The 57,671-nt window shown below is 50.8% G+C and carries 44 protein-coding genes and 1 tRNA gene (2 of these 45 only partly in view); 25 read left to right on the top strand and 20 right to left on the bottom strand.

The window, feature by feature from the left end; all coding sequences use genetic code 11:
- From HQN87_RS16405 to HQN87_RS16375, 7 genes are all read left to right on the top strand, one after another.
- On the top strand, positions 1–574 hold the 3' portion of the coding sequence (locus HQN87_RS16405) for a zf-HC2 domain-containing protein (protein ID WP_173135501.1). Its footprint begins 92 nt before the window's first position; only the last 574 of its 666 coding nucleotides appear in the window; the start codon falls outside the window, past its left edge; its stop codon occupies positions 572–574.
- Positions 575–670: 96 nt separating this feature from the next.
- Positions 671–1,600, top strand: coding sequence for a VOC family protein (locus HQN87_RS16400; protein ID WP_367272735.1), 930 nt, complete (start codon positions 671–673; stop codon positions 1,598–1,600).
- Positions 1,597–1,926, top strand: coding sequence for a nitrous oxide-stimulated promoter family protein (locus tag HQN87_RS16395; protein WP_436836471.1), 330 nt, complete (start codon positions 1,597–1,599; stop codon positions 1,924–1,926). Before HQN87_RS16400 ends, HQN87_RS16395 begins: the two co-directional genes overlap by 4 nt.
- Positions 1,927–2,029: 103 nt before the next feature.
- Entirely contained in the window at positions 2,030–2,425 is a 396-nt protein-coding gene (locus tag HQN87_RS16390) for a DUF948 domain-containing protein (protein WP_173135495.1), read from the top strand.
- A 196-nt stretch (positions 2,426–2,621) separates the two neighbouring features.
- A complete protein-coding gene (locus HQN87_RS16385) occupies positions 2,622–4,769 on the top strand; it encodes a pectate lyase family protein (RefSeq protein WP_173135491.1) in 2,148 nt (715 codons plus the stop codon).
- Between the two features lie 146 nt (positions 4,770–4,915).
- A complete protein-coding gene (locus tag HQN87_RS16380; protein ID WP_173135488.1) occupies positions 4,916–6,184 on the top strand; it encodes an AAA family ATPase in 1,269 nt (422 codons plus the stop codon).
- Between the two features lie 2 nt (positions 6,185–6,186).
- Complete coding sequence (locus HQN87_RS16375) at positions 6,187–6,675, top strand: hypothetical protein (RefSeq protein WP_173135485.1); 489 nt, start codon at positions 6,187–6,189, stop codon at positions 6,673–6,675.
- A 73-nt stretch (positions 6,676–6,748) separates the two neighbouring features.
- On the opposite strand, the gene HQN87_RS16370 is transcribed toward HQN87_RS16375, so the two are convergent.
- Positions 6,749–6,976, bottom strand: coding sequence for a helix-turn-helix domain-containing protein (locus tag HQN87_RS16370; RefSeq protein ID WP_173135482.1), 228 nt, complete (start codon positions 6,974–6,976; stop codon positions 6,749–6,751).
- Positions 6,977–7,122: 146 nt separating this feature from the next.
- Here HQN87_RS16370 and HQN87_RS16365 point away from each other — a divergent pair, with 146 nt between their 5' ends.
- Entirely contained in the window at positions 7,123–7,392 is a 270-nt protein-coding gene (locus tag HQN87_RS16365) for a DUF6809 family protein (RefSeq protein ID WP_173135479.1), read from the top strand.
- 146 nt (positions 7,393–7,538) lie between these two features.
- A complete protein-coding gene (locus HQN87_RS16360; protein ID WP_173135476.1) occupies positions 7,539–8,621 on the top strand; it encodes a hypothetical protein in 1,083 nt (360 codons plus the stop codon).
- A gap of 97 nt (positions 8,622–8,718) precedes the next feature.
- Here the strand turns inward: HQN87_RS16360 and HQN87_RS16355 are convergent, their stop codons facing one another.
- Together HQN87_RS16355 and HQN87_RS16350 are read right to left on the bottom strand one after the other, a co-directional pair.
- Positions 8,719–9,525, bottom strand: a complete 807-nt coding sequence (locus HQN87_RS16355) for a WYL domain-containing protein (protein ID WP_173135473.1) — start codon at positions 9,523–9,525, stop codon at positions 8,719–8,721.
- Positions 9,512–10,825 carry a helix-turn-helix transcriptional regulator gene (locus tag HQN87_RS16350; RefSeq protein ID WP_173135470.1) on the bottom strand — a complete coding sequence of 438 codons (1,314 nt, stop codon included), beginning with the start codon at positions 10,823–10,825 and terminating at the stop codon, positions 9,512–9,514. Before HQN87_RS16350 ends, HQN87_RS16355 begins: the two co-directional genes overlap by 14 nt.
- Positions 10,826–11,000: 175 nt before the next feature.
- Between HQN87_RS16350 and HQN87_RS16345 the strand changes: the two genes are divergently transcribed.
- On the top strand, positions 11,001–11,798 hold the full coding sequence (locus tag HQN87_RS16345; RefSeq protein WP_173135467.1) for a nucleotidyltransferase domain-containing protein: 798 nt from the start codon (positions 11,001–11,003) through the stop codon (positions 11,796–11,798).
- A 279-nt stretch (positions 11,799–12,077) separates the two neighbouring features.
- Here HQN87_RS16345 and HQN87_RS16340 read toward each other — a convergent pair whose 3' ends face one another.
- Positions 12,078–14,459, bottom strand: a complete 2,382-nt coding sequence (locus tag HQN87_RS16340; protein WP_173135464.1) for a glycoside hydrolase family 94 protein — start codon at positions 14,457–14,459, stop codon at positions 12,078–12,080.
- Positions 14,460–14,681: 222 nt separating this feature from the next.
- Here HQN87_RS16340 and HQN87_RS16335 point away from each other — a divergent pair, with 222 nt between their 5' ends.
- The 5 genes from HQN87_RS16335 (at position 14,682) to HQN87_RS16320 (ending at position 22,691) form a co-directional block, all read left to right on the top strand.
- Complete coding sequence (locus HQN87_RS16335; RefSeq protein ID WP_254075521.1) at positions 14,682–15,320, top strand: hypothetical protein; 639 nt, start codon at positions 14,682–14,684, stop codon at positions 15,318–15,320.
- Entirely contained in the window at positions 15,272–15,643 is a 372-nt protein-coding gene (locus HQN87_RS32365; RefSeq protein WP_367272734.1) for a GNAT family N-acetyltransferase, read from the top strand. The genes HQN87_RS16335 and HQN87_RS32365 overlap by 49 nt, the downstream gene beginning before the upstream one ends.
- A gap of 424 nt (positions 15,644–16,067) precedes the next feature.
- Entirely contained in the window at positions 16,068–20,615 is a 4,548-nt protein-coding gene (locus HQN87_RS16330) for an S-layer homology domain-containing protein (protein ID WP_173135461.1), read from the top strand.
- A 110-nt stretch (positions 20,616–20,725) separates the two neighbouring features.
- Complete coding sequence (locus HQN87_RS16325; protein WP_173135458.1) at positions 20,726–21,871, top strand: response regulator; 1,146 nt, start codon at positions 20,726–20,728, stop codon at positions 21,869–21,871.
- Positions 21,872–21,968: 97 nt separating this feature from the next.
- A complete protein-coding gene (locus HQN87_RS16320; protein WP_173135455.1) occupies positions 21,969–22,691 on the top strand; it encodes a GntR family transcriptional regulator in 723 nt (240 codons plus the stop codon).
- A 59-nt stretch (positions 22,692–22,750) separates the two neighbouring features.
- Here HQN87_RS16320 and HQN87_RS16315 read toward each other — a convergent pair whose 3' ends face one another.
- Positions 22,751–23,836 (bottom strand): hypothetical protein, encoded by a 1,086-nt coding sequence (locus HQN87_RS16315; protein ID WP_173135450.1) that lies wholly within the window; start codon positions 23,834–23,836, stop codon positions 22,751–22,753.
- Positions 23,837–24,175: 339 nt separating this feature from the next.
- Between HQN87_RS16315 and HQN87_RS16310 the strand changes: the two genes are divergently transcribed.
- Positions 24,176–26,560, top strand: coding sequence for a phosphoketolase family protein (locus tag HQN87_RS16310; protein WP_173135447.1), 2,385 nt, complete (start codon positions 24,176–24,178; stop codon positions 26,558–26,560).
- Here the strand turns inward: HQN87_RS16310 and HQN87_RS16305 are convergent.
- Positions 26,557–27,450, bottom strand: a complete 894-nt coding sequence (locus tag HQN87_RS16305) for a TIGR03915 family putative DNA repair protein (protein WP_254075519.1) — start codon at positions 27,448–27,450, stop codon at positions 26,557–26,559. The two genes, HQN87_RS16310 and HQN87_RS16305, sit on opposite strands and share 4 nt — an antisense overlap.
- Positions 27,417–28,730 carry a putative DNA modification/repair radical SAM protein gene (locus HQN87_RS16300; protein WP_216857335.1) on the bottom strand — a complete coding sequence of 438 codons (1,314 nt, stop codon included), beginning with the start codon at positions 28,728–28,730 and terminating at the stop codon, positions 27,417–27,419. Before HQN87_RS16300 ends, HQN87_RS16305 begins: the two co-directional genes overlap by 34 nt.
- A gap of 193 nt (positions 28,731–28,923) precedes the next feature.
- Between HQN87_RS16300 and HQN87_RS16295 the strand changes: the two genes are divergently transcribed.
- The 3 genes from HQN87_RS16295 (at position 28,924) to HQN87_RS16285 (ending at position 33,781) form a co-directional block, all read left to right on the top strand.
- Positions 28,924–29,115, top strand: coding sequence for a hypothetical protein (locus tag HQN87_RS16295; protein ID WP_036726332.1), 192 nt, complete (start codon positions 28,924–28,926; stop codon positions 29,113–29,115).
- 305 nt (positions 29,116–29,420) lie between these two features.
- Positions 29,421–32,207 carry a glycoside hydrolase family 3 C-terminal domain-containing protein gene (locus HQN87_RS16290; RefSeq protein WP_173135441.1) on the top strand — a complete coding sequence of 929 codons (2,787 nt, stop codon included), beginning with the start codon at positions 29,421–29,423 and terminating at the stop codon, positions 32,205–32,207.
- A 287-nt stretch (positions 32,208–32,494) separates the two neighbouring features.
- Positions 32,495–33,781 carry a glycoside hydrolase family 18 protein gene (locus HQN87_RS16285; RefSeq protein WP_173135438.1) on the top strand — a complete coding sequence of 429 codons (1,287 nt, stop codon included), beginning with the start codon at positions 32,495–32,497 and terminating at the stop codon, positions 33,779–33,781.
- A gap of 110 nt (positions 33,782–33,891) precedes the next feature.
- Here the strand turns inward: HQN87_RS16285 and HQN87_RS16280 are convergent, their stop codons facing one another.
- Positions 33,892–34,281 carry a hypothetical protein gene (locus HQN87_RS16280; protein WP_173135435.1) on the bottom strand — a complete coding sequence of 130 codons (390 nt, stop codon included), beginning with the start codon at positions 34,279–34,281 and terminating at the stop codon, positions 33,892–33,894.
- Positions 34,282–34,516: 235 nt separating this feature from the next.
- Here HQN87_RS16280 and HQN87_RS16275 point away from each other — a divergent pair, with 235 nt between their 5' ends.
- Both HQN87_RS16275 and HQN87_RS16270 read left to right on the top strand, forming a co-directional pair.
- Positions 34,517–38,386 (top strand): S-layer homology domain-containing protein, encoded by a 3,870-nt coding sequence (locus HQN87_RS16275; RefSeq protein WP_216857324.1) that lies wholly within the window; start codon positions 34,517–34,519, stop codon positions 38,384–38,386.
- A gap of 126 nt (positions 38,387–38,512) precedes the next feature.
- Positions 38,513–39,418, top strand: coding sequence for a helix-turn-helix domain-containing protein (locus HQN87_RS16270; protein ID WP_173135429.1), 906 nt, complete (start codon positions 38,513–38,515; stop codon positions 39,416–39,418).
- Positions 39,419–39,541: 123 nt separating this feature from the next.
- Here the strand turns inward: HQN87_RS16270 and HQN87_RS16265 are convergent, their stop codons facing one another.
- Positions 39,542–41,332, bottom strand: coding sequence for a helix-turn-helix domain-containing protein (locus HQN87_RS16265; protein WP_216857323.1), 1,791 nt, complete (start codon positions 41,330–41,332; stop codon positions 39,542–39,544).
- A 241-nt stretch (positions 41,333–41,573) separates the two neighbouring features.
- Between HQN87_RS16265 and HQN87_RS16260 the strand changes: the two genes are divergently transcribed.
- Positions 41,574–41,657 (top strand) — tRNA-Leu (locus tag HQN87_RS16260).
- Positions 41,658–42,077: 420 nt separating this feature from the next.
- On the opposite strand, the gene HQN87_RS16255 is transcribed toward HQN87_RS16260, so the two are convergent.
- On the bottom strand, positions 42,078–43,364 hold the full coding sequence (locus HQN87_RS16255; RefSeq protein ID WP_173135423.1) for a Gfo/Idh/MocA family protein: 1,287 nt from the start codon (positions 43,362–43,364) through the stop codon (positions 42,078–42,080).
- A 128-nt stretch (positions 43,365–43,492) separates the two neighbouring features.
- Between HQN87_RS16255 and HQN87_RS16250 the strand changes: the two genes are divergently transcribed.
- Together HQN87_RS16250 and HQN87_RS16245 are read left to right on the top strand one after the other, a co-directional pair.
- Complete coding sequence (locus HQN87_RS16250; protein ID WP_367272733.1) at positions 43,493–44,308, top strand: helix-turn-helix domain-containing protein; 816 nt, start codon at positions 43,493–43,495, stop codon at positions 44,306–44,308.
- Between the two features lie 114 nt (positions 44,309–44,422).
- A complete protein-coding gene (locus HQN87_RS16245) occupies positions 44,423–45,151 on the top strand; it encodes a bZIP transcription factor (RefSeq protein WP_254075518.1) in 729 nt (242 codons plus the stop codon).
- 69 nt (positions 45,152–45,220) lie between these two features.
- Here the strand turns inward: HQN87_RS16245 and HQN87_RS16240 are convergent, their stop codons facing one another.
- From HQN87_RS16240 to udk, 7 genes are all read right to left on the bottom strand, one after another.
- The gene (locus HQN87_RS16240; RefSeq protein WP_173135420.1) at positions 45,221–46,555 is read right to left on the bottom strand and encodes a 6-phospho-beta-glucosidase; all 1,335 of its coding nucleotides are present in this window, start codon (positions 46,553–46,555) and stop codon (positions 45,221–45,223) included.
- Positions 46,556–46,561: 6 nt separating this feature from the next.
- Positions 46,562–47,557: an N-acetylglucosamine kinase gene (locus HQN87_RS16235; protein WP_173135417.1), complete on the bottom strand. Its 996-nt coding sequence runs from the start codon at positions 47,555–47,557 to the stop codon at positions 46,562–46,564.
- Positions 47,558–47,742: 185 nt separating this feature from the next.
- Positions 47,743–48,732 (bottom strand): LacI family DNA-binding transcriptional regulator, encoded by a 990-nt coding sequence (locus tag HQN87_RS16230; RefSeq protein WP_173135414.1) that lies wholly within the window; start codon positions 48,730–48,732, stop codon positions 47,743–47,745.
- A 107-nt stretch (positions 48,733–48,839) separates the two neighbouring features.
- Positions 48,840–50,228, bottom strand: a complete 1,389-nt coding sequence (locus tag HQN87_RS16225) for an ABC transporter substrate-binding protein (protein WP_173135411.1) — start codon at positions 50,226–50,228, stop codon at positions 48,840–48,842.
- A gap of 40 nt (positions 50,229–50,268) precedes the next feature.
- Entirely contained in the window at positions 50,269–51,147 is an 879-nt protein-coding gene (locus tag HQN87_RS16220) for a carbohydrate ABC transporter permease (protein ID WP_173135408.1), read from the bottom strand.
- Positions 51,144–52,037 carry a carbohydrate ABC transporter permease gene (locus HQN87_RS16215; protein WP_173135817.1) on the bottom strand — a complete coding sequence of 298 codons (894 nt, stop codon included), beginning with the start codon at positions 52,035–52,037 and terminating at the stop codon, positions 51,144–51,146. The genes HQN87_RS16220 and HQN87_RS16215 overlap by 4 nt, the downstream gene beginning before the upstream one ends.
- A 345-nt stretch (positions 52,038–52,382) precedes the next feature.
- Entirely contained in the window at positions 52,383–53,012 is a 630-nt protein-coding gene (gene udk, locus HQN87_RS16210; protein ID WP_173135405.1) for a uridine kinase, read from the bottom strand.
- A 195-nt stretch (positions 53,013–53,207) separates the two neighbouring features.
- Here udk and HQN87_RS16205 point away from each other — a divergent pair, with 195 nt between their 5' ends.
- Positions 53,208–54,299 carry a threonine aldolase family protein gene (locus HQN87_RS16205; protein WP_173135402.1) on the top strand — a complete coding sequence of 364 codons (1,092 nt, stop codon included), beginning with the start codon at positions 53,208–53,210 and terminating at the stop codon, positions 54,297–54,299.
- A gap of 150 nt (positions 54,300–54,449) precedes the next feature.
- On the opposite strand, the gene HQN87_RS16200 is transcribed toward HQN87_RS16205, so the two are convergent.
- The 3 genes in view from HQN87_RS16200 to HQN87_RS16190 are tightly spaced (at most 41 nt apart) and all read right to left on the bottom strand, a layout consistent with a single transcriptional unit that may run on beyond the window.
- The gene (locus HQN87_RS16200; RefSeq protein ID WP_173135399.1) at positions 54,450–55,964 is read right to left on the bottom strand and encodes an oligosaccharide flippase family protein; all 1,515 of its coding nucleotides are present in this window, start codon (positions 55,962–55,964) and stop codon (positions 54,450–54,452) included.
- Positions 55,965–56,005: 41 nt separating this feature from the next.
- The gene (locus tag HQN87_RS16195; protein ID WP_173135396.1) at positions 56,006–57,112 is read right to left on the bottom strand and encodes a polysaccharide pyruvyl transferase family protein; all 1,107 of its coding nucleotides are present in this window, start codon (positions 57,110–57,112) and stop codon (positions 56,006–56,008) included.
- A protein-coding gene (locus HQN87_RS16190) for a glycosyltransferase (RefSeq protein WP_173135393.1) crosses the window boundary here: on the bottom strand, positions 57,109–57,671 show its 3' portion. The gene runs 427 nt beyond the window's last position; 563 of the gene's 990 nt are visible here — the last part of the coding sequence; its start codon lies off the right edge, out of view; the stop codon is at positions 57,109–57,111. The genes HQN87_RS16195 and HQN87_RS16190 overlap by 4 nt, the downstream gene beginning before the upstream one ends.

Below are 57,671 nucleotides of genomic sequence, written 5' to 3'. Positions count from 1 at the left end.
ACACCTTGCTGTCTGTGCAGACTGCCGTTCCGCTCTGGAGCAAATGCAATCCAGCCTGAACTTGACCCTTCAAGAGAAGGAACTAAATACACTGGAGGGAAGCGGGTTGCAAAACATTAAAAAATGGTGGAGCCGTACCCGGTGGATCGCTTTTATCAGAGGTATGATTGTGGCTGCATCCTTATGCGGAATACTAATTATTGGATACTGGGTTCTGTTCCGCTGGAATATCCAACCGGTGTCGTCTGACCAAATTAAGATTTTTGATATAAGAGCCAGATCAAATGGAGAGATTGCTTTTCAGATTCAAATCAGGGGTGGTTATGCTCAAGTGAAGAACACTCTTAAGGATGATGGCAGTTACTATATAACCCCCGTTCATCCTCTTATCGTATCCAAAAGGGATAAGACAAACACTCCAGTCATTAGTGGGATGTACGTTAATCCGCTAAATCTAAGGGCCTATTATAAGAATCATGGTAAAGATACGGAAATTACGTCCATCTACTACGGCTCACCGGATCAGCCGATTCTAATCTGGAAAAAGGGAATGGCGCTGCCGGCAGGGGACTGAAGATCATGAAGGTACTATTTTCATTACTCATTGTTTTAAAACTAGCAGATGGGATACACTCTTATTATAAATTTGCCAGCAATGGAGGAATGGTTTGTGACAAGTAAAAACCAGATCATCGTCCCACATATTTGGTATGACAAGGATGCGGTAGCCGCAGCCCATTTTTACGCCTCGGTATTCCCGGACTCCCGGGTTACGAGTGTAACAACTATTCGTGACACGCCATCTGGCGACTGCGATCAGGTTTTTTTTGAGATTTGGGGGCAGAAGTTCATGGCGATCAGTGCAGGCCCGTATTTCAAGCTGAATCCGTCCGTATCGTTCTTCGTTAATTTTGACCCGTCACGCGACAAGGATGCAGTAGAGAAAATGGATGAGATATGGGACAAGTTATCCGAGGGGGGCACAGCATTAATGCCTCTTGGAGAGTACCCTTTCAGTAAGCGGTTTGGCTGGATTCAGGATAAGTATGGTGTGTCCTGGCAGCTAATGCTTATGGATGCTGAAGATGAGGAACGGCCTGCTATAGTGCCGTCATTTTTGTTTGTCGGTGAGAACTGCGGCAAGGCGGAAGAGGCGATGTCCTTCTATTTATCCGTATTCAATTCCTCCCGGCAAGGACTTATGACCCGTTACCCTGCAGGAATGGAGCCTGATCAGGAGGGAACGATTATGTTCGCTGACTTCATGCTGGAGAATCAGTGGTTCACCGTCATGGATAGTGCGCATAATCATGAATTCGCTTTCAATGAGGCTATCTCCTTCATGGTGAAATGCGAGTCGCAAGCGGAAATTGATTACTTCTGGGAGAAGCTGTCTGCGGTCCCTGAAGCCGAGCAATGCGGCTGGTTGAAAGATAAGTACGGGATATCCTGGCAGATCGTGCCCGGCGGAATGGACAAGATGATGAAGAAGGGTACACCAGAGCAGCGTGCGCGTGTGACGAAGGCTTTTCTTAAGATGAAGAAGTTCAACCTTGCTGAGCTGCATCAGGCATTTGAACAGGACCAGCCGGGCCAATGAACAACGGTCCGATGATCCGCAAAGAACAAGACATAGTCTTCAAAATGATCCGCATCTATTGTAAGAAAAAACATCACGGGGCAGCGCTATGTGAGGAATGTCAGGACTTGAATGAGTACGCCGGGCAAAGACTGTCGCGCTGCAAGTTTGGTGAAGAGAAAACAGCGTGTGCGAAGTGCCCCATCCATTGTTATAAGCCGATGTACCGCCAAAAAATTAAAGAGGTTATGCGTTATTCCGGTCCGTGGATGCTGCTATATCATCCGGTTGAGTCCATAAGGCACATCCCAATGCCCGATAAGTTAAAAAAATTAATGTCCCGATAGCTGATGCACTCCCGCTGCGGCTTGTAAGGTCAGGGGACTTGGCAGAACTAATAGGAATGAGACCTATTCGTTGGACATAGAGTGGTACTACAGGAGGTGTTGCATGGTTATCCAACTTAGTATTGCTTTTGCTGCGATTGCCTTTATCTGTCTGGTTGTGTTTCTGATTCTTACGCTGCGCAAAGGAATGACTACCCTCGCAGAAACCAACAAGACGCTGGGGGATGTGAGGAATGCCATTCACGGGTTAACGGGAGAAGCTACACAGCTTATTCATACCGCGAACCAGGTGACCAGGGATGTGAAGGGTAAAATCAAAACGATAGATCCCATTTTTGAATCTGCGCACAATGTGGGTGAAGTCATTCAGACCGTGACCGAGACCTTCAAGAAGAATGCTTCGGATATAGGTCAAAGCTTAAAACAGGAGCCTGAGAAGCCTGCGGCCTCTGTCAAAAGTAAAAACGGCTCTATTCGTGTCAATACGAAATTTCAGTAACCCAATCTATCATGCTTATCAATGAAGGACACCGCGACCGGTGTCCTTTTTGCATTGACAATCATCTCGCTGCAAAATAATCATTATCTCATAATAGTGCATTGATGCTGCTGATATGAGCAAATGATTGTTTAAGCACTATTTTCACATCTGCTATGCTCTGGGGGCAACCAATAAAACCTCGGGAGGCAATAAAATGAAAAGAACAGTTGCAAAGGTTACCAGTATGCTGCTGATATTCTCGCTTACACTATCTCTGATCGCCGGCGGATGGGGAAGTGCAGTAGTACATGCTGCGGGTCTTACGATAACCAGCAGCGGAGGCGGAGATGAAGCGGCATATGTGGAGTGGTCACCCGTGAACAATGCAACAGGATACAATGTGTACGTCAAGGCTGCAAGTGCAGCGGACTCCCAGTATCAGCAGATTCATACTGAATTGATCCGCAAGTATGCTTCCTACTGGAGAGCAGATGCCGTGGGACTTGCGGCCGGAAGTTATGTCATGAAGGTGGAGGCCGTATTGTCAGGCGGGGGCACGGCAAGTGCGGTTACGGGGACGCTGGGAGTAGCGCCGTATGACCGGTCGGGATTTGCTTTTTCGGCCCAATCACCCTATGGTACAGGCTCCGGCGCTTATAATGACAATGGGACGCTCCGAAGCGGGGCGCAAGTGCTGTATATCACCTCTCAGAATGCACAGACCGTAACGCTTCCCGTAGTAGTAAGCAGTTCGGGTACGGTACAGACCGGGGTTGGACTTGGCGGGATTCTGACGCTGAGACAAAAAGGCTATGACACCACGCCGCTGGCTATCCGGATCATCGGAAAAGTGACGGCTGCGGATCTGAGCGGACAGCTGAACAGCAGCGGCTATCTTGAGCTTAAAGGCAAAGCAAATTATACCGAAATGAATATTACGATCGAAGGAATCGGGAAGGATGCCTATGCTTATGGCTGGGGGATGCTGCTCAGATATACCGGGAATGTAGAGGTAAGAAACCTGGGCGTGATGTTGTTCCCTGACGACGGCATATCAATGGATACAGGCAATGCGAATGTGTGGGTGCATAATAACGATATTTTCTACGGATCAGCAGGGAGTGATGCAGACCAGGCCAAGGGGGACGGTTCTACGGACCTCAAGAAGGGATCAACGTATATCACTCTCTCCTACAACCACTACTTTGATTCTGGAAAAGCATCCCTGGTAGGACTTAGCGAGTCTGCCGAATTCTTCGTGACCTTCCACCATAACTGGTTCGATCATTCGGACTCCCGTCATCCGCGGATCAGAGTGGCCTCGGTCCATGTCTACAATAACTTCTATGATGGAGTCTCCAAGTATGGGGTCGGCGTTACTACCGGAGCTTCGGCTTTTGTGGAAGGAAATGTGTTCAGGAATGCTAAATATCCCATGCTGAGCTCCCTGCAAGGGACGGATGCTCTGGGTGAGGGCACGTTCTCAGGAGAGAATGGCGGGATGATCAAAGCCTATAACAATAGTATTGTGGGTGCGGCCAGTATAATCTATGCCAACTCCAGTGCAGGAACAGCTCCGGCGAATGCAACTTCACATGATGCTTACTTAGCATCGTCCAGAAGTGAAGCCGTTCCAGGTTCCTACAAAGCTCTAGTGGGTGGAACAGCATATAACAACTTCGATACTACTGTAGATACTGGAGTGAATGCCTCTGCGGTGGATAGCGTAAGCACGGTTGAACAGAGGGTTACGGCAAAAGCAGGACGCCTGGGCGGCGGGGACTTCACATGGACGTTCAATGATTCCGTGGATGACGCATCCTATGCAATGAACGCGCCGTTAATGTCTGCCATCCGCAGCTATACCTCGGGACTGGTGTCTGTCGGAGGCAATTCCAGCCCGGTAGGGCCAACTCCGACTCCATCGGCAACGGCAGTGCCGACGGCTACACCTGTTCCAACGGCAACTCCGGTGCCAACGGCCACACCTGCGCCGACAGCAACACCAGCGCCAACGGCAACGCCCGCTGTTGGAGCAACCGTTCATAACTTTACGACATCCGGGATGGCGAGTAACTTTTTCAATATTCAAGGGAATCTCTCAACTTCGAAGGGGACTGTGGTATATAACGGCCTGACCCTAACCCAATGTCTGAAAATCGAGAGCGCCACCAGCATCCAGTTCACAACAGCCAAAACCGCAACCTTAACGCTGGTGTTCAACTCCGAGGGGAACAAGATCAAAGTCGATGGGACAAGCTATCCGATCACGAATGGCATTGCTGCAATCTCGCTCGCGGCTGGGACGCATACGATTAGTAAGGATAGTACGGCTAATTTGTATTATATGGTGGTGGAATAAAAAAGGCGATTCCTTCAAAGCAAGATGGGGAGTCTGAACCAGGGCGGCCTGCACGGGTCGCCTTTTACGGTTTAGTATTACAATAACTATTATTTGCTATAATATAGGTTATACGGATATTACTCCACACGAAGGGAGAGTTGATCGTGCTAAAAAACTTTTCATTTCAAACCTTTAAAAGTTTTGAATCCTCTATATTAGAAATTGAGAAATTGACTTCAATTATTGGCACTAATGCGGGTGGGAAGACGAATGCAATTGAGGGGATGAAGATACTTTCTGAAATCTCTTCAGGAAGAGAGCTATCCGTTATTCTTGATGGTTCGAAGAATGTGGACAGTGACATCCGAGGAGGAAGTGTAGGCTGCCCTAGAATTGGTACGGATACCTTTACACTGGGGTGTTTGGTAGATATTGATGAAGAGTACGACCTGGAGTATACCATAACCATTAAAGTGAGTAATCGGGTTTTTGTGCTTTCTGAGAGTTTGTTGAAGTTATCCTCTAGCGGTGCTAAGCCAATTGTAGTTTTTCAGACCAAAGGTACGCCTGATGATTATAGCGATATTAACGTAGAGTATAATAATGGGCGTAAGGGTAGGAATCCCGAAGTGACCTGTATCCGTTCTGTATCTGTTTTATCGCAGCTATCCTCCAAAATGCCTACAACCACGGAGAATAACAAGAAGAACGTATTGTATATAAACTTGGTTCTCGAACGTCTGGGAAAGATATTATTCTTAGATCCATTGCCTAGTCGTATGAGAGATTATTCAAGGATGAGTGATCATGAGCTGAGACCAACGGCTGATAACATATCTTCGGTAATCTATGAGTTATGCAAAAATAAAGAATACAAGAAAAAGCTATTGGGAGCATTAAAGGATCTACCGGAAAATGAAATTCTGGATATTGGATTTATTGAAACATCAATCGGTGATGTGATGTTTCAATTGAAGGAAAAGTATGGTGAACAATCAGAATATGTCGAAGCAAAACGCCTCTCGGACGGTACGCTCAGATATTTAGCGATTCTCTCTTCTCTGATCACTGAAGAGCCTGACAGCATGATTGTTATCGAGGAAGTGGATAATGGGATTCACCCTAGCAGAATTAAAAGCTTGATCCAAACCCTATCTCAACTAACCAAAGAAAGGCAAATTGATGTAATTATCACTACGCATAATCCGGCACTACTGAATGCTCTATCCAAAGAAGAGTTGTTCGGTGTTGTTTTGTGTTACAGAGATCCAGAGGATGGATCAAGTAAATTCTTCTCCCTCCCTGATATGGAGTCACTGCCGGTATTATTATCTAAAGGCAATTTGGGAGATCTGACAGTTAGAGACGAATTAGTTAGAGCGTTAAAGAAGCCAATGGAAGATAACAAAGATCTAAGCTGGCTGGAGGTGTAAATATGTATGTTAATATTATCGACACCTCTATTCTATGTAACATTCTAGACTTACCATTTATGAGTCAAAATCGTTCAGCCGTCATAGATGAACTGGCTGCATTACAACAAGATAAGCAGCAGATTCTTATTCTTCCTTTGGCTTCTATTATTGAAACCGGTAATCACATTGCTCATATTGCTGATGGTAACATTAGAAGGAACCGGGCCGAAAAGATGGCCGAATTAATCAAAAAAACAGTGAACGATGAAGCCCCATGGACCTACTACGGAAAAGAGTTCGAAAGAGAAGATCTGCTGGAAATATCCAAGTCAGTTGTTGATCATGCGGTAATGAAAGTCGGAGTGGGTGACTTGTCCATCATCCAAGTATACAAGAAGTACAAAGAGAATGTTCCAGCTATAGGCTCGATAAGAATATGGAGCCTGGACCATCATTTACAAGCATATTTCGAAGAGATGCCTTCTATTCGGAGAAGAAGAGACAGGTAGATACATAAGATTAACGACGGCAGCGGCAGTCCAAGACGTGATAATTAAAGTCTTAGACTACCGCTGTTTTTTGTCATCCTTCTTCTTTATCATCAACCAAGTCAATAATCTCCCGTATGTCCTCAATATGTAAAGCTTCTGCTATTCTAACGATATGACTGAAATTAATACTTTCTCTCTTACCGTTGGCCAGTTCGCTTAATGCTGCATGGCGGACCTTGGATATTCTGGACAACTCTCTTAATGAAATTTTATGCTTATGAGTCAATTCAGCTATGTTCACTACAATTCTCTTCCTCATTGGAATCCCTCACTTATCTATACGCATAAGCGTATCGTATAATAATTTTATAATTGTTACGTATATACGTAACAAACTCACTTTGGAAATATGCTACGCTGTTTCTGTATCATAAATTAATGTAGTAGCTCATAAAGGAGGCTCCAATGCCGAACATTCTAGAATCGCTATATCATGGCAGTTTATTCCCTAACGAGGACACCATCTCTAAGGACCCCAGTTACCGCCCGCTTAACAGGCAGATTTCGGAATCTATTGAGGCTTGGAGACAGAGGCTGTCCCCAGGTGAGTTCGAGGAGCTGGAGTCTTTGTTGGAACTGTATTCACAAGTGCAGGGGATGGATATGACAGCTGCGTTTGTGTCCGGGTTCAAGGCCGGGACAATGATGATGATTGAAGTTCTGGTCGAGGAGTAGGTAAATCATTTGCAAGTATAAATGTAAGCGAAATTATTAGATCAACCCTTTATAATAATATGGAATTTACACTTTGTGATAAGGGGTGCAGGATGAGAAAAGCGATAATCAGGTTGGTAGCAATAAGTTTAATATTATTGTGTACAATGGGTGCTTCTGTAGTTAAGAATCCGCTAGAGGTTACCCAGAAGTTGTACATTAAAAACGATCAGGGGAATAATGTAATTTTAAAGAATTCAGCAGAGTATGGTATGAATTGGTTCATCACCGATAAAAGTCCTTATCAACACTACACCTTGTATAAGGGGCCGAAAGAACTGATTTATGCCCAGAGTTTTGAGGAAATTATTGCAATTAACGCTGCGTCAGGTAAAGTAAGCTGGAGATTTCCAAGTGATTGGAACAGCGATCTGGGTTCCCTGGTAGGGGCAGACGGTACATATTATATTCTTGGTTATGATTATGTAAAGCACTTATCCTCTACAGTATATCAAGCAGATATCCTGCGGTTTTCAAGTTCAGGAGAAGCCACCACCTTCAAAAATATTAAGCTGCAGACAAAAAGCTTCTTTGAGGATGGGGCATTATTCGATTTTTATCATACAGGGGATAGCGAAGGGAATTACATTGTTCTGACGGATGAAGGCCTGCAGTCGATTCGCAAGGATGGATCAACGAATTGGATGTTGAATACTATTTCTATGAAGGATAGAGCATTGGATTTCAACAACATAATGGGGCTTAGTTCAGATTCTAATGGACATATTATTGTTGATTTTACAGATGCCAAGGCAGTTCTGAATACGAGCGGAAACATTATACGGGTTGAGGATTATAATCAGATGAAGGCTAGGCCGGTCAGTTATTCAGACATTGACAGCAAGGACGGACATGGCGGCTATTACATACTTGATGATAGAGCGGCTACCCTTCAGGATCTGGATTTCAAGACACGTAAGCTGAAATGGAGTTATTCAATGAATCAATATGAGAAGGCCGCCGGAATAAGTCTCTTCTCCGGAAGCTTCGCAACTGATAATAAAGGTAATGTGTACTTTGGCGCCAATAACGGCAATGTGTATTCATTGGATTATAACGGAAAGCCGCGCTTTACGCTGTCGGTTGGCAGCCGTGTAATCTCTTATCCTGACATTGTTAGTGTAAATGACAGTCTCACAGTGATTAGTGTAAATAACAACATTATCTGTTTGCAAAAAAAGAGCACATAATATCGTAAGATTAGATATAAATTATGTTCTGAAAAAGGAAGGAGGACGGATCTTACCGGGCCGTCCTCTTGTCTATTTGTAATTACGCCTACCCTTTTCACTCCCCCTCCTCCCCATACCGCCCAACCGCCATCTCCGCCGATTTCAACATGCGCCACTTAAGCTGCTTGCCCTCCACAATCTTGACCCGCAGGCCCAGGAAGCGGATTCGGGATAAGAGGAACTCGCTGTCGTCTCTCATGTAATTGACATGAATCTGGTAGATGCCGGTGGATTCATCGAAGGACACGGACTTATCGAAGCAGGAGAAGGAGGAGAGTATCCGCGACAGCTCTGCATTATAAGCCGGGATGACTTGGATGCAGGCGGATTCCTTCAGGCCTTCTAATAAGCGCGCTATCCTTGCCTTCAAGCCTTCAATCTGCTGGGCCGGGAGGGAAGCGGCTTCTACCGACACAATGTTCCGCAGCTTCGTGGACATCAGAGAACGCTGCCGGGTGCTGTACCACTGCAGATACCACTCCCGCTTGTACATATTGTACTCCAGCTTATGAGGGAATCCCGCCTGATCCGCGCGTCCGCCGCCATGCTTAATCTGGTAAGTAAGCAGCATGCCCTGATTCTGCATGATCATCCGGCGGAGTGTACGGAGCAGCGGATGGTAGACCTGGCGCTCTTTACTGCGGGCCTTCTCGATAATAATCTCCCCTACTTCAATGGAAGCCTCGGGTTCCAGCAGGGTATTCAATTTACTTAAAGTCTCCGGTGTAAAAGCAGCCTCCGAAGCCGGATGCCTAAGCATCGTCTTCAGCCAGGAACGCTCCTGGGAGGTCAGCGCAAGCGACCTCGTTTCATCCAGGCGTGAGATGATCTGGAAGTTGAATATTTTCTCAAAGGGATTCATAGTAGCTCCTGATCTCCTTCCATTCCGCAATGAATTGCTTGCGAAGCCAGCGGGGTTCTAAGATCTCACAGCTCGAACCGAAGCTCCGCAGCCACGGCTTAATCTCATAAATCTCGTTCACGGTGATCTCGTACAGAAACGCTGCTTCCGATTCTTCCGTGATGACTCCCCACTGTCCCTGTGCTTCCACCCGTTCCCGGATGAAGTTAGCGCCAGACCGGACAGGATTATAGAATCGGACCGCTACCTTAACCGTACGGTTTGTGTCGGTCACCCAGCTATTCTCCATCTGCTTATCAAGCTGCTGAAGCCTCGCCGCATATTCAGCTTCTTCCACAGGCTCGCCCTCTTCCATCTGGGTAAGGCCCTCCATCCGGAATTTCTTGATCCCCATCCGGGCATGATGCCCGATCAGATACCACCGCCCATATTGATGATCGTAGACGACACGGAGCGGCAGAATGCTGTCGGTGACACCCGCCGACTCCCGCTCGAAGAGGGGATTGGTATTCTTGGAGGTGTAGTTCATCCCTTTCTTCGGGGACAGATAGAGGAACCTGATTCTGCGGCGCTGCTGAATGGCTCCGAAGATCGTATAGAGATGGGCCTCGTCCAGAATACGCGAATGATAATTGTATTTGTATCTATGAGTCTCTGTAGCTTCGGGGGGATAACCCCGGTTCCGCAGCGCTTTCTTCAAAGTGTCGCGCAGCAGGTAACCCTGCACCGATGGAATCTGTGTATTGGCGATGACATCCACATAGTCGTAGAGGTCCAGAAGTTCGTCGCCGCTCAGCTGGTCGATCAGATCGTTGGCAGCCTTGTACCGGTACGGACGCTTCTCATTCACACGCAGAATAACGCCGACTTCCTCCAGGTATTTCAGATCCCCCCGGATGGTTTTCTCATCCGGCAGCAGTGAATCGTCCGGCGTCTGCTCGCAGCAGCGGTCATGCAGTTCCTTGGCCGTCAGCTCCTCGCTCTGAAGTGCGGTTAACAGCCGGGTAAGCCGGAGGCTCTCCGTCTCCTTCAGCGACTTCGCCCGGAACAGGAACAGGAGTAGCGGGTCGGCGGATTCATAGTAATTGTAGCGGAGCCACTCGGAGAGTTCGGCTCCTTGCTCAACGGGCAGATTCTGCTGGAGAACGGTAACCATTTCCTTCAGGTTGCGCAGCGTTTTGTCATAGGTATGTACCGAAATGCCGAGCCGGTCGGCGAATTGCTGTCTGCTGTAAGCTCCCCCGGCTAAAGACAGCATACGCAGAAACTGAATTTCTTTATCGAAACTTTCCTTGGCCATTTGTATTCCTCCAGCCTGTAGCGAACTCATGGGAAGTGATAGTTCTTATGTATATTAAGCAACAGAGTTGAGGGAAATGGAAGGTTTTTTACCTGCCGCCATACTTCCGCCCTGTTCGCAGATGGGAATATGAGGGAAGATAGGGCCATGAAGCAAGCGAATTGGAGTGATTGCAATGACCGATATAACTAAGCTCATCCGTGAGCAACTGGAGCAGATTGAACAGGAAGAGCAAGTGACCATACTCTATGCCTGTGAATCAGGCAGCCGGGCATGGGGATTCCCCTCGCAGGACAGCGATTATGATGTGCGGTTCATCTATCTGCATAAGCCGGAATGGTATTTATCTATTTATGAGCAGCGGGATGTTATCGAGCGTCCCATTAACAATATGCTGGATATAGGCGGCTGGGACTTACGTAAGGCACTTCAGTTATTCCGCAAGTCCAACCCGCCGCTGCTGGAGTGGCTGCAATCGCCGATCCAGTACGCAGAGAAGTTCAGTGTGGCGGAGCAGCTTAGAGGGAGTTCACCGTATACCTTTTCACCGAAATCCTGTATGTACCATTATTTGAACATGGCTAAAGGCAATTACCGCGATTATCTCCAGGGCGGGCAGGTCAAGATCAAGAAGTACTTCTATGTGCTGCGCCCGGTTCTGGCCTGCGAGTGGATTCATAGGTACGGGGAGATGCCGCCGATGGAGTTCGAGGTACTATTAGACCGGCTGATCCCTCAGGATGGGGAGCTATGGCAGGTAGTGCAGCGATTGCTGGCCCGGAAGCGGTCAGGAGAAGAGCTGGATTACGAGCCGCGCTTAAGTGCGATTAACGAGTATTTGGAGGAGAGACTACAAGTGCTGGACGGAATAGCAGCGGCGGCCTTAGGGGTTAACGGGCACGGTAGTAGAGATCAGCAGCTTGATATTCTTTTTCGGGAGGCGCTGAGAGAAGTGTGGGGCTTGAATGTATAACCAAAGCATCCCGGCGTGGTTCCGTACCTGAAAGGAGAAAGAGATAGATCCGCGATTGTAAGAAGGTTAGAGCTCCGTCATCCTTCATACGATTGCATTCTACTTCTATGCCAGAGTGAATATGAAGAAACAGGCGGCAGAGTTAAACAAGAAATTGAAATAAGCCGGGAGGCTGCGGGGCCTCTAGAGGAGCATCTGGGTTCACGCAAAAAAATAAAGAGAGCGTCCCTAATAAGGTCCCGCTCTCTTGGTCCATCTCTTAAACGTTATTCCGTAACGTTATCCCATCACCACCAGCACATCGTTCACTGCCGCCATCCGGGCTACCGGAACCAGGTCGCCCTGGATGACCTCGCCGTTCATGACGATGCGGGAGACTCCCTTCTGTACACCTTGCTTGTTCTCCACCCGGATGTTCAGCTTCTTCCCGCGGAATTCGCGCACCATGGAGAAGTCAGTCCAGTCAGAAGGGACACATGGGTTCAGGCGGAGGCCATCCTTCTGCGGCTGCACTCCCATGATGCCCTCTGCCAAAGAGACCATGACAGTCGAGGCGGTGCCGGTGAGCCAGTGGACATGTGCCCGGCCTTGATACGGGCTGTCTTTGGATTCGACGAACTGGCCGTGTACGTAAGGCTCCAGCTTGCGGACCTCTGCGGTGTCGTTCATGCTGGCCGGGCTGCAGTTCAGGAAGTACTCGAACGCGCGTTCACCGTTGCCAATCATCGTCTCCGCCAGAATGAGCCAGCCTTGCGGCTGACTGAAGATGCCGCCGTTCTCCTTGGTGGAGGCGTTGAACAGGGCCATCAGTGCTACCGGCAAGCCGTATTTCCGGAAGGGCGGGTAGAAGAGCATGGTGCCGTAATCGGTTCGCAGGTTCTCGTACACCTTGTCCATAGCGAGCTTGGCCTGTTCCGGGCGCGCGGCACCGCTGAGTACAGCCCAGCTCTGCGGGTTCAGCCAGATTCTACCCTCATCGTTCTCCCAGGAACCGATAGTATAGTTGTCTTCGGTGAACCCGCGGACGAACTGGTCGTTCTCCCAGGCATACTTCTGGATATTGCCGTCCAGCTCCTCCAGCAGGCCCTCTGCCCACGCAGCATCCTCCGGTTTATTCTTGTTCTGCGCGATGTCCATGAATACTTTGAAGCCCATGTACAGCTGGAAGGCAACGAATAGGGATTCGCCCTTGGCCCCGAGACGCAGACAGTCATTCCAGTCAGCATGAAGTCCCACCGGCATCCCGTGCGCACCCATACGGTCGAGGCTGAACTGTAGAGCCTGCCGCAGATGCCCATATACCGTATCTTCGCCTTGATCGGAATAAGGAATGACCTCGTCTGTGAAGTCCCAGTTCCCACTTTCATTCAAGTACTTAATAACGGTCGGGAACAGCCACAGGGCGTCATCGGCCCGATAGTGGGGATGCCCGGTCTCCCGTACATATTCCGGGTCGTCCGGTGTGCCTTCATGGCCCGGGTTATGGTCAAACTTCACAAGCGGAAGCCCGCCGCCGTTAGAGACCTGGGCCGAGATCATCAGCCGCAGGCGTTCCAGGGCCATCTCATGATCGAGATGAATGATGCCTTGAATATCCTGCACCGTATCCCGGTAGCCGAGTCCGTTACGCAGACCCGAATACTGGAAGGAGGCCGCGCGCGACCAGATGAAGGTTATGAAGCATTGGTAAGCGTTCCAGGTGTTGATCATATGATTCAGATTGTCGCTTGGGGTCTGGACCTGGAAGCGGTTAAGCTTGCTGTGCCAGAAGGTCTTCAGTTCCTCAAGCTCCCGGTCTACCACGGACAGATCCTTATATTGGCTGAGAATAGCTGCTGCACCCTGCTCCTCATACTGTCCCAGCAGGAAGGCGATCTCCTTCTCTTCGCCCGGCTGCAGATCCACATTAATCTGCAGGGCACCGCAGGCATTGGCGTTGTAATTCAGCGAGTTGGAGCATTGGCCATTCTCTACGGAGAGCGGATTCCCGTAGCTGCGGTAATCGCCAAGGAACGTATCGCGGTCCCCATCGTAACCGGCAACCTCTGCACCGGCAGCGCCGAAGAATCGCCAGGTCTGCTCGCCCGTGATGTTCTCGTTGATAACCTGAAGGATTTTATCGTTCTTGAAATACGTCCGGGAAATAAATAGAGTGTACTGCAAATTGACGGTATCCTGCTCATAGTTGTTATCGTTGGTGAATTCAGCGAAGCCGAAGAGAGCCAGCTTCCGCGTAGCGGGGCCGTCATTACGGATCTTCATGCGCCATACTTCATAGGTTTGGTTCAGCGGTACATAGTATAAGGACTCTGTATGAATGTTGTCGTAATCCGAGACGATGTTCGTGTACCCGGTTCCATGATGGCATACGGACTTATACTGGTCCAGGTCTTTACCCACCGGCTGCCAGGAACCGGACCAATAGTCCCCGTTCTCTATGTCTTTGACGTAAATATAGCGTCCCGGCTCGTCCTTGGAGTTGAAGTGGTAGCGGATATGCCGACCGTTGGCGCCGGATTTCACGAAACTGTAGCCTCCGGCATTTCCTGAGATAATCGCACCGTACTCCGGCGAGCCGAGGTAGTTGGCCCAGGGAGCGGGGGTATTGGGCTTCGTAATGAGATACTCTTTGTTCTTTTCATCAAAATGACCGTATTGCATAACATTCCTCCTCAAAGTAGATGACAGGCAGGACTGTAAACGCGCGTTCATAAAAGGCTGTAAGCACCCGCCCTTTTCCATTATAATACAGCTTTAGGCTGACTAAGTACTCTATTATTTGAGAAAAACAAAACGTAGAGTCTTTTTATAACTGTTTGCTATATTGGAGCCCGGGAACCTTATGGTTAAGATAGTGGAGATCATTCATAGGAGGGGTGCAGGATGCAGGTCAAGGGTTGGTCTGAAGACAAGATGAGCTATGAGTTGACGAACGATTTGTCTATCCGCAGAGCGGAGCCGGAAGAATGGGGAGTGTACTGCTCGGTCTATTATAATATGAGATATAACGGATTTTTTAGAGAAGAGAGTTATGCGAATCCGCGCAGCAATGCCTTTTGGATATATAAAGGAGACAGCAAAATCGGCGGAGTCCGGATGTCACCGAATGTGATCTATCATCTATTTGTAATCCCGCCCTTCAGCGATTCATTCGGAGTATTGAAGTTGCTTAAAGGGCTGTTGATTCATTGGTCAGACCGGAAGGAACCCATACGGACCTATGAGGTTCTGCCGGATCAGGTGCAGCTATATGCGCGTGCAGGCTTTTGGCCGGATGAATTCAGATGCCGCTGGATGCAGCGGCCTACAGAGGTTTTTCAAGTGGACTGGGAGGACAACCTGCGGATAGAGAGCCCTGAAGTACGGAGAATGAGGCAGGGGATAAACGGTTCATCCTTACAGAAGAGATTGCCCGCTGTGATTGGGAGAGCTTTAGAGGCGGCTTGGATGCGACCCGGCGGAAGCAAACCGTTGTGGGAGATTTCCTGCCTACTGATCCTGATTACTCTAATGAAATATTAACACAGGCCTCCACGCTGGTATTTGATAAGGCCACAGGACAGCTCATTGCCAACTGCCGGTTATGTCTGCAGGATCAGGTGGCGGCAGTCTATAGCATCGGCGTTAACCCCGCTTACCGGGGAAGAGGACTGGCAACACGGATGCTGCAAAGAGCGCTAACGATGCTGAAGGGTACTTATCCGTTGCTGAGGTTGTATGTAATGGAGGGGAATGATGCGGAATCTGTGTACTATAATTTGGGGTTTATGCCGGGGGTGCAGGAGATTCAGAAGATGGTTATACCGGTACTGAATGACTCTACCTATGAAATTCCGCATAGCTGAGCGGCCAAAAATATTTTGCTATTATACCAACCCTCCCTCTGACCCATATGCAGGATCAGACGACACCTTTTGAGGTGTCTTTTTTACTATGTAGAGAACGATAGCACCACCATCTATGAGTGGGAATTATAATATCTCCTACGAAGGGTGGAGGCGATTCATAAAAACGCAATGATTTTTGTCACAATAAAGGAGATTTGTAGAGTTAATGTAGAGGTCTGTCGGATACTATTAGAAACTAAGAGATTATCATACACAAACCGGCCATTTCCGTTTAGCACAATTTGGTGAACATCTGCATTAGAGGGGAGGGAATTACAGGTAGGGCAAGCAGTACAGGCAGCAAGAAGGACAAGCAGTAAATGAAGATTTTCAGTATCGGCTGATGCAATAACAGTACATTTAGATGAGGAGTACAGAGAAAATGACAACATCGAAGAAATGGAACAAAAGAGGGTCCCGCATTCTGGCCGCCTCTTTGTCGATTGCGTTGGTCGCTGCCAACCTTGCGCTGGCCGGCCCCGTGGCCCATGCGGCAGTCGCAGAGAATGAGGGTTCGGAACAAATTTTCACTTCGGAGGAGTACCGGAGCTTCACCAAAGACGGCAGCAATGCTGTAAACTTAACCTTCCCGGAGCTATCTATAACCGCAGATGCCGGTGAAGAAATGACAGGCGCCACGGTTGTCATTAACGGATATAAGCCGGGTGACAAGATTACGTTTGTAACGGAAAACACAGGAATTACACTTAAACCCAGTACAGGGAACGGCGTCTATATATTAGAAGGCAAGGCTTCGACCCAAGAGTATCAGAATGTACTGAAGAACGCCAAGTTTACCATGACATCGCCAGGAGAGCGCAGTCTGACCTTCGGCCTTGGCCCTGTTCCCGCCTTTAATAAAAATGGCCATTTTTATGAGTATGTGACGCATGCAAACATCCAGTGGCCGGATGCCAAGACAGATGCCGAACAGAAGACCTATTATGGACGCAAAGGGTATCTGGTGACGATTACTGATGCGGATGAGAACGCTTTTATCGCCGAAAAGGCGCAGGGAATTGGCTGGATTGGCGGGAAAGATGTGGCCCGGGAAGAAAATAAACAACTGAACGATAGGGCGATCACGCGCGTTTCCACCTTGCAGAACATTGAAAAATATAAAGACTACGGCGATTGGCGCTGGGTGACTGGACCGGAAGGGAGGCTGCAGTACGAAGGCAAGTCCGGGCTTCCTTTCTATAAGGGTTATAAAGCTGCTGGGGGAAAAAATGATTCCGCCAAGGTTACGGATGCAACTTACGGTGAGATGTACACTAACTGGGATGGCGGAGAGCCTAATGACTCCACGTTTGAGCATGTGGTTCATATCTTTGAAAGTGGTACATGGAATGATTATCGAACCGACAGCCTTGTGAATGCCTACCTAGTTGAATACGGTGGCATGCCAGGCGATTCCAACACCAGCATTAACACAACCATAACACTGGTGGACAAAACAGCGCTGAAAACGGATGCCGGTGAAGCGCAGGGAATTCTCGACCTCGCTCCGCAGGTCTATACGAAGGAATCTCTGGCCGTTCTCAAAAAGGCAGTGGATGATGCCGAGGCTGTTCTAAAAGATGAACATTCCTCTCCAGAAGAGGTAGAAGCTGCCCGCAAGAGCGTGGCGGATGCGGTTGAGGGACTGGTGAAGCAGCCGCCTGTGGCTGAGGAAGCCAGCTACACAGCCGGAAGAAACGATCAGGTATCCATAAAGTTTGACAAACCGGTCAAATTCAATGGAAACGATGCGGACCCGACGGACGACTTCAGAGTGACACTGGACGGAAAACTGGTTGATGTTACGAAGGCTGTAGTATCGTCCGAAGATCCCAGTGTCATTATTCTGACCTTGGCCAGCCCGCTGGTTAATGACCCTGTGGTTAGAATCGAATACGATGACGAGCAATCGGCAATCGAGGCTCAGACACCGGGGAAAGAGCCCGTTTCAGACTTTACCCTGATCGCGAACGGTCCATTCGGTGACTCTTTGCAGATCCAAGAGCCTGCGAAGGGAACAGAGGTATATGGAGCAGACTTCCCGCTCCCGGTATCCGGACAAGCTGCACTGGACTCGGTAGTTACGGCTGCTGTCTATAATGTGGACGCCCATCCCGACGCCTATCTGTTTGACCTTGAGGTGGGAATTACCGTAACCGATAATGTCTACAAATGGGATACTAAGCTGCCGGGGCCGCTTGCACCGGGATCCTACCATGTGGCAGTCACTTCAACCAAAACGTTCGGCGATGAAGTGAGAACCGAAACGAAGCTGGTGCCGTTTACAGTGCCGCAGCTGGAATTGACCCATGTGGCGGTGAACGAAGGTCAGCCGGATCACGCGGTATTGACGTTCAACCAGCCTGTAGGTTCCATGTTGACCGAGGCTGATCTTACCGGACTTACCGTCGATGGCCGGAAGGTTATTGCTGTGAAGTCTGTACAGGGCGATAAAGTAGAAGTCGTTCTGGAGGATGCGCTTGGTCCAAATGATCCACTGGTCGTAGGGTACGATCCTGCTGCCGGTAATGTTACGGCTGAGGGCAACGTCCTGAACGAATTGAAGCCGATCCAAGCCGGCGACCAGTCAGGCATCACGAAGGATAACAATGTAATTCCGCTTCAGCTGATTGCCGCCTATCCCGAAGCGGGCAAGCTTAAGCTGGTGTTCAACAAGCCGATCAACGACTTAACGGATCTGGCCGGATTCACTTACGGCGGAGTGCCGCTTCAGGAGCCTTTTGAGATCAATGGCAATGAACTGATCGTTCCGATTCCTGCTGATCATAAGGGCGGTCTGCTGAGCTACGATCCAGCGCTTGGCAACGTAACGGAGAATGGCAACAAGAATAACCCGCTTACGGGTCTGCAGCCGGGAATTGATCTTGGCGGGGATTCCAAGTATATCTCAGACGCAGGCAAGCTGCCTGAGGACGGTCTGGGATTAAGTGTCGGGGGTAAGCCGGTACCCTTAAGTCCAGCCTTCCAGTCGGATGTACCAAGCGGCTATCAGGCGACCGTGCCTAATGAGACGGGTACCATTGCGCTGAATCTTGCTAAGTCAGGAGGGGACGGTACGCTGCGCAAGGTTAGCTTGAACGGTGTAGAGGTTCCTGACGGAGATTGGAGCAAGCTGCCGCTTCAGGAAGGGCTGAACATCATCCAGGTAGATATTGTGGATGCGAAGCGTCCGGGCGTTAAGCTGGGGCAATACCAGATTCAGGTTATCCGCGCAAGCGGGAAGCTCGTATCGCTTGATCCTTCGAGCGGCACACTTCAGCCTGAGTTCAAGCCTGAAACTGCTAGCTATGATGTATCCGTCGCGAACAGTGTATATGAAATGTCATTCAAGCCGGTTACACTTGATCCGGGTGCGGTGGTAACACTCAGCATTGCCGGTGAGGCTCCGGTAGAGGTGACGAACGGAGACTGGAGCAAAGCGCTCCCTCTAAAAGTAGGTAAGAATGAAGTTCTGGTTACCGTCAAGGATTCCGCTGGTAAAACGAACACTTATACGATAATCGTTACCAGACAAGAGCCTGTTTCGAGTGGCGGCGGAGGTTCCGCACCAGCTCCTGCTCCAGATACCACCAAAATCGAAGTCATTGAGGTAGATGTGGCCATCGGCGGAGCCAATGTGGCTGGCATCACGAAAGTGCCGGTCCAGCGGACGACTCACAGCAACGGAACGATAACGGATCTGGTCCGCTTCACCAAGGATAAGGCTGAAGAAGCCGTGAAGAAAGCAAAAGAGACGGGACAAAGCATCGCCCGTGTGGTCATTCCGGATCCGGCAGACAATGTCAGTGAAGTGAATGTCCAGATTCCGGCAGAGACTGCCAAATTGCTGAAAGAGAATGGCATTGTGCTTGAGATCTACACAGAGAACGCAATCATCCGTATCCCGAACGCTTCTCTGGAAGGAATCGGGCAGGATTTCTATTTCCGGCTAGTACCGGTAAGGAATGCAGCAGAGCGCAATGAGATTGAGAAGAGAGCCACACTTGAGGCTGTAGTCCGTGAAGTGGCGAAGGACAATCGGATTGAAGTGGTCGCAAGACCGATGACCATCGAGACGAACCTGTCCAGCCGGGCAGTCACTCTGATTCTGCCGCTCAAAGATGTGAAGCTGCCTGCGAATGAAGCAGAGCGCAAGGCGTTCCTGGCGCAGCTGGGTATTTTCATCGAGCATACGGACGGCACCAAAGAAGTTGTGAAAGGAAAGGCGGTTACCTACAAAGAGGGACTGCTTGGACTGGAATTCTCGATCACGAAATTCAGCACCTTTACCATCATCAACTTCAATAATCAGGCTGCTGCACATAAATCCTATATCGTTGGCTTCCCGGATGGTCAATTCAAGCCGGACGAACGGGTAACACGTGCACAGATGGCACTGATGATCGCCAGAAATCTGAATTATGATGAAAAAGCGGTAGTAAGCCGTCTTCCGTTCCCGGATGTTGCTCTGCGGCATTATGCGGCAGGAGCCATTGCCTTTGTTAACGCACAGGCAGTGATGAAGGGTGATCCGAACGGACAGTTCCGGGCTGCTGCACCGATTACGAGAGCGGAGATGGCAGCCGTTGCTGCCAACTACATGAAGCTCGCTGTATCTTCGGACGGTAAATCCAGCTTCAATGATACAAAAGGACACTGGGCACAAGCTGTAATCGAAGCTAACGTGACGGCAGGCCTGCTGAAGGGCTACCCGGACGGCAACTTCAAGCCGAATGTCTATCTGACCCGTGCCGAAGCTGTAGTGATCGTCAATCAGATGTTTGACCGCGGCCCGCTGCATGGAGCAGAAGCCATCAAATTCCCGGATGTGTCCGAGAATCATTGGGCTTACCTGGATATCCAGGAAGCCGTGGTGGATCATCAGTACCGGATCGACGGTGAGCAGAAGGAACAACTGATCTCAGAATAAACTATGGGGGCTGGAGGAGATATAATTCTCCTTCAGCCCCTAAATTATTAAAAATTAAAGTATAATGAACATACGGTTGTACCGATTTCCCAGTTGTGAAGGAGATCCGAATGAGAGCAATCCTGATTGATGATGAAGAATTAGCGTTGAAATACTTGGAGCACCATCTGCGCAGACTCGGTGATTTTGAAATCATCGGCAAATATACTGATCCTCTGCAAGGCAAACTAAAGGTGGAAGAGACCGATGTCGATGTTGTGTTTCTCGATATCCATATCCCGGAGCTGAACGGGATCGAGCTGGCGGAAATGCTACTCGAACGCAAGCCCCATCTGCAGGTTGTATTCGTAACGGCATATGATAAATATGCCATCAAGGCCTTTGAGCTGAATGCTCTGGATTATGTGCTTAAACCGATTCACATGGATCGTCTGAGGCTAACGGTACGGAGATTGTATGCTCACCGGAGGAATGAGATAGCGGCCTCAACAACGCCGGAGTCAACAAGCTGGAGAATCCTGATGTTAGATGCCTTCCGGATCTATGAAGGAACGCAGGAGTATCATGTTCCGCTTCAATGGAGAACGGCGAAGGCCCAGGAAATCTTTTTCTATCTTCTGCATCACCGTGGAAAAGTGGTCAGTAAAGCCACTTTGATTGAATTACTATGGGCTGATTTTGATCTGAACAAAGCTTACCCGCAGTTATACACTGCTGTATATCATATCCGCAGAATACTGGAGCCCTTTGGCAGAGACCGGATTCTGCTGCAAAACACGGCGGACGGCTATCTGCTGAGGCTGGACGGGGTATACCTCGACGTTGACGAGTTCGACTCCTTCATCAAGGCTGGCCTGGAACTCTCGGAGGATACAGTGTCCGAATATGAACGAATCCTGAAGCTGTTCAAGAGTGAATATCTGGAGGAGTACGATTATGTGTGGGCAGAGCTTGAGAGGCAGCGCTTCCAGCTGCAGTGGATCAGAATGAAGCTGAATCTGGTTCATTGGTATATGGAGAGCGAAGACTTTGAGCAGGCCTTCAAGCACATTGAGCAAGTCTGTACCCGTTATCCGTTAGAGGAACAGGCGCAGTTATTATATTTGAAAATATGCGACCGGATGGGCTTTCATTTTCTGGTGCAAAGGCAGTATACGCTGCTGGAGACGGTGATGGAAGCGGAGCTGTCAGAGAAGCCCAACCCTGAGATCGTCAAATGGTATAAAGGCTGGGATAAGAAACGTCAAAAAGGGTGAATCCGTGGATTCATCCTTTTTGCCCGTTCTATCTTAATTATGATATATTTAATCTTGAATGTCTTTAGTTCTGTTAAGATCGAAGAAGGAGCGCCCCATGACCTCATTTGTCTACAAGCAAATTATTGCTGACCTCAAAATGAAGATCTTTGCAGGCCAGTACGCCGGTATGAAGCTGCCGGATGAGCGCAGTCTTAGCGAGGCTTATCAGGTTAGCCGCAGTACCATTAAGCGCGCGCTGACCAAGATGGAGAGCTCGGGCATTATTTTCAAAAAACGCGGTTCCGGCACCTTCATCAATCCGTTATACATAAAAAACGATTCGATTTTCAATTACGAAGGTTCCAATCTCGGGGTCTCGGACAATTTCCAGATGCACGGCAAGAAGCCGGAGATCAAGGTGCTGAATTTCGAGGTGATCCGGCCCACGGAGGAGCTTCAGCGGGATCTGTTCCTGCAGCCCCATGATTTCGTGTATAAGATCGTACGGTTGCGCCTGTTTGATGGTGAGCCTTTTATGATTGAGACCGGGTACATTCCGATCAAAATCGTGCAAAATCTCGACCAGACGATTATCGAGGGGTCGATTTTTCATTATCTGGAGGAATCGCGCAATCTGGCGGTCACCAAATCCTTTTTGTCTATCTTTGCCGAGCCGTCGTTGCCGAATGATCAGGAGCTGCTGCATCTGAAGGAGAATGAACCCGTGGGGATTATGGAGGGGATCTTCTTCCTGGATAACGGCACTCCGTTTGAATTCTCGCATATGCGCTTCCATTATGAGTATCTCAAGTTCAACACGTTCGTGTCTGTTCATTAACGAAAAAGGCCGGGGAATTTCCCGGTCTTTTTGGGATCTGCATATAATTCAGCTTCGGTTTAGCGAGGGTTTACAGTTTGTTGGGAGTGCTTGAACAGCTCTTTCAGGGCAGCCAGGCTGCTGACTTTACTTATTTCTTCTTTCTTGAGGGTTACTGATTCTGTCTCCGTGTTGGTTTCGTACTTCAAGTGAAGAGCAGTCATGTTAAGCGGCAGCTTAGGGATAAACATAATCACCCTGGTGTAGGCCTCATAAATTTCAGCAAGAGCCTCTTCCCTTTTCTCTGCTGTTATTGTGTGGGCGGACACATAGGCTTCAAAGCTGTTTAGATCATTCCCTGTAAACTTTATTGCGAAATTCCCGCTGAAGTCCGGATATTCTGTATCAAAGGTATAGGCCACCCGATCGGCAATCCCCCGTCCCCCCTGACTTACGATTTTCTGTTTAAGCTCATCTTCACTCAAAGGCCGGAATCCTTTTTTCCAGTGCTCTCCTACTTTAAAATCAAAGCCTGGCAATTCAAGCCGCTGAATAGCTAAGCCTGCATCTTCGGAGGAAACGCCCAGGTCATCTTCAAAACGGAGAAAAAGTTGTTTTAGACGGTGGCTTTCTGCTTCACTGAAGAATGCTTTGGCTTTGGAGGCGATCTCGTCCAGATTCTCCCGGTTCACCGCTACGTAATTTTCATCAGATATCTCCCGGGACGAACGGGTTCCCCGATAAATAGACATAGGAATATCCTGCAGCTCAATGCCAAAATATTTCTTAACCAGAAGAGGATAATACTTATTTTGAGCGGTTTCCTCATAATTGTTGCTGAGCTGTCTCCTAAGCGGAAGACCGCCATCCACATGGCCGTTGGTGCGGCTTACCGTAAATACCAAGCTGCGGTCATTCGCCGGTGATGCCTTAAACACCTGATACCCGTCCTCATTTAATCCTTCTTTAGACACGATAACAAATTCAGATTGATAGGTTGCATTTAAGGCCCGGACAATTCCTTTTTGATAAAAGTATCCGCTTTTGGCAAAGAATAAACCGAACCCTGTCCAAAGGCACAGGCCGATTGCGGCAAGAAGGATAAGTCCTGTAAGGGTTACTTTTACCTTAATACGGGATCGGGAGGGGGTGGATGAAGTTCTCACGAATATCTGATCTCCTTCCTGATAGCAGCTGGGTGATATGCTTATGATGTAAATTTGTAAGTAATTCCAAAATGATACCGTATTCGGAATGGTGATGTCTAGAAGGGAGAGGCTATAGCAGCATTTTCATCGAAAATTTGAATATAATTTATTTACATAAATTATAAAATAAGGGCTATATATAAATTTATTGCTCCCGATTTCATACTATGTTCAAAATTTCACAATATTGGACCGTATCAATTGTTAAAAAGATTGAATTTCTCAAATGCCGATGTATGATGTAACTGTAGAAGTGATACATTCAAAATACAAAGACAAAAATTAGGAGTGGAAGACATGGGATTATTAACCGCACAGGTGGATTATTCTTCTAAAACTTATTTGGCAAAGCTTGACGCTTACTGGCGCGCAACCAATTACATCTCCGTAGGTCAGCTCTATTTGAAGAATAACCCGTTGTTAAGAGAACCATTGAAGGACGCAGACGTAAAAGTAAAGCCGATCGGACACTGGGGAACGATCCCGGGGCAGAACTTTATCTACGCCCACCTGAACCGCGTCATTACTAAATATGATCTGAATATGTTCTATGTGGAGGGTCCCGGACACGGCGGCCAGGTCATGGTCTCGAACTCTTATCTGGACGGAACCTACACCGAAATCTACCCGCAGATCACTCAGGATATTCCTGGACTCACAAAATTATTCAAACAGTTCTCCTTCCCCGGCGGCGTGGCCTCCCATGCTGCTCCTGAAACACCGGGATCGATTCATGAAGGCGGCGAGCTGGGTTACTCCCTGTCACATAGTGTTGGCGCAATTCTGGATAATCCTGATCTGATCTCGGCTGTCGTTGTAGGTGACGGCGAAGCGGAAACCGGTCCTCTGGCTGCTTCATGGTTCTCCAACCGGTTCATCAACCCGATTACAGACGGCGCGGTCCTGCCGATTCTGCATTTGAACGGCTTCAAGATCAGCAACCCTACCATTCTGTCCCGTATGAGCAGAGAAGAGTTAACCGCCTATTTTGCCGGAAATGGCTGGGAGGCCTTCTTCGTGGAAGGCGAGAATCCGGATCTGCTGCACCCGGAAATGGCTAAGGTTCTGGATACCATCATTGAGAGAATCGAAGCGATTCAGAAGAATGCCCGTGACAATAACGACACTACACGCCCTGTATGGCCAATGCTGATCTTCCGTACCCCTAAAGGCTGGACTGGTCCGAAGGCATGGGATGGCGTACCGAATGAAGGCTCCTTCCGTGCCCATCAGGTGCCGATTCCGGTAGACCAGAAGAACATGAAGCATGCACCGGCATTGCTCGAATGGCTGAACAGCTACAGACCTGAAGAATTATTCGATGAGAACGGCCGTTTGAACGCTGATCTGGCGGAGATCCTACCTACCGGCGACAGACGGATGGGGATGAACCCTGTCACTAACGCAGGTAAGCTGATTAAAGATCTGCACAAGCCGAATTTCCGCAATTATGCCCTTGATAATTCCGTTCCGGGTCAAGTGATTGCCCAGGATATGGCGGTACTGGGGAAATACCTGAAAGAGGTGGTCACCCTCAACGAAGAGAACCGTAACTTCAGAATCTTCGGGCCGGATGAAACGATGTCCAACCGTCTGGGACCTGTGTTTGAAGTAACCAAGCGCCAATGGATGGACTCCATCCAGGAGCCTCAGGATGAATTCCTGGCCCCTTACGGCCGTGTCATTGATTCCCAATTGTCCGAGCATCAGGCAGAAGGCCTTCTGGAAGGATATGTACTGACAGGACGCCACGGATTCTTCGCCAGCTATGAAGCCTTCCTGCGCGTGGTGGATTCGATGATTACCCAGCACTTCAAATGGCTGCGCAAGGCTACAGACCAGACCTGGCGTGAAGATATTCCATCCTTGAATGTGATTGCCACATCGACCGTGTTCCAGCAGGATCATAACGGCTATACCCACCAGGACCCGGGTCTGCTGGGTCACCTGGCAGATAAGAAGCCTGAATTCATCCGGGAATATCTGCCGTCCGATGCGAACAGCCTGCTGGCTGTGTTCGACACGATCCTGAATGACCGTCAGAAGATCAACCTGATCGTATCGTCCAAACACCCGCGTCCACAGTGGTTCTCGGCCGATGAAGCTCAGGAGCTGGTGAGCAAAGGCCTCAAAATCATTGACTGGGCCAGCACCGACAAAGGCGGAGAGCCGGATGTTGTCATTGCTTCGTCCGGTACGGAGCCCACGATGGAAAGCCTGGCTGCCATCTCGATCCTCCATGAGAAGCTGCCTGAGCTGAAGATCCGTTATATCAACGTGGTCGATCTGCTGAAGCTGAGAAGCCAGAAGCTTGATCCGCGCGGCTTATCTGACGAGGAGTTTGATCAATTTTTCACAAAGGATAAACCGGTAATCTTCGCATTCCACGGCTATGAAGGCCTGATCAAAGACTTGTTCTTCGACCGCCACAACCATAACCTGCATGTGCATGGCTACCGCGAGAATGGCGATATCACTACACCATTCGATATGCGTGTGCTCAATCAGATGGACCGCTTCGACCTCACGAAGGAAGCCGTACTGAGCTTGCCGGATGCCGGCAACTATCAGGCCATTGCTGACGAGATGGACGCTATGGTGAAGAAGCATCACCAGTACATCCGTGAAGAAGGCATTGATCTGCCAGAGGTTGAGAACTGGGTATGGAAGGCTTTGAACTAATCGTCAGATGCAGGCTGTAATTTCAATATAGTTAGCTCCAATGAGGGAGTGCCCGGAGGGTCATGTAAATGGCCGGGGGCACTCCCTTTGTGTGCAGGAACGCCATTGCTGCCGTTCATCTCGACCATATGCTTCCAGTAGCGTCTCGGCATCAGTGAAGAACGCAAGCGGTCGTTGCGGCGCTCCTTGATTCCGATGGCATGATAAAAGCCTGTCCATAAGCGGCGGTAGGCCTCCTCAGCTTCATCCGGCTCGGGCGGTGTCCATCCGCTTAAAGGGAGAATGGCCTCCCGCCCAGGCTCATGAACCAGCGCCATTCCGTGGGTCTGGTCGTAGATCATGAAGCTCTCCCCCTGGAACCGGTCGCAGAAGTGCTTCTGAATCACAGGAAGGATGTATCCCTGCGGCTCAATGACTGCGGCCATAACCTGGCCGTATACGGAGAAGCGCACAAATCCCGTATAGAGGTGGCCCTCCCGCCGGAGCTGCTGCACGGCCTTCATCAGCGCATTGACGGTGTCATCGGCCAGCATATTCATCACCTTGCGCCCGTGCTGGAAGCCTAGATACAGGAACCTCAGCAGCAGCATTTCCTTATCGGGTTCGCAGGTCCAGAAGCCCATGCGGACCAGCTCCTCGGCTTCAGGACTGATCCGCAGCGGAATGGATTTAAGTACCCGCTCAGCCTTGTCCTTGTCGGTCCCGATCCATTTCGCTTCCAGCAGCAGGCCCTGTTCCCCGCCTTCGGCATGAATTGCAAGCGGAGTCTCCCTCCATACATAACTCTCAAATACACAGCAGAGCAGGCCCTCGAAGCTTCCATCATAGGTGTAAGCCAGTGCGGACGGCTGGAACATCAGGTCTTCGCCCCCTTCTTGAACCCGTCCCATCCCCCGGCTGCCGGGAGAGCCGCCAGGTTGAAGTCGTCAAATAGAGTCAGCTGCTCGTATTGCGGAGGCTGGTTAGGCGCGAGCTGCTGTCCGGACATGAGTGAGCGAAGCAGGGTATGCTCGCTCACCTTCAGTCCTTCCAGCGGCTTGTCCTTGCAGGTGATGAAGAATTGGGCGCGCTTGAGGACAACTCCGAGCTTCTTCAGCGCATGATAATCAAGCGCCCCGGCCCGTCTTGCCTTCACAATCCGCTGGGCACTCCTCACGCCGATGCCGGGTACACGCAGGAGCATCTCATATGGGGCGCGGTTAATCTCAACGGGGAACTGCTCCCGGTGATTGACAGCCCAGCTGCATTTGGGGTCCAGCAGTGGGTTGAAGTTAGGCACCGCTTCGTCCAGCAGTTCACTCGCCTTGAAGCCGTAGAAGCGCAGCAGCCAATCGGCCTGATAGAGCCGGTGTTCACGCAGCAGCGGGGGCTTGGTATCGAGGGAGGGCAGCAGTGAATCCTCGATCACCGGAGTATAGGCGGAGAAGAATACGCGCTTCAAAGCGTATTTGCGGTATAAGCCTTCCGTCAGATTGAGAATCTGGTAATCTGTATCGGGCGAAGCCCCCACGATCATCTGGGTGCTCTGTCCGGCAGGTGCGAACCGGGGAGCGTAGTTATATTTGACGATATCGGAGCGGTTCTCCTTAATCCGGCCCGAGATCAGCCCCATCGGCTTCAGGATGGATACCTTGCTCTTATCGGGAGCGAGCAATCCGAGACTCTCCTGCGAAGGCAGCTCGATGTTAACGCTCATGCGGTCAGCGAGCAGCCCGAGTCTGGACAGCAGTACCTCGTCAGCTCCGGGGATGGCCTTGACATGGATATAGCCGTTGAAATGATAGACATTCCGCAGCAGCTCCAGCGCCGCTATCAACTGCTCGGTCGTATAATCCGGGCTCCGCATAATACCAGAGCTAAGGAATAGTCCTTCTATGTAATTGCGCCGGTAGAACTGCATGGTGATATCCGCGATCTCCTCAGGGGTGAAGGCCGCCCGGCGGATAGAATTGGATTTGCGGTTGATGCAATAGGCACAATCATATACACAACCGTTGGTCATAAGCACCTTCAGCAGTGAGATGCAGCGTCCGTCTGCCGCGAAGCTGTGACAGATGCCCATAGCGGAGGTATTGCCGAGCGCTCCCGCCTGGCTTGCCCGGCTGGAACCGCTTGAAGTGCAGGCCACATCGTATTTCGCTGAAGCGGTTAGAATCTCTAATTTCTCCATGACATCCACGGTCTCAATCCCCCTTATATGAATGCATTATATACCGAACATACGTTCTTGTCAAAATCGTGAAGCGGCAACCATCCCCCGGTAGAATGTATGCGCATTCCTTCTTGTGCTATAATAGGAGGTGATTGTTCTGAGAATGAAGAATCATGGAATTACTGAAAATCGGGTTAGGAGTGTTGCTGAAGTGAGAGGATATAACATATGGCGGCCCATCATGCTGATTGCGGTTGCTCTGCTGACAAGACAGTTAGTGACAAGTATTTGTCTTATGTTTGGCATGTCGCAGGAATCGGCAGGCAGTGTCGCCATGCTGGGTATGATCGTTGCCGCCCTGATCATGTACAACCGCATGATGAAAGGCCGTCGCCGCAGATGAAATAGATAGAAGCTCCGCTGTATCAATCAGGTGGAGCGAATTGTATATGGCAGTGCCTGGAGACGCCCGCACAGGTGTCTTTTTATTATATACAGCCGTTTTTTTATGATACAGATGGGCCTAGACTTTGCTTTCAGGCAAGTGTTACTTGTATATTAAGGCTGGAGCTTTTATTCTTAGAAGGATGTGCTGAACAGATGCGGACCTTAGGTCTCCTTCAAGATACCGTGAATCCTGTAGGGGAAGGCGTGATCTATAGAATCAGCAGCACTCAAGCCCGGAATTTACTAACAGGAGGAAACCAATTGAGTACACAGAATATTGGAGTGCCCTTAGAGGGTTTTGCAGAATTTAGCCGGACGGTAGCCGCGGAAGGTGCGGTATTGCTTAAGAATGAGGGACAGGTGCTTCCGCTGGGTAACGGCGAGAGCGTTGCTGTTTTTGGCAGAATACAAGTGAATTACTACCGCAGCGGTACAGGATCGGGCGGGAGCGTTCACGTTGCATATACGACGAATCTGCTGGATGGACTGCGCAGCAAGAAGAACCTTAGCGTTAATGAAGAGCTGGCTGCAGCTTATGAGGCCTGGATCGGGCTTAACCCGTTCGACGACGGCGGGAAGGTATGGGCCGCTGAACCGTGGAACCAGAAGGAAATGCCGCTAACGGATGAACTGGTGAAGCAGGCAAGAAGCCAGTCAGCCAAGGCGGTTGTGGTCATTGGACGGACTGCGGGCGAGGACCAGGATAATGCCGATACACCGGGCAGCTACCGGTTGACAGAAGATGAGAAGGCTATGCTGACGCAGGTTACCGCTCATTTTGAACAAACGGTTGTGGTGCTCAATGTCTCCAATATTATGGATATGAGCTGGGTGAATGACGCTGCTTATGTGAACCCCATCTCTGCTGTGATCTATTCCTGGCATGGCGGGATGGAGGGCGGCAACGCGATTGCAGATGTACTGTCCGGAGAAGTAACGCCAAGCGGCAAGCTGACGGATACGATTGCGTATTCCATTGAGGATTACCCTTCGACCAGCAACTACGGCAATGAGTTCAAGAACCTGTATGAGGAAGATATCTATGTGGGTTACCGCTATTTCGAGACCTTCTGTCCCGATAAGGTTCAGTATGAATTCGGCTACGGCATCTCCTACACGACCTTCAAGCTGGAGCCGGAGGAAGCGAAGCTGGTGAAGGCGGCAGACGGGGTACAGCTTGAAATCGGTGTAACTGTAACCAACACGGGAACAGCCTATGCCGGTAAAGAAGTGGCGCAGGTGTATTATGAAGCGCCGCAGGGACAACTGGGTAAGCCGGCCAAAGTGCTGGCAGCCTTCGCAAAAACCAAGCTGCTTGAGCCAGGTGAATCCCAGCGGCTGCTGGTGAGCTTCCCGCTCCATTCCATGGCCTCCTATGATGACGCCGGAGTGACCGGGCACCCTTCCGCTTATGTGCTGGAAGCCGGAACCTACCGTTTCTATGCGGGAACCAGTGTTAAAGCTGTGACTGAAGTCGGTGTTGATGGACAAGCCGGGTATATACTGGACGAGCTTGAGGTTGTAGAGCAGCTCCAGGAAGCGATGGCGCCTACCGAAAGCTTCATGAGAATGAAGCCGGGTGCCCGGAAGGCAGACGGTTCTTATGAGCTTAGCTCCTCCGAGGTGCCTACACGCAAGGTGGATCTGGCAGCGCGGATTGAACGCAATCTTCCGCAGACACTGGAACAGACCGGCAATCAGGGGTATACCCTGAGAGATGTGCATGAGGGCAAAGTCAGCATGAGCACATTCATTGCCCAGCTTAGCGACCATGATCTGGCGGCGATCGTCAGAGGCGAAGGCATGAGCAGCCCGCTGGTTACTCCGGGTACGGCTTCGGCGTTCGGGGGAGTGAGCGACAGCCTGTTCAGCTACGGCATTCCGGTTGCAGCTACAGCGGACGGTCCTTCCGGTATCCGTATGGACAGCGGAGAAAAGGCAACCCAGGTATCCATTGGCACCCTGCTGGCCGCGACATGGAATGCAGAGCTGGTGGAAGCACTCTACGTTATGGAAGGCCAGGAATTATTGCGCAACCAGGTAGATGCGCTGCTGGGACCGGGTCTCAATATCCGCCGAAGCCCGCTGAACGGGCGTAACTTTGAATACTTCTCTGAAGATCCGCTGATCTCCGGGATCTTCGCTGCCGCTTGTACACGCGGGATTATGAAGGGCGGCTCCAATGCCACTCTGAAGCATTTTGCCTGCAACAACCAGGAGAAGCACCGCAGTAAGGTCGATGCTGTCGTGTCGGAACGTGCGCTTCGTGAGATTTACCTGAAGGGCTTCGAAATCGCCGTGAAGCAGGGCGGAGCCAATTCGATCATGACCTCCTACAATCCGGTTAACGGACATTGGGCGGCCTCCAATTATGACCTCAATACCACGCTGCTTCGCGGCGAATGGAACTTCCGGGGGATCGTAATGACCGACTGGTGGGCGATTATGAATGATGTGGTGAACGGAGGACCGGCAGACCGTAAGAATACCAACTGGATGGTCCGGGCTCAAAATGATCTGTACATGGTCGTCAGCAATTACGGAGCTGAAGTCAATGCTTATGACGACAATACACTCGCCTCGCTGGAGAATGGTACGCTTACCCGTGGCGAGCTTCAGCGCTCGGCCATCAACATCTGCGAATTCATCATGCAGGCGCCGGTATTCTCCAGAAAGCACGAGATTATAGAATCCGTAGATACCTTCACAGCAGATTCGAGCCTTGTGGCTGAGCAGGTTCAGACACTAAGCGAGAACGGACAGGTAACCCCTGCCAAGTCCGGCCCGACTTATATTCAGGTGGACGAGGCCGGTCAATACCGTATTATTGTCAGCATCATGTCTCCTGAACCTGAGCTTGCCCAAAGCGCCTGCAACCTGACGCTGAATGGACAACCCGTGACCACCATTCAGACGAATGGGACGGAAGGCAGATGGATCAGACAGAAGCTGGTCAAGGTGGAGCTGGAAGCGGGTATGTACGAGATGAAGCTGGACTTCGTTAAGCCCGGCCTGCAAATTGAATGGATTGAATTCAAGCAGGTCTAAGCGCAGAACGGAGCTGTACCACTTATAGCATCAATATAATGTAACCGAATAATTCATAGCACCAGCGACTAGACACCCTCCGGGTGTCTTTTTGCATATGTTGCACACGATAAATGCTCCTTCTGATTCTCGCTGAAACGAATAAACGTCCTTTTAAAGGAGAGCGTAGCCGCTTCTACTTGATATGCCGTGTGCTGTGATGCTGTTTCCGCCTGAATCCGCATACCTGTAAGGCCGCCGAATAAAATAGAGATATAACGGCTACTATGAAGGGATGGCAGGAACGTATGCAAATACATGTGGTGCAGCCGGGCCAGACGCTGTATGGAATTGCAGAGGCCTATGGGGTTAGCACAGATACCATAACTGAGGCGAATCAGCTGTCCGCACCCGGGATGCTGGTGGCAGGGCAGGCACTGGTAATCCCGATTGCCGGGCAGTATTATTGGGTTCAGCAAGGCGACAGCCTATATAGCATCGCCAAGAGATTCGGCCTGAAGGCCAGCGAGGTGGCGGAAGTGAACGGGCTGTCATTGAGCCAGCCGCTGCAAGTCGGATTACGTCTGTACCTTCCTCCGGTGCCCAGGCGGCAGGCGGAAGTGAATGCCTATCTTGAGCCCAGGGGAGAGGAGGTGTCCCAGGCCCTGCAGAATGCTGCCCGTGATGCTGCTCCTGAGCTTACCTATCTCGCACCGTTCAGCTTCCGGATCAAGCGGGATGGGACGCTTGAGGCGCCGCCTCTGGACGGCCTTGCCTCCATTGCGGCAGAGCATCAGGTGACGCTGATGATGGTTGTGACGAATCTGGAGGAGGGCAAGTTCAGCTCGGAGCTGGGGCGTATTATTCTGAATGATCAGGAGGTTCAGGACCGGCTGCTGAAGAATATTATTACGGAAGCGAAGCGGGTGAATTTCCGGGATATCCACTTTGATATGGAGTTCCTCCGGCCGGAGGACCGTGAAGCGTACAATGCTTTTCTGCGCAAAGCGGCAGGCCTCATTCACAAGGAAGGGTTCCTGCTGTCCACTGCCCTGGCTCCTAAGACCAGTGCAACACAGGTTGGGGCCTGGTATACAGCACATGATTACAAGGTTCATGGCGAGGTTACCGATTTCGTCATTATCATGACTTATGAGTGGGGATACAGCGGGGGACCGCCAATGCCTGTCTCGCCTATAGGACCTGTCCGTCAGGTGCTGACGTATGCAGCCAGTGAGATGCCCGCCGGCAAAATCATGATGGGGCAGAACCTGTACGGTTATGATTGGACGCTTCCCTTTGTAGCCGGGGGCCAGTATGCCAAAGCGCTGAGCCCGCAAGCGGCGATTGATCTGGCCAGGAACAGGAATACCGCCATTCAGTATGACTATAGAGCCCAGGCGCCGCATTTTAATTACACAGATGACGAGGGCAAGCAGCATAAGGTATGGTTTGAGGATGCCCGCTCGATCCAGGCCAAGTTCGATTTGATCAAGGAGCTTAATCTACGGGGCATCAGCTATTGGAAGCTTGGCCTGCCTTTTCCGCAGAACTGGCTGCTGCTTGAGGATAACTTCAAGGTGGTCAAAAAATAGACCGGCAGCGTCCTATTGATAGATGGCGGAAAAACCGATTGTAAAGAAAGGGCTGTGCCCTCCCTGAACAGGAGAGTACAGCCCTTTTGGTTTCACTTGCACCTGAAAAGTCAGCCCATTAAGCCCTTGAGACCGCCCAGGAAGGGGCGGATGGACTTAATCATACTGTAGCCCATCTTCATGACAGGCATTGCCTTCTGCACCATTCCGAACATCCCCATGAGCCGTCCCAGACCCCCGGCACCGGCAGCCGCGCCTCCCCCGCCCATGAGCGAGCCGAGTAGAGGCATGAAGCCGGATACCTCTGCTTTTCGCGCAGTGGAGGAGGATTTCCGTTTCGATGGTGGCCCCTTACGCGTGCTTGGTCTGGACAGGATCACCGCCTCCTGGTTCAGGTCTGTGATCCACCCCACGTAGGAACGCCCATTATGCAAAGTGATGCAGACCGGCTGGCCTTTTAGCTGCTGTGCCCGCTTGCGGAGCTTTGTTGCATTTGCCATTCGTCATTCACCTCACTGTTCTATTTACTCTATTTTACTCAGAACCTGGGGGGCGGCTTGTGCGGGTATGGAGTTTTCATAAAATATTTTGAACAACCTCCGGCTAGAGTGAAAATTTTAACAGTGAAAAAAAGGATAAATGGTATATTTGTAGAATTACCATAAAGCACTGGGCTTGGGTATAGACTTTAGTCCCGGTTGTTTTATAAATTCTATTGGGGAGTGACCTAATCTCTTGGCTATCCATCGTTCATTAAGAAATACTTGCTTCATCGTCTTATTATTTGTTCTTCTACCCTTTACACGGAGTTACGCCGATGCCGGGCAAATGGCAGACATCAAAGGACACTGGGCGGAATCCGATATTCAGCAGTGGCTGGATCAAGGACTCATTACCGGCTATCCCGATCATACCTTCCGGCCGGGGGCTGAAGTATCCAGAGGTGAATTTGTAGCTCTTGTGAACAGAGCGTTTAAGTATTCGGATACGAAGGCTATCAGCTTCAAGGATCTGAAGCCGGCGAATTTTGCGTACATAGAAGTGCAGAAGGCTATCGCTCAAGGATATATCAGCGGCTTCAGCGACAATACCTTCCGTCCTGACAAGCCAATCACAAGACAGGAAACTGCAGTTATCTTATCCAGAATATTAGGCTTTGACAGTAAAGGGGCAACGGTCTCCGTCTCTGCCCAGGACGCGAATCTTATCCCTGCCTGGAGCAGACCCGCCGCCCAGTATCTTCTGGATCAGGGGATTATGAGCAAGAATTCGGATGGAAACTTCCAACCGCAGCGCAATATGACCCGTGCCGAGACTGTAGTGGTCATTAAGAAGGCGCTGTCTCTGAGTACAGTGGTCTATGATCAGGCAGGTGCATTTGGAGATTCCGCAGTTAGCACAGTACAGCATAATGTGAGAATAACAGCTTCCAATGTTACGCTCCGCAATATGCATATCCGGGGTGACCTCGTCATTGCTAAAGAGGTGGCAGAGGGGGATGCCTTCCTGGAACAAGTTCAAGTAGACGGTGTAACACGTATTGAAGGCGGAGGCAGCAACAGTATTCATATCCGCAACAGCAAACTAAACACAGTATCTGTGAATAGGCTGAATAATGCGGTGAGAGTTGTAGCTGAGGGTACAAGCGCTGTGCAGGACGTACAGATTCTATCCAGCGCGGTTATTGAAGAGAAGGATCTTTCCGGCGACGGTTTTGTGAATGTAACCGTGCTTCCTAATGCCCAGACATCGTCATCAGAGCGGACAGTGGTGCTTGCCGGAGACTTTAAGAAGGTTTCTGTAGGCGGCAGCCTCAAAGAGTTCAATGTTCGCTCAGGCAGCGTAGCTAATTTGCTCATCCAAGAGAATCTGGTGATTCCTACTCTGAATTTCAGCAAGAATGTTGTTATTGATCAGCTGGAAATGAAGAGTAAGCTGAAGATTTCCGGCGAAGGCCAAGTCAAAGGCATTGTATTGTCGGAAGGCATACCGGACCCTAAGCTGCCAAAAGAACAACAGCCTGTTGCACCTGTAACTGGCGGCGGGGGTGGAGGCTCCTCTAACCCTGGCCCAGGCGGCGGTAGTGGCGGTGGTTCTCCTGATCCGGGTACTGATGGTGGGAACGGGTCTACTCCTGTACCGGCGCTATCTGTAACCGGAATTACTGCTGCAAACGGCATGGTAGAAGTCCAATTTAACCGGAACCTGGACAGTCTACCGGATGCTGCTGATTTCGCAATTCTCGAACAGGTTAATCGTGGCGAGTTTCATAAGGTAGAGGTTACTCTCGTTACGCTGCTTGATAATAAAGCAACAGTTCAACTTACAATTCCTTCGATAGCGAATAGCGAGGCTGAGCAACTGGCGGTATACTCCTTGTCGTATAAGAGCGGTAGCCCTGTATTATCCGAAGCGATTACAGTGCCCAAAGCTAACGTAAGCGTAACTGGACGTTTGTTTGTTCAGCCTTATACGGAGAATAAGCCGCTTCCTGCTTACAACCTTCATATCTATCTAAGAGGAGCGAGGGATACACAGGGGTCTTTTATGGCTATCGTTGCTAAGGGCGGCGAGTTTGCTTTTGATAATGTGGTGCCGGGGACTTATGTTGTACTTATCCCTATCTCGCCGTACACTTATTATACAGATGAATTTACTGTGAAAGCAGGCGAAAATCTGGTTCTGCCGGACCTCACAGTTATACAGAAGCTGCCTGAAGCTGAGGTTGATCCAATTACTTATACAGATATGGCTTACATTAGAGGCAGTGTCAAAAGTTTGGGTGTGCCCTTTAATGTTAAGATTGAACTTCAAAACGGAAAGCAACTGAATACCCTTAGCGGTAAATATGATACATTCTTTGGCATTGATTTATATTACTACAATCCTGACCTGCAGCTTAAGGAAAATGATAAACTTTTTGTAACTCTATACACGGATCGCGGCTGGACCAGTCAGCGGTTTGAGGTAAAAGTAGTCGAACGACCGCAGACTAAGGCGCCTGTAGTGACCAGCGTGGTGTACGAGGATACTAGAAGAATTAAAGGCACTATAGAAGATTCATCCGCAGAAATTACAATAACCCGGGAAGATGGAACGATTGTTGGGAAATCTAGCAGCTATGGCAATATGTTTGACCTCTTCTTGTGGAATACCGCACCCTTACCTGCTGGTGAGAAGCTGAAGGTCTATGCTCAGGCGCAAGGCAAAAGAAAAAGCCAGCCTTCCTCCGTTACTGTCATAGTACCTACTGCTGTAACAGCAACACCGGTTGTAACGGAAACTGTCTACGAGAATGATTGGGCAATCTACGGCACGGCTGAAGGAGAATCCACCATTGTTGTTAAACGTGCAGACGGAGCTATTCTCGGCGAGGAAAAGATCAGCTATCAAGGACACGACTTAAAATATTCGGTCCCTTTAAATCCGCGTCCTGTTGTAGGGGAGACTCTATATATTACCGCCAAGGGCTATGAGAAACTCATTAGTAAGCCTGTTCCGGTCGTAGTAGTCAGCAGACCAGTTACACCTACTCCTACAGTGGTTGGTGTGGTGTATAGTGATGATACGGAGTTTAGAGCTTTTGTACAGTATAAGTATGATATAAACATAACTCTCAAAGATATGAATGGTGAAGTTATTGATAGTGTTCCCACGTTTAATGGTACAGCTCTATTTTGGAATGTGAAACTCACTGGTGATACACAATACCAAATTACAGCGGAAGCACCATTACTAAAAGAGAGTAAGCCCTCCATCTTCACGGTAATAGCTCCAACCGTAGCGACTTCTGTGCCAAGAGTTACATCTTCAGTTTATGCATATAATGAAACCACATTTAATGGAATAGCAGAGCCTTTTGCTAAAGTCTATTTATATTTTGATGATGGTACCCTGCTACATGAGTCTCAAGCAAATAGTCAGGGAGAATTCTATATGTATATGCCGTCTTTTCCTAATCGTCTTGTACTTCCTGGTGATAAGCTGATCATTAGAGCTGATGCCAGAGGGAAGCTAATAAGTGATGCTGTTGAAGTTACGGCGGTGGAACTTACAGATAAGTCTAGCCAACCTATACTAAATAACAATATAGTGTATGGGTATACAACACAGTTAAATGGTAGTGCTGCTAAAAGTACCGTCATTGAGGTATTTTACGAAAATGGCCGTCCAGTCTATGTAGGATCCTATTCAGACAAGAACACAGGATATTGGCAATCTGGGATATGGTCTACTTATTTGCATGGCGGGGATCGGATCTATGTTATTGCCACTGAAGAAGGAAAGCTGCCAAGCGACCCTTTATATATTACAATAGAACCCTCCACTAAAGCCGATACACCTGGAGTGGCTGGTATTGTCAATGCAGGAGACGCAACAATTCAAGGAACATACTCTGGAGCAGTGAAGAGTAATGGTGTCTATACAACAATCTTTTTAATGAATGAGAATAATGAAGTCTATGATTCAGAGAGCGTGCAAAGTGACGGTTCATTCTCTTTTAAGACATATTTCCATCCCCTTGTATCTGGACAGATTATTAGAATGTTTGCCAAAGAGGGCTATAAGGAAGCCAGTGAGTTATTAACATTTACAGTAAATTAGATCAAATAGAATCAAAAAGGACACCTGCGGGTGTCCTTTTTGATAGATCGTTTACACAGTGCAACTCAAGTCATATCTACTCTCTAGGCCTCTGCTAAGATCAGTAATGAAAGGAGGAGGACAACAATGTACGAATGGAATGAGATGGTCCAGCGCATGATTGACTGGGTGGAAGAGGACCTTGCGGCTTCGCCAACGCTGCTGGAGATGTCTGAGCAGCTGGGGTATTCGCCGTATTACTGCACCCGGCAATTTCATGTGCTGACCGGAATGACACTGCGGGACTATGTCTGGCAGCGCCGGATTGGCCGGGCTGCGCTGGAGCTTAGGGACACGGATACGCGCATTCTGGATATTGCCGTGAAGTTCGGCTTTTCCTCGCAGGAAGCCTTCTCGCGGGCTTTTCTCAGAGCCTTCAGGCTTACTCCCCATGCTTACCGCAAAGCCCCGCAGCCGATTCCGCTGGCTATTCGCGCCGAGGTGTTCTCTCCTTATCATTATCTGATCAGGGAGCGGGATAGAATGAGACAGGTGCATTTGCAGGAAGCGGAGATTAAGCTTGAGTTGATACCGGCGCATAAGTTTATCGGCATCCGAGATATCGGCTCTAACAATTACGGAGGATTCTGGAAGAATGGGCATGACTGCGATGAGGTCTCCGGAACTCTGGAGAGCATGTCGCATTATACGCTGCCCGGGCAACTGGGTCAGACGGCAGGCTGGTTCTATCAGGACGGGCGCAAAGGCTACCTGTATGGTATCCTTGTCGCGGCTGATTACGACGGGGCGGTTCCGGAGGGTATGGAATGTTGGGATATTCAGGAATCTGAATATCTGGTCTTTTTCCACCCGCCCTTTGATTACTTGCAGGATAATGGTCAGGTGATGCAGATTGTGGAGGAAGTGGCCTGGAATTATGATCCCGCGGTTATGGGCTATGTGTGGGATGAGGAGGATAAGCAGGATTATCAGCGGCATTTCCCCGAGGGTTATGGGTATGCGGTTCTGCGGCCGGTCCGTAAATTAGATTAACTTCAGACAGCAGGCTGGCTTAAGCAAAAGCGTCCAGCGCTTCTGCTTAAGCTTCTGCATGTTGCACAAGAATGCTCCGTCAGGCCAAACCCGGCACTAGAGCCGTTGAACAACAATGCTCTATTAAGTTAGGCTCAGCACCGTTTGTGCAAGAGTATCTCCCTGATGCTCCAGCGAAGCAACCTTCGCCAGCAGCTCCGCCTGCTGCTCACGCTGCCGGGTAGTCCAGCTGTGACTGGGTGAAGTACCTGTCTTCTTAATGACAGCAGGGTCGGGCAACTCCTCATAACAGGTTTCCAGCAGCTCAGCCATCTCCCCATACAGCTCAGCCATCTCAGACAAGGCAGCCTGTTGGCGCGGGTCATTCACCAGCGGCAGGGATTCATGCAAATAGGCCGCGGCACTCCGGCGGGCATCTGTCAGTGCCATCATGCAGAAGTGATTGACGGATAACCTGCGGCTGAAGGCCTCCTCGTCTGCTGCGGCGTACCAATGATAGTCCAGCAGTCCCGCTGCCCACATCTCCAGCGCTTTGTAGCCTGATGCATAAGAACTGTTGGCTGCGGCCTCACTTTGCATGGATGCCAGCTTAATACGGAGTGAAGCGTACAGATTCTCCAGCGTAGATGGAGCCTCAGACTGATCGCCAAGGCGGATTATCCGATAAGGCCAATGGTCCACGTAGAGGTGCCCTTTGCTTACCTTCATATGCGCTTGGAACTCAGGATCAGCTTCAAGCTCGCCGAAGGTCTCATCGTCAAAATAACTGCGGCACAACAGCACATTTCCCGCCTCCAGATATCCTGTGATGACTCCCCACTCCGGCGCTACTCTGAGGTTAATCGCGATTGGCAGTCTGCCTTGGCGGATATCCTCCAGAATTGCCAGCTTCTCGGCTGCGCGCTGCTGCGGGCCCAGCCGGTTAGCCCGGCTGGCGCTTATTCCATAAGCCTTACAGACTGGTATGGAATAATCATAGACGACCAAGGCATCCGCAGAGCTGTAATCCCACACCGGTTCAAAAGCCACTCTCCAGCAGGCTCCTGAATAACCCATCACCTGATCATAACTTGTCTCTATTCCTCTGGCTGCAAGGGAAAGAGCCATCGCCCCTGCCCAGGAGCAATCCTGATTCCGGCCGAAGGCCAGCCGCGGGGTTCCTTCCAGAATGCATTGCTGCTGAGAGGAATTAATCCGGTAGAGACAGCTTCGGTCTGGACTGTAGTGAATCTGTTCGCCTTCTGCACAGCTTACGGCATGAATGCCTTCTGCATTCAGGTAGACTAATAGCAGGTAGTCATTGCCTTCACTATTGATCAGACTGGGAAATAGCTCATGTGAGGCGGTGAAATGAGTCCAACGAAAATGCTCATAATGCTTCATTTTGGCGGTAACGCTGCGGTTGGCCTGTTCGTTACCGTAATTTGCCGCAATAATCTGCAGCTCATTGCCGCCGGAGGTATAACCGTCCGAATGGACGTCTATCGTAAGTAACTGGTCCTTCAGCACATAAGTCGAATAAATGCCAGCAGGTGTCTCATACGTAACGAGCAGCAGCTTCAGGCAGCCGTCCGTCCACGAGTGGGGGAAGAGGGGCTCCCCGGCGACTAAGCTTAAGCGGTCTGAGGCAACAAACGGGTTCACCAGATGGGTAACATCCAGCTGTTGCTGGCCGTCCGTGCAGATTGCAGAGAGCACCACAAGCTCCTGGGGCAGCAGAATGCTGTCAATCGGGTGGTTTAATGCAGTGGAGAGTAGCGGGAGAGTCGCTGTCTCCGGCAGTGACTTGCCGGTCTCCCATTTGGATATCGCCTGAGCGCTGACATGGAGCTGTTCTGCTAATTGTTCCTGGGATAAGCCTTTAGCTTTCCGGAGAGAGGAAATCCGTTTACCCACTTTGTCGCTACTGATCATGCTTAGTCCAACTCCCATAATGAATTCCGACGTCGTAAGTCTATTATATTCCATGCATGCGAAATAACCATTTACTGGAGTAGGGTAGGGGGCATAGAACAAACAACTACAGGTTGATACGCTATGCTACTTAGCCCCCATGCTTCTACATTCTTTCTTAGCACAAAAAAATAAAAAAACTCTTGTTCTTCCGAAAGATTCGTGATATATTACTTCTTGCGTTGCATTATATATTTTCTTTGCGGTCATGGCGGAATTGGCAGACGCGCTGGCTTCAGGTGCCAGTGATAGCAATATCGTGGAGGTTCGAGTCCTCTTGACCGCATACAGGTTTTACACTTGATGCAAGCGAAAGCTCTTCTAACTGAAGAGCTTTTTTTTATAAGCTTTTGCCCGGAGTTAGTTGGAAATCCTCCACTTGCTTATGCCCGGAGCAGTCTTTTCCAGGCAGCAATTGGAATAACAGCACTTAATCGACTGCAAATCAATCAGAGTAGAGGGAATGCATGAAATTAAATAACGTTTTTCCAATTAATATTCTTAAAGGCAGCGAAACATCCGAATTAAGATACGTTTATCCAATTGCTAACTATGATATTGTTCGGTAATGCGCAAGTTCACCGCAACACACGAAAGAGATGCGTCATACGCCAGCTACAATACAAAAGAACCCCTCTCCCCACACTCAAGTGGGTAAGGGGTTCTTCTGTCTACTCTCTGCCAAGGGGAAAGGCAAGACGCCTGACTACCCCTTCCAGAGTTCGTCCACCCTCACGGGCAGGCCGGTCTTCATGGAGCGGTTGGCGGCGATGCCGGTCATGATCGACATAGCGCCGTCCTTGTGCGAGGCTGCACGATTGAAGCGGTCTTCCTGCTTTTTGTCAAAAATATCGCTGAGCAGCACCGGGTCACCGCCGCCATGTCCGCCGCTGCTGCTCTCGAACTCGACGCGGTAAGGCTCCTTGAAGTGCGGGTAGATCATCATGCTGACGCCTTGCAGTGCGCCCTCGCTTTCTTTGCTTCCGCCCGAATTGACATAGGATTGCTCGGTGATGCGGACCTCCATGCGCCCCTGCGTGCCATTGAAGACGATGATGAAGCCTTCCCACGGCATATAGGCGTTAAGCGAATAGTTCATGACGGTCTTATTCTTATATTTGACCATTACGCTCATGGTGTCTTCGATGCTGATATTGTCCCCGAACACACTCTGGTCGCGCTGATACCCGTCTTCATGCTCGGCATCCAGGTACATGCTCTTCAGGTGTTCATTGCGGTCCAGATGGAGCGCGAAGGGATCGTTCTCGGCAGTCTTGCTGCCGTAGGCACGCTGGTAGAACTCCGTGATGCCGCGCTTCTCGGCATTCTCCCTGCCGTAGAAGCGCAGATCGCCCATGGCGAACACTGTATCCGGCTGCGAAGCCAGCCAGAAGTTCATCAGGTCGAAGTGATGCGTCGATTTGTGCACCAAAAGGCCGCCGCTGTTCCGCTTGTCACGGTGCCATCTGCGGAAGTAATCTGCTCCATGCTGGGTATTCAGCAGCCATTCGAAGTTGACGGACAGGATCTCACCCAGCACGCCGTCCATAATGACCTCGCGGATCTTCGTATTATGCGGCGCATAGCGATAGTTGAAAGTTACTCGTAGATTCTTGCCGGTACGCTCAATAGCGTCGAAGATCTCCTGGCATTTCTCCTCGTCGATGGTCATCGGCTTCTCGGAAATAACATCACAGCCCAGCTCCATTGCGCGGATAATATACTTGTGGTGGGTACGGTCAATCGTAGTCACCAGCACGAAGTCGGGCCGCGTCTCGGTAATCATGCGGTCGAAATCCTCGGCTTTGTAGGTAGGCACCTCATGGTAATTGTATTTGCCGGTAAGCATATGATTAGCGAAATTCATCCGCGTCTGATTCACATCACAGAAGGCCACCAGCTCGGACGTTTCATTGTAAACGGTAACAAGAGCGCCATAGAAAAATTCAGCCCGGCCACCGGTGCCGACGAGTGCATATTTCTTTTTGGACAAGGGGATCACTCCATTTACTTGGATTTGATTCTATTTTATAGTATAGGAAATGCAGAAAGTGAACGGTATTTAGTCAATTTCCCTCCAAAGTGTGCGTATATTATCCTGGCAAGGGGCGTGATGGTAGGGTGGAACCTATATTCCAGATTGAGCAGTTGAAGCGCAAAGGGCCATTCAATATGGACATCGACCATTTCCATGATTTCTATGAAATATACTATCTGCTGTCCGGGGAACGGCATTACTATATCCGCAACCGCATGTATGCGCTGGAGGCTGGTGACCTCGTCTTTATTAACAAAAACCATCTCCACCGCACAGCGGGCGGTAACCATCAGCCGCATGAGCGGGTCCTGGTGAGCTTCGACGATTCCTATGTTGCGCCGGTGGCTCCCGGCCCGGGATGGATGAATGTGTTCGGGGGAGAGAGCTTCCTGCTGCGGCCTACGGCGCATGAACAGGGAAGGATCGCCGATCTGCTCCAGGCCATGCTGGGAGAACAGAAGGAGGACAAGCTGTGGGGCGCTGAATATACAAGGACGCTGCTGCTGCAACTGCTGATTCAACTGGAACGGATACGCAAGGCGAAACCTGCGCTGGTCTCCCCCGAACAGAGCGAGGGACAGCGCCGGGTGTACGGCATTATTGAATATCTGGATACCCACTACGGGGAGAAGCTGAGCCTGGGCGGAATTGCCGAGCAGTTCTTCATCAGCTCCACGTATCTGTGCCGGATCTTCAAGCAGACGACGGGGTTCACGATTATCGAGTATCTGAATTATGTCCGCATCCGCGAGACGCAGACGCTGCTTACGCAGACGGATTGGCCGATGACCCGGGTCGCCGCCGAGACAGGCTTCGAGAGCATCGCCCATTTCGGGCGGTTGTTCAAGGGGGTTACCGGACGTTCTCCGCTGCAGTACCGCAAGCAGCATAGAGAGTAACTGGAGTATGGGATTATTTTGAAAGTGTATGTTAATTCGACATATTTTTCTATCCTCAATCGAGGGGGCTTGTCTTATAATATAGAGGGTTAAATACAAATATTGGGGTGTCTTATGAAGGTGAAAACAGGCGGTATGTGGTTAGCTGCTGCCATGCTGGCGGTATCGGTGGCCGGATGCTCTTCAGGCAATTCAGGCTCTAACGGAGACAACACGGAGAAGCTGAAGATAGAGATGGGCAAGCTGCAGCAAGAGAACAAGTTCCTGAAGGAAGAGAATGACAGTCTGAAGGCGGCGTTGAAGAAGCCTGAGGGGGCATCCGGGAATACAGAAGCGGCAGAGCCGCAGGAACCGGCAAGCGAAGAGGCCACCACTGTGGCGGCTGATCCCGGGAATGACCAGAAGGTGATCGTAAAAAGCACGCCGCTGGTGATTGAGGGGACCGGTGAATATACGATTACCAAGACTTCTTTTGGCAAGAAGGTCAGTCCGTCCAACCCGGGATCATTCCACACCTACTATGAAGCCAAGGAGCCGGGCACCATCTATCTGGCGATCACCCTGAAAGTGAAGAACCTGAAGGGCGAAGCCATGGATGCAGATAAGGTAGCGGATGTAGAGGTTACCTACGACAACAAATATGAATATGGAACCTTCGCTACCATGGAGGAGAACGGCGGTGAAGACTTCACGTATACCAGCATTTCCGAGATTGAACCGCTTAAGAACGGTACCCTGGTCTTCCTGGCTGAGATTCCTGACGAAGTGAAGTCCAGCGGCAAGCCGCTCTATGCCGATTTCAAGATTGAAGGCGAGACCTACCGCTATACGATTGTCAAATAAATAATACAGCCTGTGCCGGCCGCAAGTTATGATCTGCGGTCAGCACAGGCTTTTTTTGTCGAATCGCGTCTATATATTAGCTACGGGGGCAGCTGCTTGCCCGAAAAAGGCCGGCAGATACTCCTTATTCGCCTCCAGCATCTCATCCAGCATGGCGATGGCCACTTCTACAGAAGGAACAAGCGGATGATGGGCCAAGGCTTGAATAGCCAGGCTGCGGTCTCCGGTGACAGCGGCGTCGATGGCGAGCTGCTCGTAGGTTTTGACGGCATGGATGAGCCCGGTGGCCATCGGCGGAATCCTGGTCAGCGGCAGGGGAAGGGGGCCGGTCCTGGTGACGACACAATTCACCTCGATGCTGGCATCGTCCGGGAGGAAGCTCAGAATGCCCCGGTTCGCCACGTTCAGCGTCTGAATGTCGTTCGTGCCGTTGTGCAGGGAGCGCATCAGGTTCACCGCGGCTTCCGAATAAAAGGCTCCGCCGCGCTGCTCCAGCTGCTTCGGCTTCTCATCCAGCTCTAGGTTGCCGTAGATTTCAAACAGCTCTTCCTCCACACGCTTGACGACTTCGGCGCGGTTCTCGCCTTGTGCGGCTGCGGCCTGCTGCTCTGCGAGCATCGCATCGGTCATGTAGAAATACTTCAAATAATACGAAGGCAAGGCGTGCAGCGATTGCAGAAATTCAGGATTCCACTCGCGTGCCGGCACATTCTTCGCGCTGTAGCCTGCGGTATCAGCCAGCATGTCCTCCAGCTTGTCTTCCCCTTCTACATCAATCCGGGTGATCCAGTGCAGATGGTTGAGACCGACGAACTCGGCATAGATCCGGTCAGGGGCGGCATTATATTTGGCCGATACCTGCTTGATCAGCCCAATCGGGGCATTGCATAGACCAATGCTCTTCACCTTGGAATACCTCAGCACCGCTTCGGTGACCATGCCCGCCGGATTGGTGAAGTTAAGCAGCCAGGCATCCGGTGCCAGCTCCTCGATATCCCGGCAGATGCCGAGGATGACGGGGATGGTGCGCAGCGCCTTCAGCATTCCTCCGGGACCGGTTGTCTCCTGGCCGATCACGCCGTATTTCAGCGGAATTGACTCGTCGCGGGCGCGGGCATCCAGCATCCCGACACGGATCTGGGTGCTGACGAAGTCCGCACCGGCAATGGCTTCGCGCCGGTCGGTGGTGAGGTGGACCTCTATAGGAAGACCGGATTTCTGAACCATCCGCTTAGCCAGAGCCCCCACGATATTGAGCTTATGCAGGCCCGCCTCAATATCTACGAGCCACAGCTCGCGGACCGGGAGCTCGCTGTAATGCAGAATGAAGCCTTCTACCAGTTCGGGGGTATAAGAAGAACCCCCGCCAATCACGGCAATCTTGAGACCTTGATTCGCTGCCAAGATGAATCACTCCTGTCTTAGGGTTATGGGAATAAGTTCGAATTCCTGATAGGTACGCATTGTATCATAGACTTCATTGCTTACCGGGATACCGTCACTCTCCAGTGCCGACCAGAGCGCACCGACAACGGGTTCGGTAGATAAGGTGACTACAGCCGCATTCGGTGCCGCTGCGCGTACAGCCTGCTCAATCGGGCCGCGAATCCAGCCGCGGTCCCCCCGGGTCAGCAGGCTTCCTGCCAATACTACATCGAAGCGGTCGTTCTCCATACCGAGCCTATGGATTACAGCCGCCGCAGCCTTGCCTAGCTCGACGCCCTGCCGGTTCAGGATCGCCAGTGCTGCAGCATCGCCTTCAGACGCCGCCGGGAAGAGCAGACGGGCGGCATCCAGCGGCACCTGCTTGCCGTGATCCAGGTAATCATTGTACATGTCCTCTACCTGCCCGTAGCCGAGCAGCTTCAAGAGCGGTGCAGTAAGCAGTGTTGCCTGCTCCCGGCCGTCCCAGGCGCGGATAACTGTGCGGAAGACCTCGATATTCAGCGCGCCTCCGCCGCCGAAATCACCGTACATATAATCGAAGCCGCCGCACTGGAAGTACTGCCCCTGGGGGCTGCGCCCCGCAGCATTGGTTCCGGTGCCGCAGATCAGGGCTACGCCGTAGGGGCGGTCCGTTCCGGCGCGCAGGCTGATCATCGGATCGCCGCTGATCGTATATTCTGTGAGTCCAATGCCGCGGATCATCGGATGGAGGATGTCGTAATCCGCCGCGCGGTCAGCGCCGGCCAGCCCTAGGAAGGTATGCCGGATCTGATCCAGCCGGAGCCCGGCTTCAGCCAGCGCACCGAAGGCTGCTTCGCGGATACTCTCCGCTGCGCGCTTCGCGCCGGTCTGGTGATTGCCGTTGCCGCTCCTGCCCTTGCCGAGAATACGGCCGTGTTCATCGCTCAGCAGGGCGTAGGTCTTGCTGCCTCCCCCGTCGATCCCCAAATAGTAAGCCAATGTTCGTCACTCCTAAAAGTTTGATAGCCTAATCTTCTTCGACCTCACTTCGCAAACTTGCTTCGGAAGCATACGCTTAGTTTTGTGAGCAGTGCTTCATTGAATCTCATCGTACAAAACTCGCTTCGAAAGCATACGCAAGGTTTGATAGCCTAATCTTCTTCGACCTCACTCCGCAAACTATGCTACCCTGAATGCGTCGATTCCCGCACGATCAGCTCCGGATCGATCCGGATATTGGAGCCGCGCTTCATCTCTCCGCTGATCCGGCGCAGCAGCATGTGGGCGGCGGCCACTCCGATCTTGTCTGCAGGCTGGCGCAGGGTGGTCAGATGCGGGCGGAGCTGGGAAGCGATATAATGGTCGTCGTAACCGACGACCGCCACTTCCTCAGGCACCCGGACTCCGGCTTCCATCAGGGCGTTAATGACCCCAAGGGCAATATTGTCATCTCCGGCGAATACAGCCGCAGGCAGCTTGCCCTCCTGCAGCCAGCGCTTCGCGGTGCCGTAGCCCATGCCGATCTCGAAGTCGCCGGGAACGATTTCGAACGGGGGGATGCCCCGCTCCTGTAATGCCTGCAGGAAGCCTGCACGCCGTTCCCGTGTACTGCGGAACATCTCATTCCCGCAGAGATGGGCGATGGAGGTATGCCCCAGCTCCAGGAGGTGGCTGGCTGCGGCATAACCGCCCTTGAAGTTGTCGATGGTGACCGAGTAGGTGTCATTCTCCGGCAGCTGATTGTCGATCAGTACATAAGGGATGCCCCGCCGCTTCAGCTCGACAATATAATTGTCCTCTTTCATTGGTGAGAGCAGGATAAGCCCGTCTACGCGGTCTTCCTGAATCAGATAGTGGTTCTCGTCAGAGCCGATGCCTGTCGATATAGAGATCGCCAGGAAATATCCGTGCAGGGCCAGCGTCTCATTCAGCTCCTTGACCACGGCATCGAAGAAGGAATCCTGGAGTGTTGTTACAATCAGGCCGATGATGCCGGTCTTGCCGCTGGCCAGGCTGCGTGCAGCCGCATTCGGGCGGTAATCCAGCTCCTTGATCGCATCCAGCACCTTCTGGCGGTTGTTCTCCCGCACGGTCCCGGCACCGTTTAATACCCGCGATACGGTGACCACGGACAGCCCTGATTTTTTGGCTACATCAAAAATACTCACTTTCATCTTAAGCGCTCCTTGCGGCGGATTTCCGGTGCTATATTCTATCTTCAGTATACAGGGCGCACCGGAGTTCCGCTAAACGTATAATTGCCAAGGCTGCCGGCGCCGCCCTATCTGGCGATAATCTCCGTGACCTTCTTCTGAATGACCGGCATCACCTCTTCCAGCGTCTTGTGTCCGGTCTCGACAGGCTGCAGCTCATTGATGAACATATCGTTGATCTGCGAGTAGTTAGTGATCAGATGGTTGTAGGATTCGTAGCCGTATTGGACCGCGCCCTCGTAGACCTTCTTCACATCCCCCGGATCAATTCCGTCAAAATGCTTGTAATAGACCTCAGCCGCTTCGGTATTGACCGGCGGATTGCCGCCGCTCAGCTCGATGGACTTCTCCTGGACTTCGGTGGTCATCAGATATTTGATCCATTCAAAAGCTTCCTTCGGATGCTTCGAATCCTTCAGAATCAGCAGCGGGTCAACGAACAGCGTGCTGCGCACCTTGTCATTGCCGCCCCAGGGAACTGCGGCTACGCCGATCTTGAACGGGAAATCATTGGCCCCGGCGAGATTCCAGGAGCCGCCGATCGACATGCCGATCTTGCCTGCGACGAACGGATCGCCGTTCTGTCCGGCCACGCTTTTACTCCATTCGGAAGTCGGGGACACCTTATCCTTGAAGACAAGGTCGAACAGCTTCTGATAAGCGGCAATGACCTCAGGGGAGTCGAAATGGGTCTCGGAAGGAACGCCGCCGTTGGTCCAGGTATCCTCAGAATAGGGTTCAGCCCCGAAGTACAGCGGACGCATATCCCGCTCCGCCCAGGTGAAGTCTACGCCGTATTGCGTTTTGGCTATGTCATCCGAGACCAGCGTCATCTTCTTGGCATCCTCAACCATCCGCTCAAAAGTCCAGCTCTTATCCTCGTAATCACTTGGCGGATAGGAGACCCCTGCGGCATCGAACATATCCTTGTTGTAGAGCATCAAGGTAACATACATATTGACCGGAATGCCGTAGGTATGGCCGTTAACGGTATAGATTTTCATCAGATTGTCAGGAATGTGGTAGTCCTCCGGCTTGAAGCCGTCTTCTTGAATAAGGTCTGTCAGATCCAGCAGCATGTCTTTGTTATAATACTCGGCGAAACCGCCGTACCCGTAGTGGCTCGTAACATCCGGGGAATTGCCGCCGGCAATCAGCGTCTGCAGCTTGCTGTCGAACTGCTCGTAGGGTGCTTTCTCCACCTTGACCTTGATGTTCGGATGCTCCTTCTCGAAGTCAGGGATCAGCTTCTCGACAAAAGTCCGGTCCTCCGAGTCAATCGTATAATACGATATCGTCACTTGTTCACCGGAACTGCCGGAATTCCCTGCACCGCTGTCTCCTGCTGCCACATCGCCTGCTGATTTGCCGCCGCCGCAGCCCGATACGGCTACCATTGCCGCCAGGGCGGTGGTAAGCAGAATTGCCGGCCTCTTGCTGTTCACGATCTTGTTCATTGCTCAATCCCTCCATGATTTCAAGTGTTGTTGAACCGGGTTACTTGATGCCTGTCAGTACAATGCCTTCCACGAACTGCTTCTGGGCAATAGCGAACAAGGTGACGATCGGAACCATAGCCAGGACAGAGGCGACCATCAGCAGATGCCACGGCGGAATGCGGAACCGTGAGGAGGTGAGCGAGGCCATGCCGACCGGAAGCGTAAATTTGTCCGAAGAGCTGAGGTAGAGCACGGGTGTCAGCAGATCATTCCAGCTGTAGATAAAAGCAAAGATCGCAACGGTTGCCAGCGCAGGCGCAGACAGCGGAAGCGCGATGGTTCGCCACATCCGCAGCTCGCCGCAGCCGTCCATCCGCCCGGCGTCGAACAATTCCTCGGGCAGCGTAGAGAAGAACTGCCGCAGCAGGAAGATGTTATACGCCGAGCCGAAGAAGGCGGGCACGATCAGCGGCAGGAAGGTGTCAATCCACTGCATTTTGGAGAACAGGACGAACTGCGGAATCATAATGGCCGGATAAGGCAGCATCATCGTGCTCAGCAGCAGGATGAACCAGAAGTTGTTGCCGCGTCCCCGGTACCTGGCGAATCCGTAAGCGACGAGTGCGGAGGAGAGCAGGGTGCCGAAGACAGAGAGACCGGCGATAATCAGGCTGTTCTTGTAGAGCGTGCCGAACTGGAGAGTCTCGAAAATATCGGCATAATTGCTCCAGGCCCAGCTCTCCGGCAGAAAGGTCGGCGGAAACTTCAGCATCTCCCGTTTGGATTTCAGCGAGGTAGAGACCATGAAGAACAGCGGCAGCAGCATAAGGAAGGTTGTAATGATCAGTGTGATGAAGCTAGCAATCTTAACGGGAGCAAGTCTCCGGCGGGGCCGGGAAGGCGGTCCAAGCGGGCTAGTAGCCTTAACGGTGCTCATCGGCGGCTGCCTCCTTCATAGTGGACATAACGGCGGGACAGCTTCATAATGACGGCTGTGAACAGCATGACGACAATGAGCAGAACCCAGGCGAGCGCAGAAGAATAGCCGGCCCGGTATTCCTTGAAGGCACTGGTATACAGATTATAGACGTAGAACCAGGTGGAGTAATTAGGCCCCCCTTGAGTCATGACGAAGGCTTGCGTGAATACCTGGAAAGAATCAATCAGGCCCATAATCAGCTGGAACAGCAGGACGGGTGAGATCATCGGCAGCGTAATATTCAGGAAAATGCGGAAGCGTCCTGCCCCGTCCAGATTGGCCGCTTCGATCAGGCTGGCCGGGACACCCTGCAGGCCGGCGAGGAAGAGAATCATGCCGGAGCCCGCTGTCCAGAAGGACATGATAATCAGAGCGTACAGCGCCGTATCGGGATTCATCAGCCAGGCCGGGCCGTGGATGCCGAACCAGGAGAGCATATAGTTGAAGAGGCCGATCTGCGGGTTGAAGATCCAGTACCAGAGGAGCGACATTGCAACGCCGGAGACCATGCTCGGGAAATACATCGCTGTCCGGAAGAAGCCGCGCCAGGGGAGGGACTGATGCAGCAGCAGAGCGAAGCCGAGGCCCAGCAGCAATTGTACCGGCACACTGATGAAGGTATACCTTAGGGTGACCTTCACGGATCGCCAGAATAGCTCGTTATGGAACATCTCGGTGTAGTTGGCGAGGCCGATGAACTTGGGCGGATGGATAATGTCATAATCGGTGAAGCTGTAGTACAGCGAAGACAAGATAGGGTACAGGGCGAAGATAAGGAAGCCGATTAGCCATGGAGAAATGAACAGATACAGGTAGAACGTCTGCCGCCGGCTCTCGCTTTTAATCACAAACACACCAGCCTTTCTTCCTAAAAAGTATAAGCGCTTTAACTTTGTGAATAAACTTAAGTTATAAGATGCCAATTTACAAAGGATAAAATAACTAAAATTAAACCGCTTTAACTTTAATGCCGACCCGTTGGAATAATCATAGTAGATGAAGCGGAAATAATCAACCCTTTATTTCGGGAATAAAGCGCTGTCAGTCAACAAATATAACAAAGGGTGCGATCTCATTGTCCCATACCCTCGGTTTCACGCCGAAAAAGAGAGATACGTGTCAGGGAAATTAACGCAAAGAGCCGCCCGGCATGCCGGACAGCTCTATAATTCCCATATCACTATACGCTCTGCTTAATTCCACTGATGATCGCCGGACAGATACTTCTCGGTCAATACGGACAGTAGCTGGATACCTACTTCATTCTGTCCGCCTTCCGGGATGATCAGGTCCGCGTACTTCTTGGAGGGCTCAATGAAAGCTTCGTGCATCGGCTTCACCGTGGTCAGGTATTGCGTGTGGATGGAGCGGATGGTCCGTCCGCGTTCTTCGATATCCCGCAGCACGCGGCGAAGGATGCGGACATCGGGATCGGTATCCACGAATACCTTAATGTTAAGCTGCTCGCGCAGCTTCTCGTCGGACAGCACATGCAGCCCCTCGAGAATCACGATATTATTCGGGGCAAGCGCCACGGTCTTGTCTGTCGAACGGGCATGAACAGTGAAATCATACACGGGGGCATAGGCGGCTTGTCCGGCCTTCAGACAATCCAGATGCTCTATCAGCAGTTCCGTGTCAAAGGCCAGCGGGTGGTCATAATTAATCGCACCGCGTTCAGCCATGCTGAGGTAGGAATGGTCTTTATAGTAGTTATCCTGGGATATGAATGTAACTTTGTCTGAGCCAAGACGGTCAATCACGGAGCGTGCTACCGTTGTTTTGCCGGAACCGGTCCCGCCGGCGATACCAATAATAAGCATGGTGTATTTATAAACCTCCCTAAGCGATTGCCTTTGCAATTCCAATATTGTAGCACAGCGGTCAACTTATTTCACCTTGAAGGAGAGGAATATCATGTGAACATTCAAATAAATCGGGTATTTTGTAGAGAAATGATATAATTTCAAGTATTCGCACTGAATGAGGTGTATTGAGAAAGAGGGCGGGAGAACAGAATGGATGAGCAGAAGGCATTAATGGAGGCATTTGACAGGACGGAAGTCCGGCTTGCAGGCCATGGCGCACGTGACGTCGCGGTACTCAAGGAAGCACTGGCCGAAGTGGAGGATACTCTCACTGCCGACTTGTACGGGACAGGCGCTGTGATTGAGGACTTCCAGGCTGAGATGGCCGGGGTGCTGGGTAAGGAATGCAGCGTATTCTTCCCCAGCGGCACGATGGCCCAGCAGATTGCCCTGCGGATCTGGAGTGACCGCAAGGGCAGCAGGAGCGTGGCCTATCACCCGCTGTGCCATCTGGAGATTCATGAGCAGGACGGACTGAAGGAGCTGCATCATCTGGAACCGCTGCTGCTCGCGGATGCTGACCGGTTGATTACCCTGGAGGACGTTCAGAACATGCAGCCGGGCGTAGCCTGTCTGCTGCTGGAGCTGCCGCAGCGGGAGATTGGCGGACAACTGCCGGAGTACGCCGAGCTGGAGGCTATATCGGCCTACTGCCGGAAGCAGGGAATCATGCTCCATCTGGATGGGGCAAGACTATTCGAGGTGCTGCCATACTACGGCAAGACCGCCGCAGAGGTCTGCGGGTTATTCGACAGCGTGTATGTCTCGTTCTATAAGGGCATCGGCGGCATTGCCGGGGCTATCTTAGCCGGAAGCCGGGAGTTCACGGAGGAGTCGAAGATCTGGAAACGCCGCCATGGCGGCGACCTGATCAGCCTCTATCCTTATATTGTACCGGCCCGGCATTATTACCGGCAGAGAATCGGGGCTATGGCCGGATATTATGAGCAGGCCAAGGAGCTGGCTGCCATGTTCAACAGCTGCCATAAGGTATCCACGGTGCCGGAGGTTCCGGTCTCGAATATGTTCCATATCCATTTTGCCCTGTCAAGAGAACAGCTTGCGCCCGTATTGATTCAAGTCTACCAGGAGACCGGCATTGGCTTGACGCCGCGGCTCAAGGAGACAGGAGACACCTCTTGTTACTATGAGCTGAACATCGGCGATGTCTACAGCGGAGTCTCCAAGCCGGCCCTGAGAGAAGCCTTCCGGCTGCTGGATGAGCGGCTGAAGCAGCTCTGACCCTGATAGATAGCCAACAAGCCTCTGCGGAAGCCCGCAGAGGCTTGTTACCTGATGGATCTAATGTCAGAAATGGCTCTAAGCTCAAAAGTACATCTAAGCTCAGAAGCGAAGGCGCCTGAAGACTGCTTCCTGGCTCCACATAGAGTCCTAGGCCTGACTCCGCAGAGCTATTTTTCTCACCGGACCTTCAATCATCTTCTTCTCGCCAGCATTCATTCCGAAGAGCCACATGGTAAGCACGTAGAGGAGGGAATACACGATTACATACATCCCCAGATACACGTAAGAAGTGATGCTCACGAAGCTAAGCAGGAATCCGCTCAGCCCGGCCAGCAGCACCACCGGAATGAATACCCGGATGATCTGCAGCCAGAAGTGAAGAATATCGAACTTCAATTTATATTTGTAGTACACATTGTTCAGGCATACATTGATGATCATCCCGATGGCGGTGGCAATGGCGCAGCCCGTAATCCCCCAGAACCGGATGAACCAGAAGGTTAAGCCCACTTTGAGAATCGCGACAGAGAAATAGATGAAGGCCTTCACTCTGTGCATATTCATGGCCTCCAGCATGGTGGCGAACAGGGACTGCACAATCGAGGTAATCTGGGGAATGATAATGATCAGGGCAACCGTATAGGCATATTTGTAGTCCGGGCCGAGCCAGATCAGAATGAAGCTCTGTCCGAACAGCACGAACCCCGAGACGATATACCCTACGATCAGCGCCTGAATTCTCCCTATTTTGACCAGCTCCAGCATTAAGGCCGCCTGATCTGCACCCTTGACGATCATCTTGGTAAGCTTGGGCAGATAGAAGCTGGCCAGCACATTGGAGAAGTTAAGAATATAGGTGTTGAGCTGGGCGGCGATGGCGAATATGGCGATTGGAGTCGCCCCCAGGAACATTCCGATGATCAGCGGATCGGCATTCGTATAGATCTGGAAGGCGATGGACGACAGCAGGATGTAGGATGAATAGCTGAAGATCTCCTTGAACAGCTTGGTGTCGAAACCGGTGAACCTCACAGTCAAATTGAGCTTCGTCCGGCAAAAGACCACATTGATCACACCGATCGTCAGGTTCAGCACAAGCGCAACCGTCACCATCCCGGTGGACCGGAAATCAAATAACAGCACCAGCACCATCATCGCCGGCGACAAAACGACCCGGATGAGATTGATTACTTTGAGATAGACGAATCTCTCATAGGCGGTGATGATGGAGCTGAAGATGTTGAGCGGGAACGACACAGCCACATTGATCGCGGCGATGATGAAGATGGTCTTCAGAATGCTCAATTCCGACTCGCTCAGGCTGCTGAAGATGGAGCTGAAGTTGAACACCAGAATCACACTTGCAATTAATGAGACCAGTCCGATCGCTGAGAACAGGAGCAGGAACATCCCGTTGATATTCCGCTGGCCTGTGGAGTTGTTCTCGGAGATATACTTCGCATTGAAGCGGATGACCGCACTGCCGAAGCCCAGATCCAGCAGGACGATATAGGCGATGATCGAATTCACCAGGGAGAATAGTCCATATTCGGATTTTCCCAGGGTCGACACAATGAAGGGCGTCGAGCCCAGGGAGATAATGACGCCTAGAAATACGGAAGCATAGGTTATGATTGCAGCAAGTTTAATATTGGTTTTCAAACAGATCGCTTCCTCGCTACGGAGAGTGTCTTGTGCGTATCTTAAGCGGTAACGATGGATGAAGCAGAAGGTTCATTCAAGCTGTCCGACATGGATTGGATAATTTGGTTGTAATGCCGGGCTGAGAATTCGTTATTGTATCTGGGGTGTTCGATCTGTCTTAACTCTTCGATAAGCTCCGGAATACGGTTCAGATCATTGGTGAATTTAACATAGCCCAGATGTTTGATCCATTCGTAGCTGCCTACGACCTTGTAATTGTAATTCCCCAGCGCAATACAAGGCGTGGACGTAATCGCCGCAAAAATCATCCCGTGCAGCCGGTCTGTAATCACAACTTCCGCCTCCTTGAACTGATTCCATAAGGTATTCAGCTCGTGATCCCGGTCTTCCAGGGAGACAGGGCGAAGGATGCAAGTATCTGTGGTTGTAATTTGGCTGAAGTGCTTCGAGCTGTAGTTCTGGATGCTTGCTTTGTCCTGATCACTGAAGATGCTCTCCTTGTCCGCTCTAATGCAAAGAAGGGCACCCTTGCGCTCCTTAGGGGGATCGGTGAGGTCCAGGGACATTACAATGTCCGGAGTTAACAGAACATCGTTGTTTCTGAAACCTGCTTTCATAATTTCATACGACGTAGCCTCTCTGGCGACCAGAGTAAGGTCTTTATGGGAGCCGTAGAGGTCCTGTGTCTTCTTGAACTCCGCGCGCCCAAGCTCGGTATCTCCGAAGTAGATGGTCTGCGGGAAGACGATGATTTTGTTATTCGGGAATTCGGAGATGATCTTCCGGCGCACCTCTTCCTCGCGGAAATACTCGATTCCGAAGTTGCCCCCGCCCTGAAGCACGAAGATGTCATCCGGCGTGGAGTACAGCTCCAGGCATCTCATGTTATGCATCAGCCGGTTGGCTACAATCTCGATCAGGGTATAATCGGGAAAAGCTTTTCTCAGGAAATTCATCTGTGCGTAGGTGATCGCATGATCGCCGAGATTATCGTGCTCGGGTGAACCGACCACAAAAATGGTTTTGGATTTGCCCTTATACTGGTTCCGGTAGCTCAGATAACCTTTATAGTACTGATAGACTCTAATGTTGCTTACATAATTCCGGAAGGACAGCGGCAGGAGCTTCTCGAGGGCTTGGTTCATATCATATTACTTCCCTTCAAACGGAGTTTGGAATAATACAGCATTTTATATACAGTGGAGCTTGTCAGGATGAGCAAAGCGGCGGTCTTCATTTCCCGGCGGAGCGTACGGTTGCGCAGAATCTGGGAGATATGCTTGCTCAGGAACCCGCCCAGCTCGGCAAGGTATTCCTTATTGACGGCTGTTTCGCCGGTAATGAGCTGATAATTGCATAGTTCGATTCCCTCGGTCACCGTCCGGGACAGGGAGATTTCTTTGGCGACCGGATAGTTCTTATCCTGTATCGTCTCGTAGATCTCCAGCGCCGCACAGAAGCGGTCATAATATTTCTTGTTGTTCATGGCTCCGGTAATGCTGTCGCTTCGCTTCAGGTACATGTATTTGGGCGAATCCAGCAAGACGGTCTTATCCGCTTGAAGGAATAATTTATAGGTTGTGAAAATATCCTCAAAATATTTGCCGACCGGGTATCTGACCTGCGCGAACAGCTCAGCCTTATACAGCTTATCCCAGGCCAGATTCTGAATTTCTTTGTCCTCCAGAAGCTTGTCGAGGCCTT

Source organism: Paenibacillus tritici (assembly GCF_013204885.1).
GTDB classification, from domain to species: Bacteria; Bacillota; Bacilli; order Paenibacillales; family Paenibacillaceae; genus Paenibacillus_AQ; species Paenibacillus_AQ tritici.
This window is presented reverse-complemented; position numbering and strand designations above follow the sequence as displayed.

Excerpts from the sequence above, each read along its gene's own strand:
- HQN87_RS16395 (WP_436836471.1), top strand. The coding sequence starts at position 1,597 with ATGAACAACGGTCCGATGATCCGCAAAGAACAAGACATAGTCTTCAAA.
- HQN87_RS16390 (WP_173135495.1), top strand. The coding sequence starts at position 2,030 with ATGGTTATCCAACTTAGTATTGCTTTTGCTGCGATTGCCTTTATCTGT.
- HQN87_RS16385 (WP_173135491.1), top strand. The coding sequence starts at position 2,622 with ATGAAAAGAACAGTTGCAAAGGTTACCAGTATGCTGCTGATATTCTCG.
- HQN87_RS16375 (WP_173135485.1), top strand. The coding sequence starts at position 6,187 with ATGTATGTTAATATTATCGACACCTCTATTCTATGTAACATTCTAGAC.
- HQN87_RS16370 (WP_173135482.1), bottom strand. The coding sequence starts at position 6,976 with ATGAGGAAGAGAATTGTAGTGAACATAGCTGAATTGACTCATAAGCAT.
- HQN87_RS16365 (WP_173135479.1), top strand. The coding sequence starts at position 7,123 with ATGCCGAACATTCTAGAATCGCTATATCATGGCAGTTTATTCCCTAAC.
- HQN87_RS16360 (WP_173135476.1), top strand. The coding sequence starts at position 7,539 with ATGGGTGCTTCTGTAGTTAAGAATCCGCTAGAGGTTACCCAGAAGTTG.
- HQN87_RS16355 (WP_173135473.1), bottom strand. The coding sequence starts at position 9,525 with ATGAATCCCTTTGAGAAAATATTCAACTTCCAGATCATCTCACGCCTG.
- HQN87_RS16350 (WP_173135470.1), bottom strand. The coding sequence starts at position 10,825 with ATGGCCAAGGAAAGTTTCGATAAAGAAATTCAGTTTCTGCGTATGCTG.
- HQN87_RS16345 (WP_173135467.1), top strand. The coding sequence starts at position 11,001 with ATGACCGATATAACTAAGCTCATCCGTGAGCAACTGGAGCAGATTGAA.
- HQN87_RS16340 (WP_173135464.1), bottom strand. The coding sequence starts at position 14,459 with ATGCAATACGGTCATTTTGATGAAAAGAACAAAGAGTATCTCATTACG.
- HQN87_RS16335 (WP_254075521.1), top strand. The coding sequence starts at position 14,682 with ATGCAGGTCAAGGGTTGGTCTGAAGACAAGATGAGCTATGAGTTGACG.
- HQN87_RS16330 (WP_173135461.1), top strand. The coding sequence starts at position 16,068 with ATGACAACATCGAAGAAATGGAACAAAAGAGGGTCCCGCATTCTGGCC.
- HQN87_RS16325 (WP_173135458.1), top strand. The coding sequence starts at position 20,726 with ATGAGAGCAATCCTGATTGATGATGAAGAATTAGCGTTGAAATACTTG.
- HQN87_RS16320 (WP_173135455.1), top strand. The coding sequence starts at position 21,969 with ATGACCTCATTTGTCTACAAGCAAATTATTGCTGACCTCAAAATGAAG.
- HQN87_RS16310 (WP_173135447.1), top strand. The coding sequence starts at position 24,176 with ATGGGATTATTAACCGCACAGGTGGATTATTCTTCTAAAACTTATTTG.
- HQN87_RS16305 (WP_254075519.1), bottom strand. The coding sequence starts at position 27,450 with ATGGGACGGGTTCAAGAAGGGGGCGAAGACCTGATGTTCCAGCCGTCC.
- HQN87_RS16300 (WP_216857335.1), bottom strand. The coding sequence starts at position 28,730 with ATGGAGAAATTAGAGATTCTAACCGCTTCAGCGAAATACGATGTGGCC.
- HQN87_RS16285 (WP_173135438.1), top strand. The coding sequence starts at position 32,495 with ATGCAAATACATGTGGTGCAGCCGGGCCAGACGCTGTATGGAATTGCA.
- HQN87_RS16280 (WP_173135435.1), bottom strand. The coding sequence starts at position 34,281 with ATGGCAAATGCAACAAAGCTCCGCAAGCGGGCACAGCAGCTAAAAGGC.
- HQN87_RS16270 (WP_173135429.1), top strand. The coding sequence starts at position 38,513 with ATGTACGAATGGAATGAGATGGTCCAGCGCATGATTGACTGGGTGGAA.
- HQN87_RS16265 (WP_216857323.1), bottom strand. The coding sequence starts at position 41,332 with ATGATCAGTAGCGACAAAGTGGGTAAACGGATTTCCTCTCTCCGGAAA.
- HQN87_RS16245 (WP_254075518.1), top strand. The coding sequence starts at position 44,423 with ATGAAGGTGAAAACAGGCGGTATGTGGTTAGCTGCTGCCATGCTGGCG.
- HQN87_RS16230 (WP_173135414.1), bottom strand. The coding sequence starts at position 48,732 with ATGAAAGTGAGTATTTTTGATGTAGCCAAAAAATCAGGGCTGTCCGTG.
- HQN87_RS16225 (WP_173135411.1), bottom strand. The coding sequence starts at position 50,228 with ATGAACAAGATCGTGAACAGCAAGAGGCCGGCAATTCTGCTTACCACC.
- HQN87_RS16220 (WP_173135408.1), bottom strand. The coding sequence starts at position 51,147 with ATGAGCACCGTTAAGGCTACTAGCCCGCTTGGACCGCCTTCCCGGCCC.
- udk (WP_173135405.1), bottom strand. The coding sequence starts at position 53,012 with ATGCTTATTATTGGTATCGCCGGCGGGACCGGTTCCGGCAAAACAACG.
- HQN87_RS16205 (WP_173135402.1), top strand. The coding sequence starts at position 53,208 with ATGGATGAGCAGAAGGCATTAATGGAGGCATTTGACAGGACGGAAGTC.
- HQN87_RS16195 (WP_173135396.1), bottom strand. The coding sequence starts at position 57,112 with ATGAACCAAGCCCTCGAGAAGCTCCTGCCGCTGTCCTTCCGGAATTAT.